Annotated in this window: 50 protein-coding genes and 2 pseudogenes (2 of these 52 only partly in view); 20 read left to right on the forward strand and 32 right to left on the reverse strand. The window is 54.3% G+C overall.

Features of this window, described 5'->3' with window-relative positions; all coding sequences use genetic code 11:
* Positions 1-43, forward strand: the 3' end of a protein-coding gene (locus tag ACIOYV_RS09630; RefSeq protein WP_123366397.1) for a hypothetical protein. 173 nt of this gene lie to the left of the window's left edge; 43 of the gene's 216 nt are visible here — the last part of the coding sequence; the start codon falls outside the window, past its left edge; the stop codon is at positions 41-43.
* Between the two features lie 7 nt (positions 44-50).
* On the opposite strand, the pseudogene tnpC reads toward ACIOYV_RS09630, so the two are convergent.
* Together tnpC and ACIOYV_RS09640 are read right to left on the reverse strand one after the other, a co-directional pair.
* Positions 51-947 (reverse strand): annotated as a pseudogene (gene tnpC / locus ACIOYV_RS09635) (IS66 family transposase); the annotation flags it as partial.
* Positions 948-1,284: 337 nt separating this feature from the next.
* Positions 1,285-2,298: a hypothetical protein gene (locus ACIOYV_RS09640; RefSeq protein WP_401323191.1), complete on the reverse strand. Its 1,014-nt coding sequence runs from the start codon at positions 2,296-2,298 to the stop codon at positions 1,285-1,287.
* 324 nt (positions 2,299-2,622) lie between these two features.
* On the opposite strand from ACIOYV_RS09640, the gene ACIOYV_RS09645 reads away from it, so the two are divergent.
* From ACIOYV_RS09645 to ACIOYV_RS09660, 4 genes are all read left to right on the forward strand, one after another.
* Positions 2,623-2,811 (forward strand): AbrB/MazE/SpoVT family DNA-binding domain-containing protein, encoded by a 189-nt coding sequence (locus ACIOYV_RS09645; RefSeq protein ID WP_401323194.1) that lies wholly within the window; start codon positions 2,623-2,625, stop codon positions 2,809-2,811.
* Between the two features lie 170 nt (positions 2,812-2,981).
* Positions 2,982-3,602, forward strand: a complete 621-nt coding sequence (locus tag ACIOYV_RS09650; protein ID WP_401323197.1) for a tyrosine-type recombinase/integrase — start codon at positions 2,982-2,984, stop codon at positions 3,600-3,602.
* A gap of 213 nt (positions 3,603-3,815) precedes the next feature.
* Entirely contained in the window at positions 3,816-4,220 is a 405-nt protein-coding gene (locus ACIOYV_RS09655) for a response regulator (protein WP_401323200.1), read from the forward strand.
* Between the two features lie 1,205 nt (positions 4,221-5,425).
* The gene (locus tag ACIOYV_RS09660) at positions 5,426-5,836 is read left to right on the forward strand and encodes a response regulator (protein WP_401323202.1); all 411 of its coding nucleotides are present in this window, start codon (positions 5,426-5,428) and stop codon (positions 5,834-5,836) included.
* Between the two features lie 187 nt (positions 5,837-6,023).
* Here the strand turns inward: ACIOYV_RS09660 and ACIOYV_RS09665 are convergent, their stop codons facing one another.
* Both ACIOYV_RS09665 and ACIOYV_RS09670 read right to left on the reverse strand, forming a co-directional pair.
* Positions 6,024-6,380, reverse strand: a complete 357-nt coding sequence (locus ACIOYV_RS09665; protein WP_401323205.1) for a response regulator — start codon at positions 6,378-6,380, stop codon at positions 6,024-6,026.
* A 24-nt stretch (positions 6,381-6,404) separates the two neighbouring features.
* Positions 6,405-7,847 (reverse strand): ATPase domain-containing protein, encoded by a 1,443-nt coding sequence (locus tag ACIOYV_RS09670; RefSeq protein WP_401323448.1) that lies wholly within the window; start codon positions 7,845-7,847, stop codon positions 6,405-6,407.
* A 420-nt stretch (positions 7,848-8,267) separates the two neighbouring features.
* On the opposite strand from ACIOYV_RS09670, the gene ACIOYV_RS09675 reads away from it, so the two are divergent.
* The gene (locus ACIOYV_RS09675) at positions 8,268-14,315 is read left to right on the forward strand and encodes an ATP-binding protein (protein ID WP_401323208.1); all 6,048 of its coding nucleotides are present in this window, start codon (positions 8,268-8,270) and stop codon (positions 14,313-14,315) included.
* 256 nt (positions 14,316-14,571) lie between these two features.
* On the opposite strand, the pseudogene ACIOYV_RS09680 reads toward ACIOYV_RS09675, so the two are convergent.
* Both ACIOYV_RS09680 and ACIOYV_RS09685 read right to left on the reverse strand, forming a co-directional pair.
* Positions 14,572-14,753, reverse strand: a pseudogene (locus ACIOYV_RS09680) (helix-turn-helix domain-containing protein); the annotation flags it as partial.
* A 420-nt stretch (positions 14,754-15,173) separates the two neighbouring features.
* On the reverse strand, positions 15,174-15,677 hold the full coding sequence (locus ACIOYV_RS09685) for a GNAT family N-acetyltransferase (RefSeq protein WP_401323210.1): 504 nt from the start codon (positions 15,675-15,677) through the stop codon (positions 15,174-15,176).
* A 328-nt stretch (positions 15,678-16,005) separates the two neighbouring features.
* Between ACIOYV_RS09685 and ACIOYV_RS09690 the strand changes: the two genes are divergently transcribed.
* Entirely contained in the window at positions 16,006-16,722 is a 717-nt protein-coding gene (locus ACIOYV_RS09690; protein WP_401323213.1) for an autoinducer binding domain-containing protein, read from the forward strand.
* A gap of 230 nt (positions 16,723-16,952) precedes the next feature.
* Entirely contained in the window at positions 16,953-17,531 is a 579-nt protein-coding gene (locus ACIOYV_RS09695) for an acyl-homoserine-lactone synthase (RefSeq protein WP_401323214.1), read from the forward strand.
* 84 nt (positions 17,532-17,615) lie between these two features.
* On the opposite strand, the gene argH (ACIOYV_RS09700) is transcribed toward ACIOYV_RS09695, so the two are convergent.
* The 10 genes from argH (ACIOYV_RS09700) to ACIOYV_RS09745 form a co-directional block, all read right to left on the reverse strand.
* A complete protein-coding gene (gene argH / locus ACIOYV_RS09700; protein ID WP_401323217.1) occupies positions 17,616-19,037 on the reverse strand; it encodes an argininosuccinate lyase in 1,422 nt (473 codons plus the stop codon).
* Between the two features lie 84 nt (positions 19,038-19,121).
* Positions 19,122-20,309, reverse strand: a complete 1,188-nt coding sequence (locus ACIOYV_RS09705; RefSeq protein ID WP_401323219.1) for an ATP-grasp domain-containing protein — start codon at positions 20,307-20,309, stop codon at positions 19,122-19,124.
* Positions 20,306-21,655 carry an MFS transporter gene (locus ACIOYV_RS09710; protein WP_401323222.1) on the reverse strand — a complete coding sequence of 450 codons (1,350 nt, stop codon included), beginning with the start codon at positions 21,653-21,655 and terminating at the stop codon, positions 20,306-20,308. Before ACIOYV_RS09710 ends, ACIOYV_RS09705 begins: the two co-directional genes overlap by 4 nt.
* Positions 21,642-22,850, reverse strand: coding sequence for an ATP-grasp domain-containing protein (locus ACIOYV_RS09715; protein ID WP_401323224.1), 1,209 nt, complete (start codon positions 22,848-22,850; stop codon positions 21,642-21,644). The genes ACIOYV_RS09710 and ACIOYV_RS09715 overlap by 14 nt, the downstream gene beginning before the upstream one ends.
* Positions 22,851-22,863: 13 nt before the next feature.
* Positions 22,864-24,045 carry an acetyl-CoA carboxylase biotin carboxylase subunit family protein gene (locus ACIOYV_RS09720; protein WP_401323227.1) on the reverse strand — a complete coding sequence of 394 codons (1,182 nt, stop codon included), beginning with the start codon at positions 24,043-24,045 and terminating at the stop codon, positions 22,864-22,866.
* Positions 24,046-24,070: 25 nt separating this feature from the next.
* Positions 24,071-24,901: a phytanoyl-CoA dioxygenase family protein gene (locus tag ACIOYV_RS09725; protein WP_401323230.1), complete on the reverse strand. Its 831-nt coding sequence runs from the start codon at positions 24,899-24,901 to the stop codon at positions 24,071-24,073.
* Positions 24,902-24,978: 77 nt separating this feature from the next.
* Positions 24,979-26,355, reverse strand: a complete 1,377-nt coding sequence (gene argH, locus ACIOYV_RS09730) for an argininosuccinate lyase (RefSeq protein ID WP_401323233.1) — start codon at positions 26,353-26,355, stop codon at positions 24,979-24,981.
* Complete coding sequence (locus ACIOYV_RS09735) at positions 26,352-27,377, reverse strand: ornithine carbamoyltransferase (protein WP_401323236.1); 1,026 nt, start codon at positions 27,375-27,377, stop codon at positions 26,352-26,354. The genes argH (ACIOYV_RS09730) and ACIOYV_RS09735 overlap by 4 nt, the downstream gene beginning before the upstream one ends.
* Positions 27,378-27,439: 62 nt before the next feature.
* Positions 27,440-28,666 (reverse strand): argininosuccinate synthase, encoded by a 1,227-nt coding sequence (locus ACIOYV_RS09740; protein ID WP_401323239.1) that lies wholly within the window; start codon positions 28,664-28,666, stop codon positions 27,440-27,442.
* Between the two features lie 2 nt (positions 28,667-28,668).
* Positions 28,669-29,598, reverse strand: a complete 930-nt coding sequence (locus ACIOYV_RS09745; RefSeq protein WP_401323242.1) for a fatty acid desaturase — start codon at positions 29,596-29,598, stop codon at positions 28,669-28,671.
* Between the two features lie 801 nt (positions 29,599-30,399).
* Between ACIOYV_RS09745 and ACIOYV_RS09750 the strand changes: the two genes are divergently transcribed.
* The 3 genes from ACIOYV_RS09750 to ACIOYV_RS09760 all read left to right on the forward strand — a co-directional run bounded on the left by ACIOYV_RS09750 (position 30,400) and on the right by ACIOYV_RS09760 (position 33,340).
* Positions 30,400-31,506, forward strand: a complete 1,107-nt coding sequence (locus ACIOYV_RS09750; RefSeq protein WP_401323245.1) for an AAA family ATPase — start codon at positions 30,400-30,402, stop codon at positions 31,504-31,506.
* Positions 31,507-31,641: 135 nt separating this feature from the next.
* Positions 31,642-32,442 (forward strand): AAA family ATPase, encoded by an 801-nt coding sequence (locus ACIOYV_RS09755; RefSeq protein ID WP_401323247.1) that lies wholly within the window; start codon positions 31,642-31,644, stop codon positions 32,440-32,442.
* Positions 32,429-33,340: a hypothetical protein gene (locus ACIOYV_RS09760; protein WP_401323249.1), complete on the forward strand. Its 912-nt coding sequence runs from the start codon at positions 32,429-32,431 to the stop codon at positions 33,338-33,340. Before ACIOYV_RS09755 ends, ACIOYV_RS09760 begins: the two co-directional genes overlap by 14 nt.
* Before the next feature lie 288 nt (positions 33,341-33,628).
* Here ACIOYV_RS09760 and ACIOYV_RS09765 read toward each other — a convergent pair whose 3' ends face one another.
* The 6 genes from ACIOYV_RS09765 to ACIOYV_RS09790 all read right to left on the reverse strand — a co-directional run bounded on the left by ACIOYV_RS09765 (position 33,629) and on the right by ACIOYV_RS09790 (position 41,316).
* Positions 33,629-34,222 carry a hypothetical protein gene (locus ACIOYV_RS09765; RefSeq protein ID WP_401323251.1) on the reverse strand — a complete coding sequence of 198 codons (594 nt, stop codon included), beginning with the start codon at positions 34,220-34,222 and terminating at the stop codon, positions 33,629-33,631.
* Between the two features lie 361 nt (positions 34,223-34,583).
* A complete protein-coding gene (locus tag ACIOYV_RS09770) occupies positions 34,584-35,684 on the reverse strand; it encodes a caspase family protein (RefSeq protein ID WP_401323254.1) in 1,101 nt (366 codons plus the stop codon).
* A 26-nt stretch (positions 35,685-35,710) separates the two neighbouring features.
* On the reverse strand, positions 35,711-38,197 hold the full coding sequence (locus ACIOYV_RS09775; RefSeq protein WP_401323257.1) for an effector-associated domain EAD1-containing protein: 2,487 nt from the start codon (positions 38,195-38,197) through the stop codon (positions 35,711-35,713).
* Between the two features lie 4 nt (positions 38,198-38,201).
* Entirely contained in the window at positions 38,202-39,035 is an 834-nt protein-coding gene (locus tag ACIOYV_RS09780) for a hypothetical protein (protein WP_401323260.1), read from the reverse strand.
* A gap of 3 nt (positions 39,036-39,038) precedes the next feature.
* Positions 39,039-39,989 carry a hypothetical protein gene (locus tag ACIOYV_RS09785; protein ID WP_401323263.1) on the reverse strand — a complete coding sequence of 317 codons (951 nt, stop codon included), beginning with the start codon at positions 39,987-39,989 and terminating at the stop codon, positions 39,039-39,041.
* 7 nt (positions 39,990-39,996) lie between these two features.
* The gene (locus tag ACIOYV_RS09790; RefSeq protein WP_401323266.1) at positions 39,997-41,316 is read right to left on the reverse strand and encodes a GTPase-associated system all-helical protein GASH; all 1,320 of its coding nucleotides are present in this window, start codon (positions 41,314-41,316) and stop codon (positions 39,997-39,999) included.
* Positions 41,317-41,537: 221 nt separating this feature from the next.
* On the opposite strand from ACIOYV_RS09790, the gene ACIOYV_RS09795 reads away from it, so the two are divergent.
* From ACIOYV_RS09795 to ACIOYV_RS09815, 5 genes are all read left to right on the forward strand, one after another.
* A complete protein-coding gene (locus tag ACIOYV_RS09795) occupies positions 41,538-41,747 on the forward strand; it encodes a hypothetical protein (RefSeq protein ID WP_401323269.1) in 210 nt (69 codons plus the stop codon).
* A 52-nt stretch (positions 41,748-41,799) separates the two neighbouring features.
* Complete coding sequence (locus ACIOYV_RS09800) at positions 41,800-42,288, forward strand: YchJ family protein (protein ID WP_401323272.1); 489 nt, start codon at positions 41,800-41,802, stop codon at positions 42,286-42,288.
* An 8-nt stretch (positions 42,289-42,296) separates the two neighbouring features.
* On the forward strand, positions 42,297-43,958 hold the full coding sequence (locus tag ACIOYV_RS09805; protein ID WP_401323274.1) for a recombinase family protein: 1,662 nt from the start codon (positions 42,297-42,299) through the stop codon (positions 43,956-43,958).
* A gap of 88 nt (positions 43,959-44,046) precedes the next feature.
* Positions 44,047-44,829 carry a hypothetical protein gene (locus ACIOYV_RS09810; RefSeq protein WP_401323277.1) on the forward strand — a complete coding sequence of 261 codons (783 nt, stop codon included), beginning with the start codon at positions 44,047-44,049 and terminating at the stop codon, positions 44,827-44,829.
* Between the two features lie 127 nt (positions 44,830-44,956).
* Positions 44,957-45,313: a Rap1a/Tai family immunity protein gene (locus ACIOYV_RS09815; RefSeq protein ID WP_401323280.1), complete on the forward strand. Its 357-nt coding sequence runs from the start codon at positions 44,957-44,959 to the stop codon at positions 45,311-45,313.
* Between the two features lie 196 nt (positions 45,314-45,509).
* On the opposite strand, the gene ACIOYV_RS09820 is transcribed toward ACIOYV_RS09815, so the two are convergent.
* The 9 genes from ACIOYV_RS09820 to ACIOYV_RS09860 all read right to left on the reverse strand — a co-directional run bounded on the left by ACIOYV_RS09820 (position 45,510) and on the right by ACIOYV_RS09860 (position 53,194).
* On the reverse strand, positions 45,510-46,241 hold the full coding sequence (locus tag ACIOYV_RS09820) for a recombinase family protein (protein ID WP_401323283.1): 732 nt from the start codon (positions 46,239-46,241) through the stop codon (positions 45,510-45,512).
* 115 nt (positions 46,242-46,356) lie between these two features.
* On the reverse strand, positions 46,357-46,575 hold the full coding sequence (locus tag ACIOYV_RS09825; RefSeq protein ID WP_401323286.1) for a hypothetical protein: 219 nt from the start codon (positions 46,573-46,575) through the stop codon (positions 46,357-46,359).
* Positions 46,576-46,820: 245 nt separating this feature from the next.
* Complete coding sequence (locus ACIOYV_RS09830; RefSeq protein WP_401323289.1) at positions 46,821-47,615, reverse strand: hypothetical protein; 795 nt, start codon at positions 47,613-47,615, stop codon at positions 46,821-46,823.
* Positions 47,616-47,862: 247 nt separating this feature from the next.
* Positions 47,863-48,969 (reverse strand): hypothetical protein, encoded by a 1,107-nt coding sequence (locus ACIOYV_RS09835; RefSeq protein ID WP_401323292.1) that lies wholly within the window; start codon positions 48,967-48,969, stop codon positions 47,863-47,865.
* 401 nt (positions 48,970-49,370) lie between these two features.
* Complete coding sequence (locus ACIOYV_RS09840; protein ID WP_401323295.1) at positions 49,371-49,613, reverse strand: hypothetical protein; 243 nt, start codon at positions 49,611-49,613, stop codon at positions 49,371-49,373.
* Positions 49,613-51,865, reverse strand: coding sequence for a hypothetical protein (locus tag ACIOYV_RS09845; RefSeq protein WP_401323298.1), 2,253 nt, complete (start codon positions 51,863-51,865; stop codon positions 49,613-49,615). The genes ACIOYV_RS09840 and ACIOYV_RS09845 overlap by 1 nt, the downstream gene beginning before the upstream one ends.
* Positions 51,862-52,299 (reverse strand): hypothetical protein, encoded by a 438-nt coding sequence (locus ACIOYV_RS09850; protein WP_401323301.1) that lies wholly within the window; start codon positions 52,297-52,299, stop codon positions 51,862-51,864. The genes ACIOYV_RS09845 and ACIOYV_RS09850 overlap by 4 nt, the downstream gene beginning before the upstream one ends.
* The gene (locus ACIOYV_RS09855; protein ID WP_401323304.1) at positions 52,296-52,553 is read right to left on the reverse strand and encodes a hypothetical protein; all 258 of its coding nucleotides are present in this window, start codon (positions 52,551-52,553) and stop codon (positions 52,296-52,298) included. Before ACIOYV_RS09855 ends, ACIOYV_RS09850 begins: the two co-directional genes overlap by 4 nt.
* The gene (locus ACIOYV_RS09860; protein ID WP_401323307.1) at positions 52,550-53,194 is read right to left on the reverse strand and encodes a hypothetical protein; all 645 of its coding nucleotides are present in this window, start codon (positions 53,192-53,194) and stop codon (positions 52,550-52,552) included. Before ACIOYV_RS09860 ends, ACIOYV_RS09855 begins: the two co-directional genes overlap by 4 nt.
* Positions 53,195-54,150: 956 nt before the next feature.
* Here ACIOYV_RS09860 and ACIOYV_RS09865 point away from each other — a divergent pair.
* Positions 54,151-54,636: an LEA type 2 family protein gene (locus tag ACIOYV_RS09865; RefSeq protein ID WP_265043712.1), complete on the forward strand. Its 486-nt coding sequence runs from the start codon at positions 54,151-54,153 to the stop codon at positions 54,634-54,636.
* Positions 54,637-54,641: 5 nt separating this feature from the next.
* Complete coding sequence (locus tag ACIOYV_RS09870) at positions 54,642-54,857, forward strand: SEC-C metal-binding domain-containing protein (RefSeq protein WP_054046981.1); 216 nt, start codon at positions 54,642-54,644, stop codon at positions 54,855-54,857.
* Between the two features lie 173 nt (positions 54,858-55,030).
* On the opposite strand, the gene ACIOYV_RS09875 is transcribed toward ACIOYV_RS09870, so the two are convergent.
* Positions 55,031-55,591, reverse strand: coding sequence for a cysteine hydrolase family protein (locus tag ACIOYV_RS09875; RefSeq protein WP_401323310.1), 561 nt, complete (start codon positions 55,589-55,591; stop codon positions 55,031-55,033).
* 145 nt (positions 55,592-55,736) lie between these two features.
* Here ACIOYV_RS09875 and ACIOYV_RS09880 point away from each other — a divergent pair, with 145 nt between their 5' ends.
* Complete coding sequence (locus tag ACIOYV_RS09880; protein ID WP_401323312.1) at positions 55,737-56,381, forward strand: glutathione binding-like protein; 645 nt, start codon at positions 55,737-55,739, stop codon at positions 56,379-56,381.
* Positions 56,382-56,677: 296 nt separating this feature from the next.
* Positions 56,678-57,671, forward strand: partial view of a penicillin acylase family protein gene (locus ACIOYV_RS09885; protein ID WP_401323315.1) — the 5' portion only. It continues 1,457 nt past the right edge of the window; the window shows 994 of its 2,451 coding nt (coding positions 1-994); it begins with the start codon at positions 56,678-56,680; its stop codon lies off the right edge, out of view.

The raw sequence follows: 57,671 nt of genomic DNA on the forward strand, positions 1-57,671 counted from the left end.
CATTGCAATGATGGCAGCGATGAAGCAGTTCGTGCTTGCTTAGCGAATGGCTAAGCAGGAGGAGAAGACACTTGCATAGTTCGAGCAGGTATCCATTGATGCGGCAGTAACTGGCCGATGTTACTCGCCCGCTGCGTCGGCAGGCGATTCAAAACGTCCTTGAGATAAGCATACGGATCATGCCCGTTCATGCGCGCAGACTGGATCAAACTCATGATCGCCCCCGCCCGCTTTCCACTGCGTAGCGAGCCGGCAAACAACCAGTTAGAGCGCCCAAGTGCCCATGGGCGGATCTGATTTTCGACCTGATTGTTATCAATGGGCACAGGCCCATCGTCCAGGTAGCGCGTCAGCGCTACCCAGCGTTTCAGGCTGTAATCGAGGGCTTTGGCTGGGGCCGATCCGTTGGGCACCAGATCGCGCTGGGCCAACATCCAGTCATGCAGCGTGGTAATTATGGGTGCAGCCTTTTCCTGACGTATACGCCAACGATCTTCATCACTGATGTCTCGTGCCTGCCGTTCAACTTCGTACAAACCGCCAATCGAGTGCAGGGCTTGCTCGGCCAGCTGACTTTTGTTGGCCACGTGCGGATCGAAAAACTTGCGGCGGGCGTGGGCCATGCAGCCGATTTCGGTCATGCCTTTCTCGAAACCTGCTTTGTACCCAGCGAAGTCGTCGCACACCAGCTTGCCGCTCCATGAACCGAGAAAGTTGCGCGCATGCTCGCCCGCACGGCTTGGACTGAAGTCGTACATCACGGCCTTCAGCGCCGAAAATGGTGTCGTGCTGTAGGCCCAGACGTAGGCTCGGGGAGTTTTCTTCTCGCCGGGCGCGAGCATCTGAACCGGGGTCTCATCTGCGTGGATGACGCTCTCGGTCAGCACGGCGTCGCGCAGCGCATCAACTATCGGCTGGAGTTGCACACCAGTTTGCTCGCCTCGCCACGAGCGCACAAACGCCGTGAGCTGGCTGTAGCCGCCGTCGTAACCTTCGGCCTTGATCTGCTCGAAAAGCGCTTTGGCGCTCCTGCGATTGTGCTTTGCCCGGAACGAATCGGCTTTCAGCGCCTGTTTGCGAAATTGCACTCCACTTGACCACCTGATTGCATCGGTACTGACCACTCGTTTGCATTGCACTTGACCATGCGTTTGCTTTCGATCAGACCACCGATTGCATCGGATTTGACCAGCACGCTTAGTAAACATGATCGGTAGAGAGCTGCCCATTTCTGCCGCTGGCGACAGGCAGTCATCGGCCAAAATCAGCCTTTCGCGAGTGCACTTAAACTTCGGTCCTCAGCCTTTTAAGGTAGTCCAACTTTGATTCGAGAAGTATTTTTTGAATTTTCGCTTCAAGATGGCGATATCCGTTTCCCGTAATCATTCCTACACGTTGGAAGTGAAGAGCAATCTCTTTCTCGATATATTCACCGAACGCTTTTTCTGAATCAGTGATTGTCACCCATAATTTTTCCATAGCGGCTTCATCGAGACTCCATTCAACTTCCCACTTTGCTACTAACTCCTGCCACATATTGCCTATCGTGGAATATAGCGCACCAGAATTTTGCAAGGCCTGAACCGAACTTCCAAACGCTCCGCGTGAAGCGCCAGGGCGAAGTTTTTGCTCAATAATCTCGTACGTTGCTCTTGCGAAGGTCATTGCGCTTTCAAACCAGCGAAGCAGTTGCTCTGCACTGACCAATCGAAAATTTGCTTCATGAGCGGCGATATGGCGGGCGGCGAATATGTCTTGGATATCACCAATTAGCTGGTTGACATCGCTAACAATTATCTCACCATACTCTATGGGGTATTTGTTTGGATCATCCATGATCGCCTCTTCAGGCGGCTCTACGAATTCCCGCACCGCCGACAGGCTATCTTTAAAGTCTCGGTAGCCAGCATCACTATCAAATAGAGTATCGAAATGCTTGATTATTTGATCCGCACTACTGATGCTAACATTATGACTAACCAGATCACCAAAAGTTATTTCCTTGCGACTTAGCGCTTTAGTAAGCTCAAAGTCAAATGTTAAGTCTTTAAATTTCTTAGCTCTTTCCAAATAGGGGCTATTTTCTTCATCGATAAGAATTTTCAAGCAGGCCCTGGAAAAAGCTTCAAGACAGGAAGCGATAGCTACGACATGAAGCGAAATTTGATAAGGTTCAGGAGAATTGAGCGACGAGAAGCCGCTGTCCAATGTGGCAAGCTCACTCATACCAGCATATTCCCAGTGTTCAGCCCGCGATTTTTTCTCAGCGATAAAATTCAACTGGTTTCTCTTGGACATGGCTCCCTCAAATTCTGTCAGGCCTGTTAAAAAGCGGCATCAAGCGGGTTCGATAGATTGGATTCGTCTCATTATCGATATCTGAAGAATGGCGTTGACCACCTAGGTCAAAGTACTGTCATTTTTATCACAAACCCCGCTTTTCAAACACTCTCGACCAAAAGCATCTTGGTGACTGCCCGCTTTTGGCCGACGGCTGCCCGTCACGATAGACAGAAAATCGGCCAGAGGTAGTCCTCAGCGGTCAGCATCAAGCTTCAACTTGCGAAGACATTCGCGAGTATAATGAACCGTTCCCGCCAAGACCGAAGTGTGAGTGACATCATGACCGAAGCCCAACACTGGACGGTGAAATGCCAAGATCCTGCGGATGGAAGTGGCGACGTCGTCATTGATTTGCCGCCTGAGCTACTCGTCAGTTTAGGACTGAGCATCGGTGACGTGTTGACGATTGAAGTGATCGACGGCGCGATAGTTCTGACACCGAAATCGAGCGACTCAGCTACACCCTGAGTCGACCCCGTACGCTCCACCTAATCATCAAGCGGGAATAAGTGAACGACACATCTTAGCGGCGGCGATTGGGCATTTGCCTCCTCAGACCGTCAGCTTTGAGTCGAACTGCGACCACCGCCCGTTCTGACTGATCCACCCTTGTCCTCCATCAACATGGAGGACACGCCATGAATACCACTACTAGATCCCGCCACCAGCCTTGGAACAAGGGAAAGCTTGTCGGGCAGAAAGCCCCGCTCCGAGTCAGAGATATCTGGGCCATCCGGATCAGACTCCAGCTCGCAGAGAAGACACGTGATTTGGCGCTTTTCAACTTGGCCATCGACAGCAAACTGCGTGCCTGTGACTTAACCAAGCTGCGAGTCCGAGACATCGCCCATGGGGAGCATGTGTCGTCAAGGGCCATCGTGATGCAGCAGAAAACTCAGCATCCAGTGCAATTTGAAATCACTGAGCAAACCCGAACGGTATTGGAAGCTTGGTTGCATCGGGCGCGTCTCCGAAGCGAGGACTTTTTGTTTCCGAGCCGATTGCACGACTCAAACCATCTTTCCACCAGACAGTACGCGCGAATAGTCAAAGCGTGGGTGACAGCCATCGGCCTTGACCCAACCATGTACGGTACTCACACACTACGGCGAACCAAGGCATCGTTGATCTATCGCAGGACGAAGAATCTGAGAGCTGTCCAACTCATGCTTGGTCATACGAAACTCGAAAGCACTGTCAGGTACTTGGGCATCGAGGTCGATGATGCTCTAGAAATGGCAGAGCAGACAGAGGTTTGACCTACACTGCGGCGGTCTGAGCCAGACCGTCGCTATCCGACCCAAAGCAGCCCTTCATGAAGGGCAGAGTTCGGCCAAAAGCGGTCATTTAGCGCCGGTGAAATCCATTTTCTCCCCGCGCTCTTCCCAGATCACCATTTAGCCGCCCAACGCTTAAAAAACTCTTACACTCTACCTACAGAGTCAGCGGTAATCCGCATAAGGAAAACCAGCGTGAGCGTAGATTGGAAAGACGGGCGGCCTGTACATGGGCGCGTAATCGTTATCGAGGACGAACCGGTTGTCAGGATGCTTTTGGAGGAATTGTTGGCGGAGCTTGGATATGCCTCTGCGGGGTTCGACAACGCCGTTCAGGCGCTGAGCTACCTTGTACATATTGAAGGCGATTGCGCCCTCATCATCGCGGATCAAGGTTTGCCTGGAGGCATGCGAGGCACCGATTTTATACGCATGGCGAACGAACGGTGGCCTTCCATTCCTTCGATACTCGTCTCGGGTTACTCTGTGGAGGAGGAGTTAATCCCGCTATCGACGACTTTTCTAAAGAAGCCTTACACGCTGGCCCAATTGGAAAGCACCATCGCAACCGCAACCAGCTATCTACCGAGGCAGTCGTAAACGGGCGGCCGTCTATACTCAGCGTTTGGGGCGGCTCTCAACATGATCAAAAAGGTAGTGCTTATCCTGCTTTTTACAATAAGCGTTTTGTGCCTTCTCATCGCCGTCGTGGGTGTAGCGCTCCCATAGACATGCCATTCCAGCACTCCATCACATCGGCAGTGCTTGGTCCGGATAGAGTGCTTTTGGCCCGCCGCTTTAGCGGCGATGCCTATGAATATCAGTTTTGGTTCGTCGCGGGCCTACGCGATCGGCAGCGATCGGCAGCTATCGGCGCAGGCTATGTAAAAACGCGGGCACCGTTTTTTGAATTCTGCGTCGCTACGTAAAAACCTCCAGCGTTTGGTTATGCCGCAGACCCGAATTTGCGTAGGCGCGCGATTTCGTTCTCGCTCCGACCGTCATACCTGCTCTAAAACGTTTTTATACAGCCTCGGCCAACAGCAGCCCTGGACAACTGCTTTCAGTGCTTGGACGCAGCATTTCAACATGTACCCTCATTGGATTCCCATCCAGGTAGCTTTTGATGATGCTCGCTGATGTGGGCATCCATTACCGCGATCAGAGCTTTTGTTGTCGCTATCTGTTCAAGGCAGAGTTGTCGCAGGGCGATGAAGTCCTGTCTCACCTTAAAAATTTGCGCAACCTGCGCGTATGCCTCTGCCCTCAGCTCGACAGACATTCTCACTACGCATTGATTTGGAGGCGCGGACACCAAGCTCGGCTGGGCTGGATTGACCAGATACAGGTGATATGACATGACGTGATTCGCTTTGAATCTTTGTATCCTCTGAGAGTAGATCGTTCGCAAACATTCTCAACACGAAAAGGATGATTCTACCCTCCGAGTTGGCTAGCGCTTGATCGAGAAAGGAGCCCATGGGTGCTCTCGCCACAGGCAGCAATCGGCCGATTGTGTTGAAAAAGTCGGTCCTTCCAGACTGCCCGCATTCTGGCTGCTGAAAACGCCTTTTTTGCGCGCAGCTATGCGAAATCTGAGCTCGGAACCCTCTGCACAAAGTAAAGATTTCAATCTCAAGCGCGTACTTTTCTGCCGTGGAAACCATGGACGACTTTTTCAACAGAATCGGCCAATAGCGGACTTTCGACTTATTTCACCTCAACAAGACCTAATCTTCAGTGAGGCTTATAATAAGCTCCACAAATCAATCTGTAGCAGAATTGGTCCAATCAGGAACGATCTCATGAATGAGGATTGCGAAAGATTTTCGCCTCTGTCTGAGCCGGTAATCGTCGTTGAGGACGACCCACTACTTCGCGGTCTGATGATAGATATTTTGTCCGAAATAGGTTTGCGCTCGCAGGCCTTTGATAGCGCTGATGGTGCTTTAATCCATATGCTCAGCACGCCGCACACGTACCCGCTGGTGATCGCGGATCACGGTTTGCCTGGCAAGCTCAAAGGTTCGGATTTTATCGCGGTGGTGAAGGCGAGATGGCCCAGCACTTCCACGATTCTTACCTCTGGCTACTCACTGGAACCTGCCATGGTGCCGCCCTCTACAACGTACTTGCAAAAGCCGTGGTCGATGGGCGATCTGGTGAAAGCGGTGGCAAATTCACTTCAAGCCGATCCTCCGCTTCGTAAGATGTGAAAGTGTCATAGCCATACCTTTTCCTAAGATTTTATCTTCCTGAGAATCCTTTCACAAAAAAACGGCATGGGCGGTTGCAGCCCTCGGGCGGAGAAGGCACCGTTCCACCTCGTCACCTAGGTTGGCGTCGCCAATTGCAATCGGGGGCCTCACCATGGCTAGCGCGCACGAGTAATCAGCGCTGGTCTTAGACCAAGAGCTTTCTAACTTCGGCAACCATCAAGTCTATGTTGAATGGTTTCGCCAGCACTGCATCAAACAAATCAGATCTCTGCATACCGATGTGAGCCTGAGCACCACTCATCAGGATGATCGGCAACTGATTCGCCGAAGGCAGCGCTCGAACGGCAGTGGCGAATTCAAGACCGTCCATGACCGGCATCATAAAGTCGGTAATGATCAAGGCAGGCCGCTCCCTATCGAGCACTTCAAGCCCTTTCTGACCGTTGCTGGCCGTCACCACCATGAACCCCTCATCCTCCAGCGCGAAACTGAGAATATCAGCGATCAAATACTCGTCGTCGACGACCAGGATGGTGGTCATGTTAAATTCAACCCGCACAAAGGCTTAAGATTTTGAACCGGGCGATGTCTCAGTCGGGACTGAAGGTTCATGTCTTAAAGCCTTTTTCAGGAAAACATCTTGATCACGAATGACGACCTCAAAACGCGAAGGGTCGTAAGAGCTGTCTCGTACTTTAAGAATGGAAAGCGTCCTGCTTAGTTCAGAGTGATTCTCATAGAATCGCATCAACATCAGGTTGTCGACGATGCTGGACAGGTCAGAGTTTGGTGCGCTGACCTCTGAACCAAACAGATCGCGCATTTCCCAGGATGCAAATACCGTAACGCCTCTGGATCGCAGCTCGTTCATCAGAGCACTGAAGAAGTCAGTAATCCGCGCCGGATTTGTCGTGACTCGCGTCATGCCGCTTAGGCTATCGATGAACAAACGCTTGATGCCCTTTTCTTCGACGATACTCAACAGCCGTGCACCCAGCCCATCCAGAAGCCCTTCTGTGGTGGGCTGCCAGGCAACGCTCAACGCACCGCTATCTTCCATGCCCTTGATATCGATACCCAATGATTGGCCTTTGAGTCGCAGCCGTTGTGGGCTTTCGTAGAAGCCAAAATGTAGCCCCGGCGCTTCCACAGTCGACTCAGCCAGGAACTTAAGGCCCAGCGTCGTTTTACCAATCCCAGAGGGGCCTATAACCAGAGATACACTGGAACTGTGCAGGCCACCGCCTAATATGTCGTCCAGTGATTCAATGCCACTGGCGATACGCGTCATATCGGCGCTATCAGGAGAAGACGGGTGGCTGTAGAGACTTTCGAGTCGCGGGTACACCACCAAGCCATTGTCGGTAATTTCACACTCGTGAAGACCGGTCATGGCTCCGCTGCCGCGAGTTTTGCGCAGCTGAATTCGACGCACTGAGCGAGTGCCATATAGTTCTTCGCCCATCTCTATGACGCCATCAACCATGGTGTGCTCAGGACTGCCGTCGTCGAGCCGGGAGCTGGTAAGAAACAGCACCGTGCAACCAGCAAAAGCGGCGTGCCCTTGCAGTTCAGAGATGAATTTCTTGGTGTCGATGTGCGAATCGGCTTTTGAACGCGCATTGAGCAGACCGTCTACCACCATCACGGTGGCTTTCTGACGGCTTATCTCACGCCGAAGCAGTTTCACTACTTCATCCAAACCTTCGTTTTCCAAAGTATCAAATGCGCTGACGAATTGGATTTCAGCACCGACCTTGGAAGAGTCGAAAAAGCTCAGAGTAGAAAGAAACTGAAAGAGACGGTCGTGCGATTCAGCCAGCAGCGTGGCGACCAGAACCCGGCCTCCATTGCTCGCATGATGGAACCCAAGCTGGTTCGCGAGGATCGTTTTTCCAGACCCTGGGCGCCCTTGGATTATGTATGAAGAGCCTGCTACCAGTCCGCCCTTGAGCAGAGCGTCGAGCCCTTCGATTCCACTTTCGAGGCGTTTTAGCTTTTCCACAATGCGACCCTGATCTGAAAAACAGGCTGTTTAAGCCGAGTGGACGGAATGCTAACGCCAATTCTGCTTCGGAGCCATTCTGGTTGTGTATAAAGGTGGAGCGATATCACGCTCTGGTGTCATAAAAGCTGCCCACGAGCGGCTGCTTTTGGCCGACTCCAGCCTATGGCGACTGGCCGCCCCCGGCCACGACCTGTCGCTCGAATTTCCTGACTGAACGGCAGGAATAGGCTGATGTTAGTCATTCACGCCCCATCTCGTGAATGACCGCTTCGATTGGAGCTGGCCAGGCTTCGTTTCAGAGCAACGCTCAATGACTTAGCCGCATCTACCGTCTGTTGCTGGACGCCTCGGGTTATGCTGAAGCAGTTTTCTTGGTATCAGTTGGCGTCAACTACCTAATCCATTCACATGGCTCCAAAAATGTCCAAGAAACCGAATCCATCAACCTCTGTAGCTCCTGCAACTGCGCCGGCGGAAGGTGAACGTCGAGCACTCCGTGGATACATTGGCCAGTACGAGCGGGCGGGCGCTGCCATTTATGCTGCGCTCGAGCGCGACGAGCTGCTCTGGATCGGCGTCGCAGACCGCAACGCGGGTATTGCCGACGACTTGGTGCTCGGTTTCGATGGGGTGGTGGTCGGTCACCAGTTCAAGACGTCCAAGTTCCCAGGCACTTTCACTGTTGAGACGCTGTTTACTGGTGCCAACGGCCTGTTGAGGCCCCTGGTTCATGCTTGGCAGTGCCTGCGCAAGGACAACCCGGGAAGCCGGGTCGAGATTCGCCTGGTTGTTAATGACTTTCCGTCGATTACTGACAAGCCAGGCGATGGCACGCCGCCCCACAGTGCGGCATTTCTTGAGCAACTCCAACAGCATCCAAATCGGCCGCTAGCGGATTGGTACACGCAGGAATGGAGTCGACTGATCAACCACCTGCGCCGTGAAGCCGGCCTGGACGATGACGACTTCGAATTTTTTTTGCACAACCTCCGTGTGGTGTGCGGAGCTGCGGCGGACTTCATCCAGTCGCACAAATTGAACGCCGAGCAGGCGCGGCAGGCATCCGAGATTGCAAGCGTACTGCCCAAGCTAGTCGCCGATGCCCGCGACAAAGACAGGTGGACGCGTGACGAGCTGCTTCGTGAGCTTGGCTGGCGCGATCCCTCCAAGACGCTGCTCATCCACCGGTTCCCAGTCGGCGCCTATGTTCAGCGCAACCGTGATACTGAGGCCAAGCTGCTAGCCGCGCTGCATGCCGCCGACCAGGGCTACGTCTCACTCATAGGACCGCCTGGCTCCGGGAAGTCCACTCTCCTGCAGGTTGCGCTGGCCACTGAGGCTAATATCCGGCTCGTTCGCTACTTGGCGTACGTGCCAGGTGCTGCTCAAGGCGTGGGTCGCGGGGAGGCCGACAACTTCCTGACTGACGTCGGCACGCAGTTACGCAACAGCGGTTTGGTTGGACTTCGTCTTCGCGACGACTCGCTGCATGAGCGCCGAGAGCAGTTCGGCGTCCTGGTACAGCAGGCTGGTGAACGCTTCGACCGCGACGGGATCCGAACAATCATCGTCGTCGACGGGCTCGACCATGTGCCTCGCGAAGAGCGGCCGACCAATTCGCTTCTGGGCGAGCTGCCTCTTCCCGCTGCCATCCCCAACGGGGTTGTGTTCATCCTCGGCACGCAGCGGCTGGATCTCGCGAATCTGAAGCCCGCAGTAAGAGAGCAAGCGGAGAAAAGCGAGCGACAGGTTCTCATGGGACCTCTCGGCCGCGAGGAGGTCGCCCGGATGGCAGAGGCGCTTGGCCTGCCTGCCGAGATTCCAAGATTGGATCTAAGCAATCTATCGCATGGCCACCCGCTGGCAACGCGCTACTTAATTCATGCGCTGTTGCACGCGGACGAAGCCGGCCGTAAGCACCTTCTCAGCGGTGGGATGCCGTTCGACGGCGATATTGAGACCGTGTACACCGCTGCTTGGCGCGAGATCGCAAGCGATGTCGATGCCATGGACGTGCTGGGCTACATCGCTCGTGCTGAGGCACCTTTGGACCTGCGGCTGCTGGCCACAATGGTCAAGGAGTCCGCGATTGAACGCGCTCTGATCGTTGCACGGCACCTGCTCCGTAGTTCATCCCAGGGGTGGAGCGTCTTCCACAACAGCTTTCGGCTGTTCGTCATCGCTCAACCTCGAACCCGCCTCGGAAGCGTCGATGCCGAATACTCGCAGCGCGTGTACCGCGACCTCGCCCAGTTGGCGAAGAACGCGCCGCCCGAATCGGCGCAGTACTGGCTTGAGTTGCGCTACCGCGCCCGTGCCGGCGACGGTGCCGATGTACTTGCGCTGGCGATGCCCGCTCGCTTCAGGCAGCAACTGGCTGACGGGCGTTCTATCGCCGAGATCCACGCCGATATCCGCCTGGCTCTGCTGGCAGTGCGTGGAACGCACGATGCGACCGCCTTCTCACGGCTGCTTCTGTGTCGTGACGAAGTGGGGCGGCGGGAAACTGCCCTTGAGTACGCCAACCAGCTTCCGCTGGCGATGCTAGCGGTTGGGGACATTGATGCAGCCCTGGCCTTCGTGCAGTACTTCCCCAGCCAGGGCTACGAGATCGTCGACGCCCTGTTAGCGCGAGGGGACTTCGAGCGGGCGAAGGAACTGTTTGAAAGCCTCGAGCCACTGTCGCAGCTCCATACGTCCAAGTTCCAGAACCACGGGCACGACCACAACATAACGGAATTCGAGAGGTGGGCAAGGCGCGCCGTCCACTTCCGAGACACCGAGCAGATCCAGATAGCGATTGACCACCTCGCCGCAGAGGGGCTACGCCAGCCCGAAAAGGTGGATCCGCAAACTGTCGCCGCGCTGCAACTGCATCTGAGGAGGGAAGCCGCAGAGGCGATGCTCCTTCAGAAGGTTGGCGCCGATCCACAAGACCTCTGCAGCAAGCTCGGGGTAGCCAACGAAGACAAACCTTCGGTGATGGTTCACGCAGGTCTTGTGGCCAGTCGGCGTGGCGACGCTGCGCAAGCGCTTGCCCTGTTTGATGCTGCCGCCGCCCTTCCTGGCTTCGTAGAGGTACCCAACGGCTACCGACGCCGGATGGCACTAATTGCATTCGAAGCTGACCGTCGTTACCTAGCCGAGGCCCTGTTCGACAAGCTGGTCGCACCGATGATCTCTATGTGCGACGACGAGACGGACCTGGCTGGGCTGGGTAATCTGGTCGGTGCGGTGATGCATCACGCGAGGCTTTGCACGCTGCTCAATAAGCCGCTGCCAAGCGCGATACCGTCGAAGCACACCTTCCTTCATCCGTTTCAGCAGCACGCCTCGACGATAGGCGTGCTTCTAGGTCGCGCCGCCGTCGACAACGCGTCCGTGCCGGCCGGCAGCATCCAGGACGAAGCCCGCATTGCCCTTGGGTACGTCTTACGTCTGACATCAGAAGGCGGCAGCGAGTCATATCGCATCCAGCAGGCCTTCAAAGCGATCCCCATGCTCGTGCCAGCGCTGCTGAGGCTCGGCGCCAAGCGCGGCGAGACTGAGTACCGTGCGGTACTTCGGGAAATTGACGCAGCCATCGCCTCATCGACGCTGGGGGGCACTGCGTATCTGCGACGCAGATTGGCCGTCGATGCGTATAGGGTTGACGGTGACCGGGTGGCGGCCGTCGATCGACTCAACGCACTCGTGGCGGAGCTTCAGGAGAGCACGCCGAGCGAGCAGATCGACGGGTTGGCCGATCTGGCCATCGCGTTGGCTGCGGTCGGGGACTTAGAGCGGGCCAAACAGTTGCTGGCGACGGTTCCCGAGCAATGCCTTGGCTACGCGTTGGCCCCCAAGAAAGACCCGCAGTACGCAATCTGGCGAGACATCTTGGTCCTTGCGAACGCCGCTGACCCGGAGAACCGTGTCAAGCGAGTATCGGCCTTAATGCGCCAGGTCGGCGGCATGACCGAAACGGAAGGGTCGTCGGCCGCGCATCGTTTGACGATGTCGCTAATAGAGGAAGCGACGCAGGTCGGACCTCGCTTCGGCTTCGAGGTGTCAAAGACACTGGCGGATTGGAATCTGATTGGCTGGCCGAACCGTGTTGACCTGCTCATGACGGGGATGGTGCGGCGAAGCCCTGAACTCGTCTTGGTTTGCGCGACGGTCTGGTGCGGTCTGTGTCTGCCGTTCTACATGGAACCGTACTACCGGGACCCGCACCACGTAGGTGACTTCATCGACATCGCCGCCGACGCCGCGGGACCTATACAGATTGAACCGCTCGCGCGGATGTTTTTGGCGGTGATCGAGGTAGCCAGCAGGGCACACGAGAGGGTCGGACTGCTCCAGCGCCTTCGCACCGCTGCCGGAAGACATGGGTTTTCATCTGCCGAGCTCGACGCCGCCGTAGCCCGGTGGACGTCAGAAGCGCCGGAACCTCGACACTCGTATACGCCAAGCAAGTACGACTCGGAGACCACTCTCGAGCAGCTTGAGCGCGCGTTTGAATCGGATGGCGACGAACTGAACTACAACGCCCCGTACCGTTTCAGAGATCTGGCCGAGACGGCCCCGCTTCATATGGCGCGGAGGATATTTGAGCGCTGGCAGGTCTTGCAGGACGACGCGCGCTGCCGCTTCCTGATGGTTAAAAGGTTGGCTGCGGCGGGGGAGGTCGAGTACGCCAAGAAGCTGATGCAAGGCTACGAGTCAGGCAAGGACCCCTGGAGTTCCTGGAGCCAGTGGATGGGTGGCGGTAAGTTCTTCTACTTTGAGGCGAAGAAGCTCTTGCAGGGACCATCCACATGCCCAGCCGCCTTCGAGAACATTGTCGATTCAGTAACGGCGGGCCAGGAGAACACCCAGTCACTGCTGACAGAGCTGGATTCGATACTGCCGGTAATCAGCGCGACGCCGGATTGGCCGGCCATCTGGTCGCTACTTGAGGAGCAGATGGCCTGCACTCGCGAGTTCCAGCTGGGGCGACCCTTCCAGCCGAGCGAGCTACCGCTCAGCGACACGGAACTTTTGGAGGATCTGCTGCACTTTGCCTATCGGCTGCCCGTTGCAGAAGTTCAGCGACACGCACGCAATTGCACGTTGAGCCTGGCAAGGCAAGCCGGACTTGGCCAAGCTTTGTTCAAGTCCCTTATGCGGCGACTTATAGCCGGCGAATTAGATGCCCCCTTGCATGCGCTCGGAACTCTGCTGGCTGCTGACAGCGCGGACCTTGCCCCCGAGTTGGGCAGCGCCGTGGCTGCGTTGGTCAGTCACCGTGACATTGCGGTGGCAGAGTCAGCCGCGCTCTTGTCGCATCGGCGGAGGCAGGCTGTCCCCTTGGACGCGATACCACTGCCGCTTTTCTATCGCCTTGAACTCGAGCACCCGCCAGAGGGTGACCAGGCATTCACGGACGAAAGAACTGGTGCAATGCGCGTCGAGTCGCCGCTTGGCTGGACCGAGATGTTGCGCTCGACGGCACGTCACATCGCGAAGGCGGCAGGCATTGAGGAGATGACAGTCCGCCGACGCGCGGCGATGTTCATCCAGGATTGGGGTGGACTTGAGGCATTCGGGCCCTCTGGCACCAAAAGGCTTGAGACTCAGCTTCGCGTGCTCGACATGCAGATCACTTACCTGAAGCCCCACGCCTACATTGCCCTTGCCGCACTTCGCCACGTCGCAGGAGAACTGCGGCTGGCCGGCAAATTGAAAGGCAGCGACATGCTCACGCTTTTGGAACGTTTGGGCTGCCCGCTTCCGCCTCGACCGCTGAAGCTCCCACGAGGGCGCCCCGAGTGGATCCGAATGCCGCTGTTGAACCGAAGTGCGGGTTGGTCCGAGCGAGAACGGAAATGGATTGACGAAGTCGACGGTGATGTTGCCCCCTTCCCAGCAGACAGCCACGGCCAAGTCGTGGCCGAAGTATCCCGCTTCAAGATTCTCAAGCCACGGCTGTCGGAGCACCGTCTCTACCGCTTTAGAGCACCCTCGGCAGAGATTGACAGTGAAGACTTCGACGACTGCTATGCCAGGCTGCCCATCGCTGTTTGGCTTGGCCAGTACTTCGCATTTGACAATGATCTGGCGCCAACGCTGGTAAGGAAAGTTGTTTGCTCGGTGGACATGGGCTTTGACGCAGCGGCCTATTCGTTCGCTTTGTGCCCGAACTGGGTGAAGCGGCTTCGCTGGAGCGCGCATGACGAGGAGCCCAGCGTCTTCCTCGACCCGAGCGGCGCTGTGGTCGCAAGGCTCTGCTGGTGGCGTGATGCTGGCCCGGTTGATATCGATGCGGAGTCCCTGTGGGGAGAGGGTTGCTACCTCGTCCTGACGTCATTAGGCATCGAACAGGTCACCACTGCCCGTGGGAAGCCGGACCTTGACATCAGCGTGTTCGCAAGCAGGCAGATCAAGCAACCGAGCAGCTACGGGGAGTCTCTCTTGAAGACGGCGAAGAACGGTTACTCAATCTAAGCCATGCAGATTCAGTGGCGATGTCAAGCGAGAGTGGCCGTGCTGGCTTGAGCTGGCTGTCCCGGAGGGCTGCTTCCGGTCGGTGGCTAGCGTTCATAGTACCCTAACGATTGATCGCTCCCGCTGCGTAGCAGCCATCGGACTTTCCAAATCGAACTTCTGCTTTGGGTCGATTTGAGCCGATTACGACAGGCAGCTTTTGGCCGTTCTCTGCCCATCGTCGGCGTGTGCTGGTCAAGTCCATGCAATTACGCACCTGTTCCAGCGTGTCTTGGAAAGGGCTGAGTTTGTTGAAGGTTGCGCACCGCTGGTACGCCGGCTGAGTGGCTTCGGGCGCTCTGACCCATTTTCGGATGGTGTTTCTCGACAGCCGGTACGCTTGGCTATCTGGTGCAGCGAGAGCTTATCGCGGAAGTATATCCGCCGGATTTTTTCCAACATTTCCATGCTGATCACCCTGTGTTCTCCTGCTCGGAAAGTGAGCAAAAGCAGTTGAACACTTGGGTCAGTTTTCGGTAAGCGGCAACAGTGCGCTCCCATCTTGGCCCCGCTTAGCCCGGAGTAACCCATGATTATCACGCCCCCCCTGTATTTATCTCACTCCTAGACAACAAACGGGCTGCAGCCGGGGAACTTTCGTATTTGTTGGAGGGGGCTTTTGCCAAAGCGGACACCATCAACTGTATGAGCTGGCTTGCCTGCGATGGCATCGCCTCGTGTATCGGATGTACTGAGTTGTCTGCATCGCAGGCAAGCCGGCTCCCACAGAAAAGCAGAGCGGCTTCAGCTTTTGATGATCGTCCAGCTAAAGATGGCCCGCACATAAATGGGCGAGCACCATTAAACTTAACGTCGGGATCAGGAAGTGGTTTTTCTGTTCAGTTGCGTGTGAATGTCCTGAGGGCTGCGAACATAGTAATTGTCGAATTCGCTACTTTCGACGAACTGAAAGCCATGCCGCGTATAAAAACGATTTGAAGCGCTTTCCCTGAGGGCACCCACCCGCAATGTCATGGACGCAGCATCCGCCTCCATGAAGATGTGACGAAGGACAACCGAACCGATCCCCGCCCCCTGTGCGTTCGGCTTGATGTACAGGTGATCAAGCAGCCACCCATCGTAATCAGGTTTGACGACCACGAAACCCACCCGCTGGCCGGAAACCTCTATATGGCGAGTGAACTCGGCACAAAAGCCCTCACGAAAACGCTCTCGGGCGCGTACAGGGTCGAATCGGCCAATACGTTCAAGACTTTCACGCATGGCTTCAATCCGGATAGCGACAAGCGCTTCGAAGTCGCTGGGTTGAGTCACGACAAGTGTGACCGAAGGGTTATCCGTGACGGCAAACTGTAACTGCATCCTGAGCGCTCCATTTTTTATCCGGCGGCGCCCATCAAGGACCGCATAATCCTGCCTAGCCTACGACACAAAACCTGTGCTGTCTCCCCGCCAAGCGGGAGACTGGTCAAACCGGTTGCCGGCTTTTTAATATTCACTCAATCGCAGACTGACGAACGCGCTCATCTCTGGTTGAACAGTGATTCAACTACAGCACGCATCACTTATACAAAATGCACTTTAGCTTATAAGTTATATGTTGCTGCCGGATCAGGCTTTACCGAAGACCTCAAACTTAATATCAGGGTACGCTAACTATTCATCAACAGCTAAAGAGTGTGAATAGGCTATGCTTTTTTTTGAAGACCTTATCAAGTTGAGCGAAATCTCAAACATGGAGGACTGGTTTATAGTACTGAGACAGCTTTCCGAGAAGATTGGTTACTCACAAGTTCTATTCGCATTAAAGCCTGGGATAGAAGCCGACAACAAAGACGCTACCATCATCAGCAATTACCCTGAGAGATGGCGAAGCCGATATGATGAACACCACTATGCGGACATTGACCCCGTCGTATCTCACAGTTTCAAATCCAGTTTGCCGCTGATATGGACAGAAGAGATATACACCAGTACTCCAGCACTGGAATTCCTGGAAGAGGCCTCGTCACATGATATGCGCCAAGGCGTAACTCTTCCTATACACAGCCCTCAGGCGCAGGTCGGAATGCTCAGCCTCAAGTGGGACAGCACGCACAAAACCCAATACCTGGAACACGTCCAGGTAACGCTTCCCTATGCAATGGCTCTGCGCGACTTCGCCCTGCAGAGTGCAATCCATCACCTCACCAAAGAACATCAGCCCGTGACTCACCTCACCAAGCGCGAACTGGAAGTTATCAAATGGTCGGCAGCAGGAAAAACAACATGGGAGATATCGATCATTCTCTCGTGCTCTTATGCGGCCATCGACTTTCACTTTAGAAATATACGAAAAAAATTCAAGGTCAATACGCGGCACCAAGCCATTATCAAAGCCCACCAACTGAAACTGATATCCCTCTAAGGCTTCCCCCCTAAAAGTTAACGCGATTTTTAACTTTTAGGGGTATAACGCACAAATCCCCACCGCACCTGCAACCGTGGAGTTGAGAACCCGGCCCAACCCCGAGACTCCAAACTTCGCCCAAAGCATTACCATCTTAACGGGCAGCCGAAAACCTCCCAATTCCGGTAGGATTCACTGTATTCGAAATGAATATATCGTTCCCGACGGCTCCCCATTAAGGAATGGTTATGTTTATCTCAATTGATCGCCGCGAAAACTTCGAAGCACAGCACCTTCAAAAAATGCACACACTCCGCGCCAAGATATTCAAGAATAAAAAAGAATGGGATGTCAATATCATTGCAGGTATGGAAATCGACGGCTACGACGCGCTAAATCCTTATTACATGATTATCACCAGCTCTACAGCAGAGCCTCATGTTTCAGGCTGCTGGAGAATATTACCAACTACCGGCCCCAATATGCTCGCCCATACCTTTCCCGTTTTACTGCATGGTGACGAGGCGCCTTGCTCCGAGCACATTTGGGAACTGAGTCGATTTGCTATTGAGGCACCGAAAAAAAGTACCTTCAATTTTTCCGACATATCAACTACTGCCATTCGCGCGCTCGTAGAATTCGCCATGGCCAGGAATATTTCTCAGTTGGTCACTGTCACCACTGTCGGCGTAGAAAAGATGCTCATCCGTCTTGGCCTTGACCTGAGTCGGTTCGGGCCCTCAATGAAGATTGGCGTTGAACAGGCTGTCGCTTTGAAAGTGGAACTTAATGAACATACCTGGCGTGCACTCAATAGCACCCAATAAAACCCCGCACGTACGTTTCTCTTAGCCACCTACAGGTAACCGCGGCAGGGATTCCTCCGCCGCGGTCACCCACAAGCCGGCCCCTTAAACCGGACTGACCTGGGATTCCAGGCATTGCAGGCGTGCACGCCAGCGAACAACTTCGCTGCGGACCTGCTCCGGCGAGGTGCCTCCCAAACTATTTCGCGACTCCACCGAACTCTCCACGCTCAATACCGAATACACCGCACTGGTGATCTGAGCATGGACCTCCTGCATCGCCTCCAGCGATAAGCCGTCCAAGCTGCAATTGAGCTCATCGGCTAACCGTACCAGGCGTCCTGTTATATGGTGGGCCTCACGGAATGGCATACCCAGTTCGCGCGTGAGCCAGTCGGCCAGATCCGTCGCGGTCGCATGCGCGCAGCCCGCAGCCGCCAACATACGGTCCGGTATCGGCGTCAGGTCACCAATCATCCCGGTCATGGCTTCAAGGCACAGTTCCAGTGTCTCGGCGCCATCGAAGGTATGTTCTTTATCCTCTTGCATGTCTTTGGAAAACGTCAGAGGCAACGCCTTCATGACCGTCAACAACCCGACCAGAGACCCCGTCACTCGCCCGGTCTTGCCGCGAATCAGCTCCGCAGCATCGGGGTTGCGCTTTTGCGGCATGATTGAGGATCCGGTGGTCCACGCATCGGATAGTTGCACAAAACGGAACTGGGGCGACATCCACAGCACTATTTCCTCGGCAAGCCGAGACAAGTGAGTCATAGCAAGGGATGCACCGGCGAGATACTCAATCGCGAAATCACGATCCGACACTGCATCCATCGAATTATGCATGGGGTTGGCAAAACCAAGAGCCCCGGCGCTGGCAACACGATCAATCGGGAACGAAGTGCCCGCCAGCGCAGCGGCGCCAAGAGGGGATTCGTTCATGCGGGCTCGTGAGTCCCGCAGCCGTGTGTAGTCACGACCGAACATCTCGACATAGGCCATCAGGTGATGACCAAAGGTAATGGGCTGTGCACTCTGCAAATGAGTGAATCCCGGCATGATGGTGCCCGAGTTTCGTTCTGCCAACTCAAGCAACGCGCCAATAAGTTCTTTGATCAGCGCTAGCGCGCGATCATGAGCATCCCGCACCCATAAACGAAAACTCGTAGCCACTTGATCATTGCGGCTGCGCGCAGTATGGAGGCGGCCCGCAGGCGCACCGATAATTTCGTTGAGGCGCGATTCGATATTCATATGAATATCTTCAAGCGCAAAGGAGAACTCAAAATCTCCTTCGCTGATTTCTTCGCGTATTTGCTCCAGACCTTTTTGAATCTGCGCAAAGTCCTCTTCTGAAATAATGTGTTGCATCGCCAGCATATGCGCATGAGCCTGCGAACTGGCGATATCTTGCATCGCCATTTTTTGGTCGAATCCGATGGACGCATTAATTCGTTCCATCACACGAGCCAGGCTCTGTGTGAAACGGCCGCGGATCAGCATGCCTTTATCATTTTTTTCCTGCATGAAACACTTCCTTATGTGGATCGTACGCCAGACTCGAGCTTTACAGCCGAGTCGTGAATCTCAGTACATCGTCGCCAGATTGTACTATTCGATATCAACAACTACCCCATCAACGACCCTGCCACACAGTTCCAATGCGAGGCAAGCCGTTGGGGCAGTAGCCAGCACATAACCGCTACGAGTGAATGAGTCCCGAGGCTCTCCCACCATCACTCCTTCTTTGATCGAAAGGTGCAATTTTAGAACACCAGGCATGCCGCGCCAACGATGTACGCCAGTAATCGCTTTGACTTTTCCAGGCGTTGGAGTAAAGAAACGAATGGCAGCCGCGCAGTTCGCCTTCGGAGTATCCATAGGCTCGATCAAACCCAGCGGCCATTGGACCGCAAGATCCAGCAAATCACACCCGGTTGCTTGGCGTACCAACGTGGGGATGGAATCGCCACCCACTCGAGTATGAGTTTCGATCACTTCCGGGCCGTTAGCTGTGAGGCGTAACTCAGTGTGGGAGCATCCGTCTCTAATTTCCATTACAGTTAAAAACCGTCGCACATAGTCTTCAATGGCTTGCCGATCCTCGTCACTTATCCGCGCTGGCACTACGTGTCCTACTTCGACATATGGATTGTGCGGATCGTTGTCGTTGGTAAATTTCTCAGTCACCGCAGCGATCATATGACGCCCGCCAAAGCTGAATACTTCGACCGAGAATTCGGGCCCAACAAGAAGGGGCTCGACTATGTAGTCCAGCTTGCTCAAGGGGAATTCGTTTAGCTGTTCCAGAGAGTCGAAACGCATAATGGACTGGCTCCCCACGCCGCTTCGCGGTTTCACAATCACCGGGAAGCCATGCTCTTGGGCAAAATTCTGTATGTCTCGAGAGCAACTCACTGGCGAATTGACCACCTTGGAGAAAGCCTGTTTTTTCAGCCATTCACGCATTAACACCTTATCGCGTGTGCGTTCTACCGCTTGCGGACTTGTACCGGGCAATCCCAGTGCGTCAGCAATCCGCGCCGCAGGCAGCAAGCCCAACTCCGTCATGCTAAGTACAGCACTGAAAGGCTGTTGTGCATGCAGCGCTTGCAACGCTGGTAACAGCGCGGGGTCGTCATAACAGGTCAAGACGGTACGATGAACCGAGGCAACCAGCGCTGGCTCATAGCTGGTAGGTGTATCCACCAGTGTGATGAGCGCGCCAAGATGGTGGGCGCGGTCGCATAATCCCGGCCCCCCTCCGATTACAATAATGTGATGGGCAATATTCATCATGGGAGATTATTTCCTTTAGAAGCAATGTGGAGAAGGGGTGCGAATATAGGTTTTAAATCGTCATATTCGTTTTGGTATGCAGTACCGCGATCTTTGACGTCGGCACTCTGTGGCTCTGCAGAACTTCGCCGCATCCACACCCAACCGGCGCCACCAGCAAAAATGGCCAGCGCAATGCCTAGCGTGGCCCACACGGCTCCAACTAACCCTTGACTTGCGTAGCTCGCCGCAAATGTCGCCGATGTCCCGGAAACCACGATCGTGGACACCATTCTGCGCAATGCTGCGAAACGCCCCCGTAATGAAGCGGGCACTAGGGCCTGGATAGTCGCGGAGAAGTAGATGGTGTATGAGGGCACCAAAAAACCAAGCCCAAACACAACCACGAGACAGGTGATACGATTAAACCAGAGGGCTTGCAACGTAGTGCCCAATAGCACAACCGGCATCAGTAATAACAACGGATGTAACACTCGCCCTCTTAGCGCAAAACGGCCCACCATCCAACCCAGTACAACGGAGCCGGCGGTGTAAAAGGAGTCGATGAGCGCTAACGCAAAAGATTCGCCACCCAAATGTGTTGTCACCAAGACAGGCAACATTAAGTTGAACATACTGATTGCAATCAAATCGCTGGCTCCCAATGCGAACAACGCAATCAATATTTTTTTCTGTCGCAGGGCGGGCAGTAGCTGGAAGAAACCCGCCCGCAAACTTCGAGTAAAATCAAGTGTATCGCTGGGCCGAGCAAGACCGGTCGCAGCCTGCCGATAACACATAGACGCTATTGCCGTGAAGCAGGCAACGATAAAAAACGAAGCGCCCAACCCAATACGGTCGAACAGCGCCCCGGCTATCAGCACGCCACTCAAATTTCCAAGCTGAAATGCAACCTGTTGCCGACCGTTGATTTGCATGAGTTCATGGCTTGCGACAAGTGCGGGGGTTAAGGTAAACACGCATACCCGTACTGCGGCATTTAGCATGCCCGTGATCAAGCTGGCGGCCAGAACATTACCGGCAGACACCCCTTCAACACATGCCAGTAACCCACACACCAACAGCATCAGGCTCATGAGCGTGACTGACCAGAACAGCAACATACCCGGACCTTTGCGGTCCACCCAGACACCGGCAATCAACGGTACGGCGAATGCAAAAACCACATCACTGGTCACGTAAAGCAAATTGTTCCATAGGCTGCCGCTGGTGCGAAACAAGAGCAGTGTGAACACTATGAGTAGGTAGCCTCGTCCAACATTAAGCGCGAACTCTCCCCATAGGAAAGCACTGATCGGCGCAGGACCACGATTTACTCCACCCTCTATGGAGTCATTCGTACTCATAGCGAATGCCTCCAATAGCGGTGCTAAGTATCTCGTCCAACTCGGAACGTGATGAACTCTTGGCTATGACATAAGCAGTACGAGGGAAACTTTCGACAAGTGACTTGATCCGCTCGCCAGGCTTGCGCAGTGCACACGCCTGAATTACGCCCGGGATCGCGCACGCGCGCTCTACGCCATGCACTGACTTGACGACTCTCCCGGGCGCTTCTGGCAGCAGGTAGCGTATTCCGCACCAGCCATCACTGGCGGGGACGGTATATTGCTCGACAAAATAGGAAGACCAATGCCCATCCTGCAGACGCGCACCAATTTCGTAAAGGTCCAACCCCGTAACCTGTCGCACTAAGTGAGGAATGTAGTCGCCCCCTACCCGGGTATGAGTCTCAATCAACCTCGGTCCTTGCTCCGTCAACATAATCTCCGTGTGGGAAACAGAATGCTCAATACCCGTGGCGGATAAAACGCTGGCGACATAGTCGGTGATTACCTCGGCGACGGGCGGCTCGAGTTCCGCCGGAAAAACATGGCCGATCTCGATGAAACTGGCAGCATCGATAAACTTTTCTGTGATACCTAGTACATGGTGCCGACCATTGACACTATACGACTCAACACTGAATTCCTTGCCATACAGGAACTCTTCGACCAGCACCGGATAACCGGTGACATGTTTGTCCACCCAACTTTCATCGCTGCTCGCGGGATCTTCCAGTGCTACAACACCGATACTGCACGTTCCGTCCGGTGGTTTTATGATGACTTTGGCCAATTCAGAATTTCGTAGAATGTCTAACAACGCTTGTTTATCTGCCGCCTCTGCAAACCAGCAACTGGGCACACCTGCCGAATCAAGCGCTAGCCGGGCCGAAATTTTATTGCGTGTGTTCTGCACCGCGGCACGACTGATAGGAAAGTCACAGCCAATAGCATGTGCCAAATGAGCGGCGAGCTCTTGAGAATCGTCATGAAATGCAAATACCCGTTGAAAATCCAGTTGCTGATGTAATTCCAGTACCTGCCCCGTTAACAAGTTGTATGAGTCTTCCACAGCATAGGCGATGAGACGCCGAGCGGACGAACTCAGGTCTTCAACGGCTAAACTATTACGGTTGAGCAACCAGGTCACTTTGTACCCGGCCTGATATAGAAAATCGTGATGATCGCGAACACCGCCGCATAAAAGCACGTTCATTTCATCGCCCCCCTCAGAGTTTACCGACAAAGCGTGAAATCGATTCAAATGACGCACTACGCACGATGGCGTACCCGGTACGTTGATTGACTGAATACGCTTCTGCGCCAGGAAGAGCTTCTGCGGGATCATGATGTTCGGCCAGCAGTTCCAGATCATTTGTTATTTCAAGTGATCGCAAATCAAGAAACGAAAAACCAATACCAACCCAGCCGGGTGTTTCCGTGAACGGCGCTCCATCGCGCCAAGATAAACCGGCGCGCAGTCGTATAAATGCCTCTTCGATAGAGTAACCATGACGCAACTCGACCAACTCGGGAATATGACAACCCGGAGCACGGGCGGCGGCTTCAATCACCCATAACTGTTGTGCCGTCATTTTGAATTCAAGATGAATCACCCCATTTCGCATCCCCCAACATTCACCGATAGATTCGCAAATTCGGGTCAGCTCGGAGTCATGCTCCGAAGGTATATCCTCGCCACTAATATGCCCAACCTCATAACAGGATGGCAATGGAGAAACAAACTTTGTTGTCAGAACCCGCTGTACCAGCCGCCCCGCTTCGATGACGCCTTCCAGGCTGTACTCTGGACCTTCGGCAAACTCTTCAATCAATGCTTGAGCGGTAAACTCATAGTTAGTTAGCCGAGATTGCTTAAAGGAGAAAATCTTCTTAAGTACTTCTTCGACTTGTTCCTTCGTATCACACTTCTTTACGAAAAGGCTCATCGCCATATCGACTGGTTTTACAATTACCGGGAATGTAATTTTTGTCCAGTCAAGGTCCCGACTGTGCGCTGGAGAGGTGAGAACCGCGAGCAACTTCGGCTGTGGAATCATCTTCTGGGCGAAGGCTGTGCGCATCAACGCTTTATTTCGTGAGGATCGGATGTGTTCCAACTGGTTGTGGTAAAGCCCCAGCTCCGCTGCCAACACATCCGCAGCAATCACTGCGAATTCATTGCCGGCCACCACCGCATCGAAACGGCGATCACCGATCTGGCTTAGAAGCTCGAGAGAATTATCAGTCAGCGCAGGCACTCGAAGCCATTCGTCGAGGTTATTACAGCCCGTTCCGACTGTAGAAGTGTCGATGGTGATAATTGTTAACGCCCAACCGTTATTTGCACACACCTGTGAGACCCGGTGCAAGGACCATGCTGAAACAGGGTGGAGTAATAGAATCTTCATGACGTTATCGCTCTACAGGGTTAAATTATTCGGAGGGTGTTAATACCGGCTTACGGGATAGCAAGGCACGTTGAAAGCCAGAGAGCTGCGTCAAATAGCGTTCAAAACCAATCATTTCCTCGCAACGTCGAGTAATTTCGCGAGTGTAGTATTTTTCATACAGTCCGGAATCGTTAGTCAGGCAATAGGAGGGAAGCAAAATGGTACGTGATTGACCACTAAGATTTGGCCCACTGAAATGAGGGGTGAGCGAGTGAAAAATAACCACATCACCAGCCGCCAGCAGAGGCAGTTCTTTAATTGAGGTGTCTATGCGTGCGATATCACAATCGCCAACTTCATTGCCCAGTGGCCCTGGGATCAATGTTTGGTGCTGCGCAGGGTAGAATGTAATTCCGCCGGAATCCTCACCGCTCTCAAACAGGTTGATCGCCACTGAGCACAATTTATCAGGATGGATATCGAGCCATTTCCAGTAGAGAAAATCCTGGTGTACCGCATAGCCTTTAGTGCCTGGATCCTTACGAATCAGCTTACACTTCAATAATTCCGAATGCCCACCCAACACTGTATCCACGGCTTCAATCAACGATGAAAACATCGCTGCCTCCGTCAATATGGGTGAAATATCAATCACCGGATCCAGACGATCGAAAACATAGCCATTTTCCGGTCCGCGACGAAACTCGGTGCGTAAGTTCAGATCATCGCCAAGACCTGGCAATCGCCACAGTCGACTGCACTCTTGACGCATACGCTCGATTTGTTCTGCATTGAATAAACCGGACAGTACGGTGTAGCCTTTTTGCCAATACTCTGCCTTTGAAGATACTAGATCTTTATTTTGATATGACATGCTAGCTCGCTTCGAAATAAAGGCACCCGGTGTTTAAACCCTTGATGCGTGGATTCGACCCGTTACTTATGAATTATTTAACTTAATTGACTCAATCGAGCCGCGAACGCTTCCGCAGCCTGAGTAACTCGCTCCGGGGCCGTACCACCATAGCTGCGACGAGCGTGTACCGATTGTTCAAGATTGAACGATGGCCAAGGACTCACCGCCAGACGTGGATCGAGTGCGGACCGAAGTTCAAGGGACAACTCACCCAGTGTCAGATTGTTGCTTTGAGCGCTTTCAACCAACCTCGCCACTAGATGGTGGGCTTCGCGAAATGGAATATTCAGGTTGATCACCAACCAATCCGCCAAATCCGACGAGGTGATGAAGCCTATGGAGGCTGCGCGCAGCATTGCCTCGGGTTGCGGCTGCATCAAGCTGACAATTGAAATCGCAGCGTCCAACGCCAAATGTAACGAGTCGGCAGTATCAAATAGCGGTTCCTTGTCTTCCTGCAAATCCCGGAAATATGTCAGCGGCAGCCCCTTCACCACCACCTGGAGGCTTTGCAGGTTTCCGAGAACCCGGCCACTCTTCGCCCGGATAAGTTCTGCAGCATCCGGGTTGCGTTTATGTGGCATGGCGGCCGAACCGGAAACCAACGCATTGGGCAATACAATGAAGCCCACTGACTGCGTTGACCAGAACACAACCTCGGCAGCAAAACGCGACAAATTGAGTGCAAGCGAGGAAGCGGCCGTAAGGAAATCGAGAGCGAAACCACGCTCGCCAACGCTGTCAATGGAGTTGCTGGAGGGACACTCGAAACCCAGTCGCTGTGCGGTGTAAATCCGATCAATTGCGAAACTGGTACCCGCCAGTGCCGCGCTGCCCAATGGGCATTCGCGCAACGAGGCGCGGGCAAACAACAGACGCTCGCCATCTCTCAGCAAGGTTTCGGCGTACGCCAGATTAAGGTGCCCAAATGTAATAGGCTGTGCTACCTGCAAGTGTGAATACCCTGGCATGACAGTAGCAGCATGGCGCAGCGCCTGTTGCCGGAAGGCTTCCAGCAAGACTTTCAACTTGCATAGCAATGCGTCGATTTGGTCCCGCAGCCATAGCTTCAGGGCCGTCACCGCAAGATCATTGCGCGCTCTGGCCGTGCCCAGCCAGCCGGCCACTGGCCCGACGAGCGCTTCAAGCTGAAGCTCCAGCGCGGTATGGATATCTTCCGCGTCTGGAGGGGACATGAACTCACCAGCGCGAACCTGCTGACTCAATTGTTCCAGCCCCGACAGGAGCGTCGAAGCGTCTGCTTCGCAGATAATATTCTGCCGATGGAGCATTTCCACGTGGGCTTGAGAACACAGCAAATCGTAGCCAGCCAAGCGCCAATCAAAATGCATAGTCGCACCAATGGCCGCCATCGCAGACGCAGCCGTTTTAATCGGGTCGGGACTTATCATGCAGCTTTCACCCCAACGGCAACTTTGACGAAGTCTGCCAGGCAACTTGCGAGCTCATCGGGTTGCTGCCGAGCGCTTTGTATAGCGATGACCAGTTCATTCCAGTCCGGACGCAGCATCGCCAACAGCAGTGCGCGTGCAATATGCAATCGTGAAACCGCTTCGTCGTAAATAACGGACTGGGGCCCGTCAATCACCTCAGGTAATACTTCGTCCCCTCGATACGCAGGCAAGTTGTGCAGAAAGATGGCATCGGCGCGTGCGTGGCTCATTAGCTCTGCTGTGACACGATACGGGGCAAGTATGGCGCGGCGACCTTCTGCTTCATGGCTTTTATTCATCGGAATCCACGAATCTGTCACCACTACATGTGCATCTGCGACGGCAGCAATTGGGTCGACGGTAGCGCAATAGCCTGACAAATTTGTGGTCACTGCGTCAGGCAAGCCCCAGCCCGCAGGCGTTGCACAAACAAAATTGGCCCCCAGTTTTGCCGCCGTTTGCGCCAGCGATAACGCAATATTGGTACCGTCGCCGACGAATGCGATCTTCAAACCGGCAATGTCTCCAAATCGCCGGGTCAGAGTGAGAAAATCACACAACGCTTGGGTTGGATGATGCAAATCACACATGCCATTAATAAACGGTACCGGTGAAAGATCTGCAATTTGTTGCTGGACCTTAAAATCATAAATACGGCTAAGGAGTGCATCATTAAAACGGCCCGCCACATTTACGAAGTCTTCCAGATGCTCTTGCTTGGCGGCATGAATTCCAATGCGTGCCTCTTTACCATTATAGTGAATCGCTTGACCGCCCAGGTCACCAATGGCGCGTTCAAATGCAGTCCGGGTGCGCAACGAAGTCTCGTCAAAAATCATACCCAGACATTTACCCCTCAACAGGGGCGGTAAGTACCCATGAACCTGCGCATGTACCTCAAGTGCCTCGGCAACCAGCAAGATGGAACGTACATTCTCTGCAGACAAATCTTCAATGGTTAGCAAGCGTTGAATAGTCATTGTAATAGATACCTAAAAGTCAATTGAACCGTTCAGTCGAACGCACGCGTAAACCTTTCGACTTATGACGTGGCGTTACGAACTTCGCCAAGCAGCCGCAGGCGCAGGGAATTGATTTTTACAAAGCCGGTTGCATCACGTTGATCATAACTACCCCCACCCTCAAAGGTGACTAACTCTTGACGGTACAAACTGTTTGGGCTTTTCCGACCTTCAACAATAACGTTGCCTTTATACAGACGAATCCTCACACGCCCTGTTACACGCAGCTGACTCTTGTCAATGAGCGCTTGTAACATTTCACGTTCAGGGGAGAACCAGTAGCCGTTGTAAATAAGTGCGGAGTAGCGAGGCATCAATTCATCTTTTAAATGAGCCTCTTCTCGATCCAGCGTAATCGACTCAATGGCGCGGTGTGCCACCTGCCAAATGGTTCCACCTGGGGTTTCAAACAACCCCCGGCACTTGAGCCCGACATATCGAGTATCGACAATATCGAGCCTGCCGATACCATTTTGCGCGCCAAGTGTATTCAGTTGCGTCAGCAGCATCGCCGGGGATAGGTGAACCCCGTTTAGCGCCACGGGATCGCCACTTTGAAAATCGATTTCAATCCAGGTCGGCTTGTCAGGTGCTGCTTCAGGTGAAACCACCTTTGACCAGGCATTTTCTTCAGGCGTGACCCATGGATCTTCAAGGGATTTACCCTCGCACGACACGTGCAGCAAGTTCGCATCTGACGAATAGAGCGCTGCGCCACGTTTGTCACGAGCAACGGCAATTCCATGCGTGTCTGCGAACTCAAGTAACTCCGCACGACCTGCCAATTCCCATTCGCGCCACGGCGAGATAACACGAATATCCGGGGCGATTGCATAGTAGGCGAGTTCAAAGCGCAGCTGATCATTGCCTTTACCCGTACATCCATGTGCCACGGCATCGGCCCCCACAGCGCGTGCAATTTCTATTTGACGCTTGGCGACCAACGGGCGGGCGATGGGTGTGCCCATCAGGTAGTAGCCTTCATATGCTGCGTTGGCGCGGAACATTTGCTGAGCGTAGGAAGCGACAAACTCCTCCCGCAGGTCTTCGATATAGATGTTGTGCGGCAACACACCCAGGGCGAGGGCTTTCTCCCGTGCCTGCTCCACTTCTTCGCCTTGCCCCAGATCTGCAGTAAAGGTGACAATCTCGCACTCATAAGTAACTTGTAGCCACTTGAGTATCACGGAGGTATCCAGCCCGCCAGAAAATGCCAGTACAATTTTTTTAGGTCGATTCGCGTGCATATTCACATTCCTTGTTGTGATTGAGGAGTTCGATTGCCAAGCAGTAACGTTGAGAAAAACCGTCGATAGAAAGAAAAATATGAGCTTGAAAGATGCTGAATCTGGCGTTCTATCTTGTGATGAACAGACGCCAACTGTTCAACCGGCAATGAAGCAATCCAGTGATGCTCGACATGATAGTTATTCCCGTTTGTGAACCAGGAAGCCAAGCGGTGAGTTTTAATAGATCGGGTATTGGCGAACACGTCTGTTGAGTCTTTGTTGCACGCGTAGTGCTCGGGCAGTTCGATCAGTGCATGAATGGGTGCCGCGAACAGAAAAAGTGGAATGATCCAGCACTTAACCAGCAGTTCACTGTTCACAAAGAACACACCGGCTACGACGGCTGCCATCAGCAGGTATTCAAAGCGAATCCTGTCGGCGTTCTGAGGAATAAGCTTGGTTTTGAACGGTCGACCATTCAGTGAATCGATCACGTTTTTCAAGAAGTCACAGAAATGATTAATCAGGAAAAAATGTTTTATCACCGCCAGGAATTGTCGCTCGGTTTTATCTCCGTACTCGAAGAACTCGGCATCCTCTGGTTTGCCAAGGGCCTTATGGTGGAACAGGTGGCTATCCTGGTAAGACGAGTAAGAAACCAGCATTGGCAACCCAAGCATCATGCCAACCACTCTGTTGATACGCCGAGAACGAAACCCTGACTGGTGCAGCGCTTGATGTTGTAGCTCAACGCCATGGGCAAAAGCCGCGCCGAGTAACAATTGCAACAAGATGGTTACACTCGCACTGGTCGCCACGCCGATGCCATATACACATAACGCCATCCACGCCATCCAAATAAAAACCTTGGAAAAGTAGAGCCACACCCACTTACTTCGGTTATTTTTGAAATCGCTTAAAGCTGCTGCAACAATAGTTCTCTTATCCATAATAACTCTCTTGCAAACGCGTGTAGATTCGGACCTGATTAAAACTATAATCAAGTTTAAGTCGAAGAATTGGCACCCTGTATGCCGACTCCATTGGGAGACCGCGCACCGATCAGCAAACAACCCAATAGTCAACGAAACGTTGTCAGCAAGCGCTCATGAGATTACTTACTTTACCGTGAGGAGCAGCTACTCTTTGGACGCAGTAGCGGAAACGACGATCCAGAAAGCAACTAATAGTTGCGCCTTACAACCCAGCACCTGGACCAAATGAACCGACCTCCTTGTCTTTTTTATAAGCATGAGCACATTTGCTCGGCCACAATCATGCAAAAGTCCACATAGGGGCGCAACCTACCGAAACACGTAGGATTAAATTTTTATACAATCAAAAACCTACGAGAACTGGCAGGTTGACGCTGAACCAAACAACCGATCTTCGCTTGAGATGCCGGGCGAATAGCTGGTGAGCTGCATACTAGCTTCACTCTTACAGCAGGATCACCGCCCTCAATCTCAAGTGCACCCAAGTCGAGTTCATGGGCGAAAGCTCGACCACATAAACTGGATTTTCTTCTATTACGAATCGATTCTGAAAATCGCGTACCCTTTGACCGTCATAGACTAACCTCCACCTCTGACGAACACTCGAATGAGGGGTTGCTATGGGATTGCTATTAGGCAGATTGGCAGTCACTCACTCGCTCCACATGCAATAAATACGTGGAAACGTTAAATTAGGTAAGTCATTGATTTATGAAAAGTAAATCACATGTAACTGTTAACAAGGCTCCGGAAGGAATGGACGCGTCATCTGCAATTCAAGAGCTCAAGCGGATCCAGCACAATAAGTGTGCCTATTGCGAAACCATTCTCGAGCACAACCCTAGCCGCTACATGTCCCACTATCGGCCGTTGAGCAACGCGGTTGATCCGATTCACGACACTGAGCACCTTGAGTGCTATGCCTGGTTCGCATACGAATGGCAGAACCTGATGTTGATCTGCAAGGACTGCGACAACCATAAGCTCAACTTTTTCCCTATATCAGGCCGGACCGCCGTTGCGCTTTCCTCCTGGAGAGCGGTCCAGCTCCGGAAAATGCCGCTCCTGCTCAACCCGTTCGAGGACAATCCTTCAGATCATCTAATGTTCGATACCGACGGTGTTGTTCGCGCCACCACTGCCGCCGGCAAGGCGACTATCGAGTTGCTCAACCTCAACCGGACAGCGCTTTGCCTGAAACGCAAGGAACAGATCGACAGAGCGTTGGAGCTCATCTTGAAGAGCAACAACGAACATGAACTGACCGAAGCACTGCGCCATTTCACTAGCGATGAGACCTCCCACGGAGGGGCCGTAAGGAACTGCCTGGGGCATGTCTGCCGGATCCTACAAACCGAGATCCGCCAAGGCAAATACTCAGCCCGCACCGATTTGAACAAGAAGATTATTCGGCTCAGGAGTGAATTTTCGTCCAATGATTGGCACGAGGCTATTTCGCTGTGCAAGACCGATTACCTGGCCTTCGTTATCCAGAACGCCGATCTGGGTGAACTTAAGCGCCGCCGTTATGCGTACATCACCCGTATCGAGATCGGCCGCTTCAAGGGCATCGAACACTTCACGCTAGATCTCGATGCCAGCCCATTCGGCCAGGGCCACAATGAATCGCCCTGCACCATGCTGCTGGGCGAAAACGCCACGGGCAAAAGCTCGATCCTGCAAGCAATCGCCCTGGCGCTGATGCCCCGTGAGGAACGCCAGCGTATTCGTCTAAACCAGAAGAGCATCATCCCCCACGGTATCGACGACACCTTGGCGCCCCCCTACAACCAGCGGTCACGGTGCACTTCAGCAATGGCGAGGCCGTTGCCCTCAGCATGGACTTGCAAACGGGTCGCCTGAAATCCATCGGTACTCCGCAAAACCGGGTGTTCGGTTATGGCTCGAGAAGGTACTTCCTGTCTGGCAGATCGACGAAAGTTCAAAGCTGTCCCAACAAGACGCTGTTCAATCAGCCTGCCGGCCCCTACGAACTGGTTGCTGAATCTCAAGGAGGACGAAAAATTCGACGCAGTGGCGCGCTCACTGTCCTCGCTGCTCGCCTTGCGCGCCGGTGAATTCGTGGCTCGGGACGACCGCTCGATTTTTATCCAGCGCCACACCTCGTCCCTGCCCATCGAACACCTGAGCGATGGCTACAAATCTTTGTTCGCCATGGCCGTCGACATCATGCGGGAAATGCTAAAGCACTGGGACAACTTGGAGTTCGCCCAGGGCATCGTGCTAGTCGATGAAATCGAAAACCACCTTCACCCACGCTGGAAGATGCGTGTGATGACTGCGCTACGCGAATCGTTCCCGCGCGTACAGTTCATTGTCTCCACCCACGATCCGCTGTGCTTGCGGGGGATGTTCGAGGGCGAGGTGCAAGTGCTGTATCCGGATCGCAACGGGCACCTGCAGCGCGTCGAGCAATTGCCTAACGTAGCGAACCTGCGCATCGAGCAGATCCTGACATCCGACTACTTCGGGCTGGCCACCACCAAAGACCCGATGCGTCAACTCGCACTCGAACAACTCGCCCAATATGCTGCGCGCGAAGACCGGGACCTCTCGCAGAAGGACCTCAAGCATCGCGACGAACTGCTGGAAAACTACGGTAGCCTCCCCATGATCGGCGATACCCTCGACCGGCAGATCATAGCCCAGGCCCTGACCCGGCACATCCGCGACACGGGCCTTGCCACCCCCATCGAACACGCCAACGCCAGGGAAGAGTCAGTGCGGGCGATCATTGAGGTGCTCGAACGCAACCGGAGGGAATATGGTACCCGTTGACCGGAACCGGGTCGCCAAGCCGGCGTCTTTGACCGCGCCGAATGGTGCGGGCCATCGCGAGCACCTGCGCGCGGCGATGTACTACCAGAACCCACGCACCAAGGCGTACGGATTCGCCCATTACAAGGAGTCCGACGTGGTCACGGCGTTGAATACGCTGTTCCACAACAAGTGCGCCTACTGCGAGGGAAAAATCACCAGCACCGGGCCCATCGATGTCGAACACTTCCGCCCCAAAGGCCAGATAGAAGGCGAACTCAACCATCCGGGCTACTGGTGGCTAGCCACGGAATGGACCAATCTGCTGGCCTCCTGCATCGACTGCAACCGCGGGAGGAACCAGACGTTGCTGGGTAGCGAAGACGGCCAGAGACTGACTCAGGGCGAGCGCCTGAGTGGCAAGCATGATCACTTCCCGGTCGCCGGGCCGCGTGCCACTTGCGCCACCGACGACCACGCGCTGGAAGACCCGCTGCTGATCGACCCCACCTGCGTGGACCCCGGCGAGCATATCGGCTGGAAGGTCGTGGCTGACCAACCGCTGGCCGTCGCCATCTCGCAGTACGGCCAGACCAGCATCGACCTGTTCGGCCTCAATCGCTCGAAACTCGCGGAAGCGAGACTGGAGTACCAACTCAAGCTGGACGAAGAGTTTCTATGCTTAAAGACAACGATCCACAAAATCGCCAAAGAAACCACTGACGAGGGAGTCAGGGAGTGGATGCCCGTGCTGCAGATGCACATCGATAGGTTCTTTAGCCACGCCAAAGCGAACAACGAGTACTCGGCCTTCGCCCGGTACATCGTCGAGTCCAGGTATGACGCGGTATCGGAATTGGTGAACGCGTTACTGGCCAGAGTTGCTAGGAAAAGCCCTGTGGGAGCGGCGGCTCGCTGAGTCATACTTTTGCCTAGGTGCTACGCGAGGACAAGGCGTCTTGGCTCCTAGCATTGAGAGCGATTTAGCCAACCCGTTGCGTCTACCGATTGAAACCACAGCCAAAAGCCGATTTTCACTGATTCTGCTTTGGACCGGTAGCAGCAGTTCAACAGACAAAATTATCCAGACGCAGTACTTGATCGTTACTACGAGGCAAAAAAAAGCCCGCGTCACTGCGGGCTGAAGAGTTAATTTTTAGACGGAGAAGGCCGAGGTGGGGGTGGAGGCGGCTCTTTCCTCGGCTGGTTATCTTTTACGTAGCGCATCGGCGGTGGAGGCGGCGGTGGTGGTTTTTGGGTCATTATTAGCTTGCTCCTGCTGATGTATGTAGAACGGAAGGAATGACAGCACCGAGACGAACAACGCCGCTGTTACATAGTTTGCAAGCGATCGGAGATAGATCCCGCGCTTGTCATTATTCTCTGTATTAACCGTGGCGCCTTCGATGAAGTAATTGAGCACCAAGCTCTTGAAGTGCGCATCGGCTTCTTCTGGACTGTCCCAATATTTCTCGTAATCATCGCGGAAGCTGCGCCGATGATTCTCAAGCTCCATGAGTGTGGGGAGGCCCCTGTCGGAATCCCTCAGGGACCATGCAGCACGGAAATACAGAGCGCCGATCAGTAGCATCACGCACGTGCTGAGATAGAAAATCCAGAAAAAGACGCTCGCGGTACCGTCCTCGGTGGTTGGTGCCTTACTGAGCATATATGAGAGGAACGTCACTATAGCTACTAGCATCGCAAGCGGCATGCTCAACCTGGCGTAGAGCTTTTCCTTGCGGTCGAGCTCCTGATAGAAAACCTTCTCGTAAAAAGCAAACCTCTCTTTATCGTCCATTACTAGCGCTAGTGCTCCTGGCGGTGTTAAAGGGCCATCAATACCACAAGGTCAAGCACCACGAAACCGGACCACTGCATTTTGTTACACGCAAGGACGCTGCCTTGGTGCTGACCGAGCTCTACCCAGGAGAGGCCAATTCGTTCAACCAGGAGATGCCGCTCTTCTGGTCGATAACTAAAGACTGCTTTTGGTTGAGGATCGACGTTTTTCGACGAAAATCGGTGGTTGCCGAAAATCGCGGACGAACCTGAAAACCACTAGATATCGGCTGTCTTGTGTAAGACTAACAACTTCTAGAGCGACAATTTTCATTTTGAGCTTTGTCTATCGGCAGATCCTTACGCTCAAACGGTAGTGCTCAAGACGTTTGCAGCATTGCCAACTGCGGGTGGTTCGAAAAGTCGTCCTTTGCTGCACCAAGCAAACTGCCGAAGCTGATACTCCTGCCACCGCCACCCTGTTTCAATGTGCGAAGCGCCGCATGCCAAGCAGCCTGACCGGTGGGATGAAACTGGAGACGGGACAGGTCACCGCCGGCGCGGCTCCACACTTCTTGGTCCCGCGGCCCGAATGGGTATAGCTCGACCAGGACCTTCTCAAGCAGCGGCCATGGGAGCTCCTCTTGCACCGCTAACGTGGTCCTAGGACTGTACGGCGACTTCTTCCCACCTTGGCTCAGCGCGACAGCGAAATTCACTTCAAGGTTGTCAGCCTTAAAGATTGGGTGCTGGTTGTCGGGGATCAGCTTAGGCACCTCTTCGGAGACGTAGTTAAACAGGTCAAAGACCTTGATGAAGCCGCTTGCGCTCTTGTCGGCAGCTCCGCGCAAACCTGCCAGTAGTGCAGTCGTGAATACGCTGTTCCTTGCACCGGAAAACACGGACGACACTTCGTCAGCACGACACGATGCCATTAGTGCACGTCCGCTACCAACAGCCAGCTTTGCAAAGGTATCTTGGCTATAACCAGACTTGAGCTCGTGGCCTTTGTCATCAGTCAAACTTTTTGAGATCGCAGCGCCTCCAGCATGGCAAGCGTCAATGAAGACCAGAAGTCGCTTCGCCCTGATCTGCGCAAGTGCAGCAGCTAGCTCATTCGAGCTAATGGATGTGTTTTCAATGTCAGCGAGATCGCTATCCACTGTAACCAGCACGCTGTCTTCATTACCTGGGCTGCCCACGACACCACCGTGGCCGGAGAAGAATACGCAGGCCGTATCATCAGGCCCAGCCCGAGTAACCAATTCGGCTAGCCCTTTCAAAACTGCTGCCCGAGTAGCGTTTGCGTCTAAGAGAGTGACGACGTTGGCGGAGGGATAGCCACAGTGATCCGGCGACGAGAGCGTAGCGGCGACGTCATTGACGTCGTTCAGAATCGCGGCAGGTAATCTGGAGATTTGCTGATAGTTTGCCACGCCGATAAGAAGGGCGTGGCCTTGCGGGTAACCAGTCGGGCTCATGTTTCAACCATGGGTATGTGGGAGTTTTAACGCCAGTCAACAATGTCAGTGTCGCTGATATAGAGGCGTAGCTTCTCGTTCATGGGAAAGTCTTTGCACATCATTTTAAGCAGATCATGTGCTGTCGGACGGCCGCCGAAACGGATTGAATTCAATACAGTGTGCCAGCGCGTTGACCCATTTTGAGACCGTCCTGGCAGGTCGGAATTCTTGCCTCCGGCTCGTGACCAGAGCTCGTCGCTATCCGGACCGCTTGGATAGAGTTCACAGGCCTCATCTTCGAAGGCTTTCCACTTCTCGGCAGCGCTTAGTTTTGAGACTCCAAGCATCCAACGCGTATAAAAGCTAAGCAAGTCTGCGCACAGCCTTAGCCCTAGCTTAATATCTGGACGGTTGGCAAGCCGGTCCGCAAGATGTTTAGCCGCGCGCTCCCAATGTCGGGACGCCACAAGCGTTCCCAACTGCTCAGAAGCCGCATGGGAAAGCATGCGAGCGCCCTTCAAGAGGTTGTTCAGCCATTCGATAAACACCTCTTCGGGAAACGACGGGAGGCCACTGACGATCGCTAGATGCGTATCAACCGGCACTGAGGATCTTTCAAGTACTGATCGCAGGCTCGAGCTCGCCATGATTGCGCGTTCAAGCGGGGCTTCAGGGGTAGTCACCACCGCACCTTTCGCCGCGACTTCCAGCCAGCCGGTTGCGGTCGCCTGCAGGTAGTGGTCACGCTGCGAAGCGGGCAGAAGCGACCACAGTCGCGCCCGCTCCGAGGTGGCGCAGAGGTCAGCCAACGGGGTCTTTGCCAGCGCCTCGAGTAAGCCCGTATCGACGAGTCGTCCTTCGACGAGTTCAACTAAAACAGTGTCACGCGCACCGATGGCATTGCTAGGTGCGTTCCACAGGGAAGAGTTCTTGCCAATCACAGCGCCCCACACCTGTTGCTCGGTAATGTCCTCGCAGCGGATGTTAGACAGGATCTGAGGATGGGCAGCGGCCTGCTCTGCGCACAATTCGACCAAGCGTAAGTCCTTATGCGCGAGCGTACACTCCAACGTCTGTGAAGGGCTCGCGTACCGAAGGGCTGACCGCAAACCAGCGCTGTGATCTAGGTCTTTATCCACCTTGAGCTGCTGGCCTGTTGCATCGATAGGGGACAGTGTTGCCGCTAGCGCGGCGCCATACGCGGACAGCCAGCGCTTCTTCAGCAGCGGCAAAAGTAGGGCGGCCGAAGAGGTAACGTGGAGTTTTCTGGGCACTTCCTCCGCCAGCCGCTGCTCAACTGTCGCGTCAGCAGGTAGTGCCCCTACGGTCGCGGCAAACGCGGCGTGGCTATGCTCGGCCCATCTCCAAGCTGCTTGGTAAATGGCGGGCTTGTCTCGACGAGCGACTGTCGATAAGCCGGCTGTCACTGCAGCGCACCATGGCGGCAATGCGAGCTCCTCATCAACCGAGGCCGCGACCATCTCCATCAAATCGCTGTCGTCCACGGGCGCAAATCCGAGGTTACTGACGAGGAGCTCAACGGCTGACCACAACGGCCGCGTGTTGGCAAAGCCAGAGAGCACCAAATTCCTCATTAATAGCAACTGCTTGCAACCTGCGCCTGGAATCAAGGCCGTGAACCGACCGATGAGCTTGTCCTTGATGCTTGCGCCGAATGCCGGCTGATTTGAGAGGCCGTCTGCCAAGCGTATGGCAGCCAGCAAATCATCAAAGCTTTCGCCGGTAGAGAGGAGGGTTTGCAGCCGTTCAAGCCGGCTCAAGTCCCTGAGCGTATGAATTCCAAGGCCCAGGTCCTCGGCGAGAGCTAGGATCGGCTGCACGTCGCGCTGGCCACAGAGAATCCCGGCGGTTTCAGAATTCGAAGTTTTATCGTCTGGCTTGACTATACGATGCTTTGTCCAGCGAGCTTGGAGCTGCTCAGGCGTGCATACAAGCGCCGGCGTGGGTTGCTCTACCACATCGTTCGGACCGAAGCTCAGCCGGAACGCAAAGGTTCGCCTTAAGGCCGGCCAGAGGTTATTCCACAGTGAATCAACGAGGTGCTCGAATCCCTCAACGCTCAGTCGTACAACTGGAGCGAGTCCTTGGGCTGCCAACGCGTTGGCCGTACCGATCAAGTCAGCAGCCGGCAGGTTGCTACTGCCTGCAATGTCAAGCTCCAGCGTTACCACCGATTCGGGGCATTCTGTGACCGAGGCTGCTAGTCGCCCAAGTAGCGCGGCCAGGCTTCCCACCTCGCACATATCGTCCAATCTGACGATTAGCGCATGAGTCAGCACCATGCCGCCGCGCGACGCGCTCGAATCCAGAAACGTGCGGGCGAGAACGTAGTGATCGTCGATAGGAAAACCGCGAACAAACGGCGACCAAGCTTGGACACCTGGGGGCACTACATCTGGCAAGTCGAGCTTTGATGCGATGGCAGCGGCTATAGGCGCATTCGTACTCGATGTTCTCAGTCCGTGACCACGTCCTGGGATCTCGCCATAAACGGCCTGCTCGACTCGCATTCGCTTAGGTCCCGTCTGCCATCAAATATTGGATCGGCAGGGTAATGTCGGTGTTCTTCTCACCGTTGGGTAGCACCACGTAACCGAACTCTTCCGGGCCACGGATTGCGTAGTCTTGGTCCGCATCCGTTTTGTCGAGTGCCCGTTCAAGGGCCGATAGGCCAATGACAGTAGGAGACGCCCAATTGCTGCGCACGAACGACCACAGCATCGGCAGTCGAGACGCCAAGAGGTCAGCCGGCAGCTCCGTCGTTTCAAGCTCATCCCAACAGCTCAGCAAGATTGTTAAGCGGGGTTTGCAAAGCGGCCGGTCCAAATGGAACTGCGCGAGGTAGAGCAGCATTTGAAGGAGCTCCACTGTCCTTGCTTGATCTGACAGCTCGTATGCCGCCTCGCCCTGTGGCTCAACTGGAGCAAATGACTGCAGCGGGCGCGAGAACAAGTCGTCTTCGGATCGAAGCGAATGCAGTCTGATGAGTAGGACCCAGTCCGTGGCTTCGACCACGCGATCTCGCCAGGCGGCCGGGATCCGCCGCTGCGCGACAAGGTTACGAACCTGTTCGCCGCCATAGTCCGGCCAAACCAGTTCGGCGTAACGGCCGACCTCGTCCGTAATAGGCCAGACGCTCTCGACGTAGATGTCAGCTGGTGTGTGGTCGGTCGACTTTCCCTCAGTCAGGCAGCTGAGAGCTGTAGTGAACGCCTCCAGGTTCGTTGGAGCGCCGGTCATCTTGAGCGCGCATGCCTTGACCATGAGGCGCTTCAAAAACTGGGCACCGTAGTGAGTCTTACCGACATTTGACTCGCCGACCAACAAGATGGTGTGTTGAGCAGCCACCAACTATCTCCTACCAAATCGAAAAAGCGGATCGTGACCACAGACTTCTGTAGTGGGTAAATCAACCCCCGCACGCTTGGTACAAAGTACCCAGTCAAAAAGCTTACGGAAGCCTTCTGCAGCGTCGACCTCGCCGCAAGGCGACACGCTGACTATGAACTCCGGGACGCTAGATGAGTGCGAAGCGACCGCTTTTCTGATCTGCGCCTCCATGGCTGCAGCCACATCTACGTCCCCCTTCGTCCAGACGAGTGCCAAGCGCCGTCCGCGGGCCTTGGCTACTGCACGTTGAGCAAGCAGCTGAAAGTCGTTTCGAGCGGTCCCCATTTTGGGCCCAGCAAGAGCCTGACGGTCAGCAATCAGTAGCGTGACGTCTGCATGACGAGCTATCCAGCGGGCTCCTTCCGCGTCGGCTGCCTGCTCGTTGACCGCCCATTTCTGAAACCACTCTCCAGGTGCATCGGCAAAAAGAAAGTCGCGTAGCGACCCGTCTTCACGGCGAAAGCCTAGGTGAAGCATTCCGGGTGCTCGAGCCGCTCCGCTGGGGGTGTGGGGCGGAAAGCTTGGGGGCTGCCCCGGCTTCCAGCGCAGATACGTCGCCACCGCCTCCCAACCTGCCAGCGTGTAAGAGTTGCTGAATAAATTGGCATCAGTCGTCAGCGCACCTTGACCCAGCAGCAGATAGAACGCACCGAGAAGTGTCGTCTTACCTGCGCTTTCTGGGCCGACGATACCGACAGTGATGGGCTTGACGTTACCGCTGACGAAGTTGAGGTCAGACTCTCCCATCGCCAAGCCGCTCCACGGGAGCAGCATCTGGTCGCAGTCAGCCGTAGCGGCTACTTCGTTTTTGCTAACACGTTTCCACTCGGGGCACACATCGAGCCGGATGTGACCCAACGTGCAAGTGGTATTGTCATCAGCGAAACAGTTGGGATGGGGGCATTTGTCCATGGGCGCCTTATTTCTTTTTGACCCGTTTGATTGGGCTTTCGCTGGTGGCGCGTGCGCTCTGAAGCTCACGGAATAGGTATGTTCCCCACTCGTACGGGGTCATCTTGGTGGAAACGGCCACGCCAACGAGGGCACGCAGGGTCGTCTCTTCGATAGCACCTGAATCCCCCGGATGCCCAATCAACGACAGCAGCGGGCCTCGGCCAACGGGTGCAGGTGCGTACTGAGCAGCCAGTGCGCGAAAAGGCTGCATGAATGCGGTTGTCCTAGCATCGCGCACAAGGCTAGTGAAGTCACGCTCGCCGCCTCCTTGATCATCTTTCTCTGCGGGAAGGCAGCGGATGGCCTCTCGCAGGAAGGCCGAAACACTTGCTGGCGAGTAGGTTGGCACCTGCTCGTGTAGGTCGAGCGCCATCAAAGCAGAGGCCTCAAACGGAGGTAAGTCAAGGTAGCTCGCGTGAGCGCTCGGGGAGTAAAGCGCCTCCTTCCACCAAAGTAGGTTCGTGCGGCGCTGAAGACCTGCCGTCGCGCCGCTGAAGCTCGATAACGCCTTGTCAACGTGAGCTGTTACCGCCTTTGCAAGCATGGATAGCGGGCCCGAGAGGTCGACGGGAGCCGGCGCAAGCTCCTCGGCCATCCCATCCAACGTCTCTGCGATGGCGACGCTCATCTTGTTTGCAAATTCTTGCGCCCACTGCTGGGGATTGTTCGAGGGCGCATACTGATTCGGGGTGGTAGGCCCCCAAGGCCCCGCGGCGGAATGGATTTTGGCGTTGAGTTCACTACGATCGATCGTGGGTGCCTCATAGTCTGTAGACACTGGGGCTGGCGGCGTGTACTGCAAGGGATCGACCGTAATCATCTCCGGCGTTGCCCATTCAACCTCGGCGCGCGCATCGACCTTCGTCTCAATTTCCCCAATAGCTTCGCGCCAGATCTCAGCTTCGTCAGAAGTTTCGGCGTGCACCAGGGCATTGCGCGCCGTATTGACGAAGGCGACGGCGATCGCATCGTCCGAACGAGCCGCCTGCACGATCGCGTCTAGTAAGATCGCCCGCAAGATGCCAACGGGTCGCCCGGCAAAGGCGTTAGCAACAGTCTCCCATTGCTTGCGGAGGCAGGTCATTGCCTCCTCTACAGTTGGGTCCGTGGCTGGAATGTTGGGGTCGGCTGCCACCATCGTGAAGCTGGCGGTCTTTGAGGGCACCTTTCGAAGAATGGCCGACAGATCTTTGGCAGTGGATCGAAGCTTATCGAGTTTGGTGTCATCGCCTTTGAGGTCGATAACTCCAATCTCAAGAAACCTCAACAAAAATTCATGTTCCATTCCCTGGTCTCCGGACCTTTATTGTGATGCCGCAATATATTACTTGAGCCTCCTGGTTCAACACCGGGGACTACACAACTTCCGCGACGTCGAGTATGGAGAATCTGATTGATCCCGAGATCGCGTCCCTTTGATCCAATGATAACACTCCAATGATCGCGAAGTAGCCGCAACCGTGCACTCAGTCCCCTTCAACTTCCAAGTGCATCTAGGTCGAGTTCATGGACAAACGCTCGATTACCCGAACTGGATTTTTCTTCGGTTTTGTAATCGATCCTGAATTACGTACCTTTGACCATCATGGACTAACCTCCACCTCTGACGAATGTTCAAATGAGGGGTTGCCATGGGATTGCCATGAGGCAGATTGGCAGTCACTCACTCATTCCTCGCGTAAAAAAAAAGTGAAAAAAGTTAAATTAGGTAAGTGACTGATTTATGGAAGATAAAACACATGTAACTGTTAGCAAGGCTCCGGAATCAGTGAGTACATCCATTTGCCCTTGCGGCAGCGGCACCCTGCTCGATGCCTGCTGCGGCCATTACCATGCCGGCCATCCGGCCCCGTGCGCCGAGGCCTTGATGCGCTCGCGCTACAGCGCCTATGTGCTGGGGCTGATCGACTATCTGGTGGCGACCACCCTGCCCGCCCAACAGTCCGGGCTCGATCGTCAGTCCATCAGCGACTGGAGCGCCCGAAGCACCTGGCTCGGCCTTGAGGTGGAAAGCTCCGAGGTGTTTGGCGGTCAACCGGAACACGCTTTCGTAACCTTCACGGCCCGCTGGCACGATGGCGGCGGCGAACACAGTCACCGCGAGCGTTCCTCGTTTGTGCAGAACAATGGCCATTGGTACTTCATCGACCCGACCGTACAGCTCAAGGCTGGGCGTAATGACGCCTGCCCGTGCGCGAGTGGGCAGAAATTCAAGAAGTGCTGCCACAATTACCTACAGGCCAATTACCCCCAGTAGGTAGCACGATGTCCAAGGTTTTCAGCTACGTCAGGTTCTCCAGCGCCAAGCAATCAGCAGGCGATAGCTACGAACGTCAAACCAAAGCAGCCAAGGCATTTGCCGCAAGCAAAGGGCTTGAATTGGCGGACCCGAAGGAATACCTGTTCTTCGACGCTGGACGTTCTGCCTACAAAGGCAGACACGTTGACGATACGAGCGAGCTTGCTCGGTTCCTCGGTTATGTTGAGGACGGCACCATTCCAACAGGGAGCTTTCTTGTCATCGAATCGCTGGACAGGTTGAGTCGGAAAAAAGTGCGTGACGCCCTGCCCCGCTTCCTCGACTTGCTGGCGAAGGACATCAACGTCTTCACGAGCCTAGACCAGCGCCTTTACACAAAAGACTTCGACGTGACTGACTTGCTCGTGTCGATAATCAGCATGTCTAGGGCTCACGAAGAAAGCGCCACCAAGGGGAGCCGTGTTTCATCGGCGTGGCGGAAGAAACAGGCTGACGCTCGTGAGACCGGCAAGCCCCTTGGAAAGCTCAGACCGCTTTGGCTGGATGTCACTCCAGAGGGTTACACCCTAAACCCTGACCATGCTCAAGTTGTACGGCGCCTCTTTGATTTATCAACACAGGGGCACGGATCACGCAACATTGCCGCCACCCTAAACCAAGAAGGCGTTCCAGCATTCTCGGCGGGAAGGAGGAACGTCTCCGGCCTATGGGGATTCAGCACCGTTCGCCATATTTTGGATTCCCGCACCACGTTGGGCGAGTATCAGCCCCACATCTTCATCGATGGAATTAGGACGCCAGATGGAGAACCGATTAAAGGCTTTTTCCCGGCTGTAGTGGACGAGGAAACGTTCTACCGGGCACAAGCTGCACGGGGCTCAAGGCGGTCACACAAGATCACCAAACAGACCACCAACTTCAACGTGATGGCGGGCATTTTCTTTTGCTTCGAGTGTGGCGCTGCCATGCACCTACAGAGCCAGCGGGGGAGGAAATACTACAAATGCAGCCACGCCAACCGAGGCATGTGCAACGCTGGCGTCATCACCGCTACACGAACAGAAACGGTGTTTCGGGAAGTTCTCGCCAAGCTGGATTCCTTGAGTCTCGTGCAAACTAGCTCGGGATCAATCCGCAAGAAGCTGGATGTTGCGGAAGGTCGTGCAGAAGAACTGCGAGCCAAACTTGCAGACGCTGAGGATGCACACAATCAATTCCCCGGCAGGAGAACGGCAAAACTACTGCAAGAGCTTGAGAGCCAGCTTACGGCTGTAGAGGCAGAGAAAGACGCACTCCTTCAGCAGATGGCAGTTGACCGAGTGGTGAGCAAATCGGATTTCTTCGAAAGGCTCGACCTCACATCGTTTGAGGGGCGTGTTGCTGCGAACAACCTGACGAAACGGTTAGGGACGCGGATCTTTGTTCGCAAGAATGGACGCTGCAACGAAACGTATTTGATTGTCGTAACGACGACTGACGGAAGCCAAGAAGCTGAACCGGAGCAAAATGTTATCGGGGCTGTCACCCATTCAAACAGCAAATTACGGATCGACAGCGCATCCGATGCATTCACGGAGCTACAAAAACTGCACGGCGACTTGCCGAAGTGGCGACGAATGAAGCACTGGATTCAGGAAATCAAAGTACCAGCGCTTCCAGCAGCTTAAACGTCAACTCCTGGGAGAATCTGTGATGTGGTGACACGGTGCTAACTGGCCCGTAAGCTCAGCCAACCACTCCAAGGCGGGAACAACCATGGGCATCTATGACGTAGACGGTTATCTGGCAAGGGCGAAAGCGTTCGTAGCAGCCGGAGACGAAAACTCATTACGTCACGCAGGCCTTGAGCTGCGCCTTTGCCTCGAAGACGTCGTCTACCAGAAACTCACTCAAATTGGCGATAAGTTACCCCCCGCCATATTCCGCAAGTGGCAACCACCACAAGCCTTGAAGATGTTGCTCAGCTTTGAGCCAAATGCTGACCGAGATAGTACCCTGACGATATGTATGGAAAATGCCGATGGCACTCCGTCTGGTGACTGGAAGCACATTGGCAATCACAAGATGTTCCCCTACAAGTGGCTTAACTCGTCTTACCACAAGCTAGGCAAGTACCTACACCTTCCCAGCCTTGAAGAAGCTGATGCACCGTCCAAAATCAAAGCAACAAGCCTTCAAGAGATAATTGACGAAATCGAGCGTGTCTCAACGGCAACCATGCTGAGCACCATAAACTCTATAACGACCATCGCTTGCTCGGTCTGTGGCGCAGACATGTATGTGAGTAATTTGCAGATTGAAAACGCTGCTGTCGTTGAATGCTACAAGGAAACGTGTGGTGCGAAGCACACCATAGCGAAACTCGATGAGGATCGTTTCACCGCGAGCCGTGTCGGCTTCAAATCAGTCCCCTGCTATAAATGCGGAAAGGACTTTTCTATCGAAGACATGGAACATGGCGATCTTAAAGATTGCTGGAACTGTGGGCAGACGCATGTAGTTGGTTGGGGATATGCATTGTGGCCAACTCCTGAGTAACGCCTTGGTGATGGGTAATATTTCCAGAACCTGGCCCAACGTGTGACGTGATGGCACGCAGTGCGCGAGCGATGGCACCGGGCCAAGCTACCGGGTAATCTCAGCCAACTTGAGAGGGATTGCACCGATGAAGACATGGATGGGCGTAGTGGCGTTGGCCGGGACAATAGCGAGCAGCAGCGCCATGGCCTTGGACGGTAACGGGCTATTGCTACAGTGCCAAGCCTTGATTCGGAGCATGGAGATTCAAGGGCCGGACACCTACGATTCAGGGCACTGCATGGGAGTGGTTCAAGGAGTGACTGACGTGCTCGTCCTCTATCAGGACAAACTTCCGAAGAAATTCTGCATACCCCACGACGTGACTTATGGTCAGGGTGTACGGATCGTAACCAAATACATGCAAGACAACCCCAGCCTACTAAACAACCATGACTCAGTGCTTGTGTTGGCTGCCTATGCCGATGCCTACCCCTGCAAGTGACACACCGTTAGCAGCCCCGTAGGGGCGATATTTTCCAGCCCCCATTTTTCGCCAAAAATTTCGACCACATGCGAGAGCGTCTGGGATTCAAGGCTGGAAATATAAGCCGTGACCGGGACCGACCTCAGAGGTATCAAGCAGGACAGCTCGGGCAACCCTCTAGGGGCTAGGAATATACAAATAACGCTACGACCCCTCAGGCGTTTGCAGCTTCGAACGTCAGACCAAGGCGACTCATGACACGGCTCACTTGAGTGGCAGACCACGCACCACCCTTGGCAGTGGTTACACCCTTCTTGTTCAAGCATTCAGCGACCTTCACCAAAGTGCGTAAGCCTCTGTACAGACACGCTTCAATCTCGGCACTGATGGCCGTATCGAACGCGGATACACGATCAGCCACAGCCTTTGCAGCCTTGTCACGGTTGGCCTGTGTGCGGCCATGTGAGAGGGCCTGTGTGCGGTTGGCTATCTTCTGAATCGACACTACATCACCAGACTCAGCGCGAGCCTTGAGCGATGCTAGGGCCTCCCTTGTACGTTGGCCGATGAACTTCCTTTCCTGTTCTGCCAACGCTGCGTAGATGTGCAACTGGAAGGCGTCAGCACTGGGCATGGTGGCAACCTTGAACTCTACCCGCTCCATCAAGGCGCTGATGTGGGCAACCGAACGGCTGATACGGTCGAGCTTGGCAGCACACAGTTGAGCTGATGAAGCCTTGCACATCTGAATGGCCTTAGCGCCTTCTGGACGGTCTTCAATGGCGATGCTACCCGACACTGTGTCGATGAACTCACCAATGATTGTCCAGCCATTCTGGAGGGCAGCTTGTTCGATGTACTGGCGTTGAGCTTCAAGACCCAGACCGCTATCACCTTGGCCCGATGTCGATACTCGCAAGTAGGAAACTATGTTCACGGTCTTCATCGTCCAGCCCTCCGTTGTGTGTAGGGCCAGTTTACATTTCTTGGATGTGGCTGTATACGTTTCTTGGTCGGTGATCCTAGATTTGTAAATACTTGCAGATGAATGGAGACCTACCCTAAATCTGTCGCAATCGGTTGATCGCTTCGGTGATGGCGGATGCATTCGTATCGAGGGTTTGCAGCGCCGTGACGGCGTTGTCATGCGTGTAGGGCGATCCGCCAGCCTTAGCCCAAAGGGCCACCTCTTCGATAGCAGCGGCCAAGGCATGTTGGTTGTGCAACAGGAGGGTCAGCACGTCTGCTGTGGCGATGTTGGCGTCTGTGTTGTCTGGCATGGCGGTCGTCCTTGGTGTGTGTGGCTGTTTTGTAGAATTTGGTGATTCCAGCTCAAAACTGCCGTTTTGGTGCGGAAACCTCAAGTTGAAGCGTTCTCACCGTTTCGAGCTTATCCATGGATTACGGGAAGCCCCGGAAACACTGGCGTGTAGCTGATTGCACATATCAACCGAATCTATCAAAACCGCTGACTCGATAGGTTTTAACGGGCTTTTGGGCAGGATTTCAGAGGTTATGGGTGAGGTTATTTACTCGGGCTGCCGGTAGCCTTGGGCGCGATGCAATGGCATGTAGCCGTGCCTAGCTTCACACCCCCTTTTAGCTGCAACGTGGATAACCCCTGTTGCTTCACCGCCTTGATCAGTCCGTTAGCGTTCTTGTCATTCAGCTTGATCATGGCGTTGATGAATGTCTCTGTAGCAGCGTCGGACGCGTAAACCAATGTCATGTTGGCGGGCAACATGTGATTTTTGTAGTAGGGCTTCGTTCTGGCGTTGATTGCAACATGATCTCCCAGCTCACTATCAACGATTACACCCACACGCTTTGTTCGAAGGAATGGAGTGTTGATGTGCACCGTTGCCACCAAGTGCCAACCTAGTAGTTCGGCGTTACCTTCATCGGCAGAATCAAGGATCAAGTAGGCGGCAAGGTGTTCGTATTTTATTGGGTCTGTCACTACGGCCAACGGATCAACGATGCAGCAAATGCAACACGCACTCACTTTGTAGCCATCAATGCGATCAAGCTCGGTATTCGTGTCTACGGCAATCAGGTAATCAAACTGCTCACGCATACGGTCAATGAAACTTTTGTCTAGAGCGGCAAAGCTATCAACGGGCGAAGAGGTGAGCACCTTGTCTGTCTTCCCACGGGCGTAGGATATTTGGCTGCGTAACGATGTTGGGTCTAGCTCTAGAACGCTGGGAATTCCAGTGAGGGGGTCTACGGTAAAGGTCAGCTCTGACACGATCCCAGCAGTGTGACCAACTACGAAGTGTTCTCGTGGAACTGTAGGGCCGTCTTTCTTCTTGGACATCCGTATCACCTCAGCGTAAGAGTTTGTACGCTGGCTTCGCCCACTCCAGCAGACCAAGCACTATAGCTCACGCTATACAGATGCATGCGGGACGGTCGGATTACTGTCCACGCAAATCATGCTGTAGGCCAGAGCCTACAAGGGTTTCAGCCTGTTGCTACCTCGCGACTCACGTCCCTACCTGAGCGCGGTGTTTCTTCACGTGGCGGACAAAGAAAAGCCCCACCTCGAAAGGTAGGGCTCTGTGTTACAACGACCAGCTTGGAACATCGTCTGCATGGGGATCTTGTCCAGTGAGTCTAGGAACGTAGCTAATCAACTCTCCATCTAGCTCGCTTGAGAAACTACCAATGACACGCGGCACCACTACTACACCCAAAGCTTTCAACTCTGGAGTTGGGCTATACATCGCGTCATTTGACAGTGCCTTGTCTAGCACTGCGTCAATCAACGGCTGCACTGTAGAAACAGCTTTACCGTGTAGCATATCGAACACCATCTGAATCCCAGGATCATCAATTTCAAACTCAAGACGCAAACGTCTACTTGTATTGACTTCAATGAATCTCAGGCGTTCTATTGCAGGAAGAATCTCGGGACGGTATGCCTTACCGATGCGCTCCCACTCAGCCAGCAGCACAGTCACTTCATCAGACATACGGGGAGACCAGCCACTACCATCTAGCGCCTCTTTCCCTTGCACCTCTCGCTTGATGGCACCTAACACCTTCGCACTTGCACTATCCAAAATGGCGAAGTGCTTATCGTGGTCTGGGTTGGCATGATCTAGATGCTCTCTCAGCCAACAAACCAAAGCGTTACGCTTAAAGGGTTGAATCTTCCGAGACTCCACAACTGCGAGTACAACGTCTTCACCGATGATCTTGATGATTCGTGCAATGACATCCTTCTCGCTTGAATCTCTGTCTAGAAAGTGACGCGGAGTGAGCTTGTCACGAGGGATAGACGCACCACCTGAAAAGTGTCTTATGGAGTGCGAGCGGTTCAAACCTCTGGGAGCAATTACCAAGTTATCGGCACGGAACAAACCGACTGTTGATTCACCACGTACCGGGCAAATGTGCGACAACTCGAAAGGGGCTAATCCCGCGTTCTTTCGCTCTCCATATCCATTGTACTTCTGAGCCAAAGCGTAAACATCATACAGCGTGCCTAAATCTTCCTCGGTGAAACCGTCAAAGATCAAGTCTGTTCTTGCACGGATGGCTTGGCGGGCAAGCTCTTGGAAGAATGGCGAGTTTGTAGCGTTGTAGAGGTATGTTACTCGGCGTGATTCGTTACGGGCGCTGTTTCGGCATGTAGCGTTACAATACTTCGCCGTCTTCGATTTCATCCGTGGACGCTTGCCACAGTGGAGACATGTGATGCGGTGTTTTTTATTGGGTGTTGTTGCCGGTACTGCTAGCGCCATCTAGGTACGCTCCTGTTTCTGGTTTGTTGTTGCCGTGGATGGCAATGTATGAATGTCGGCAAGCTGAACCACAAAACGCTGTGGCTTTAAAAGTTAGAAAACCATTACCGCAATGACGGCATTGGCAAGTTCGTTGATTACGCGGTCTGTGAATCATATTTAAAGCTCCTGTGGTGCGCTGTGGGAGGCGCCATCTAAAGAGACGATCCAGAGTGGCACCCCATGCTTGTTAAGTGCCATAGAGCGCATTACAGGGCGCCGTAGAAGACGGGAAAAGAAGTGAGCGGCTTTCGCCGCCCCCATTGCACTTGTGTAGAGTTGATTCATTGTTTGGTGCCTCTTGATTGGTTGATACGGAGAGCAACAGTTTTCTCTACGTAGTTTTTCATTGAACTGCGTTCATCCGAGAACTGGACTTGCATTTGGTTATATTGCAGCCGTAGTGCTGTATCGGTGTATTGCTCTGACACAGCGCTGGCACGATCCAACATGTATGTGGTGAACACACCGCCCGCTAAGATTTGCAATACACAGGCGAGCATGATCGCTTGAATAACAGCTTTCATTACTGCACCTCTTTCTGTGCGGCTCTGGTTGATTGCAACAACTGACTCACCTTGGCATCAACCTTTTCACTTACAGCATCACCAATGGCATCGCCAAGTGCCTTGCCATTTGGATCGATTGCATTAACTACCACATCGATTTTGATATCGTTGTGCATGGATTGATCAACGTGACTCTCAACAGGTTTGTTAATGACCTGACCGTTCAAGTCCATTGCACCCAACCACGAAGGAGCTGGTTGTTTCTGGCGCTGACGCTCTTCCGCTGCATACATGATATCTGCCGCATTTCTTGGCTCATACATTCGGAATTGGTGATAACTACCATCATCGTCTGCACTTGGCCCGTTGTATCCGTCAGCAGTGAACTTGGATACATCGATCTTGTTGAATTGCATCCCCAATAGGTTTGGAATCAAGGCTTTCGCTTTATTGGCTGGCCCTTCTTCGTAATCAGGCGTGTTAGTGAGCCAGCGATACAACATGCTGATGGGGTCTCTCACCTTCTCGCCTGTGGATGGTTTAGGCCCACCACCCATCACACTTGGATCAATAGCACCAGCGCCCTCAGGGAATCCAGCACTACCAACTTCCTGTGCTCGGTCTTTCTCTGTTTTCTCTGTGCCGTCACCATTCTTGCCAGCAGTGAGACGAAGCATCGAGGTAGCAAGTTTGGTTAGCCCGATATCGAACTGCACCATTGCTTCCTTGAAAGGCTTCATTGCCTCCGTCAATTCCATTTCCGCTTTGATGCGCTCATTGATTGCACCTATCAACTCAGGATTCTGGTCTAGACCCTGTTGCTGCAAGAATTGTTGGTTGGATAGGCGAGTGGCGTTTGCATCGATGCTGCCGCTCTGACGTTCAATTGCAGCGGCGTTTTCCTTCACGAACAGCTTGATACCGTTTTCAAAGTCGATTGCTTTTAGGTTGCCCTTCTTGGTGCTGGCCCTGAAATCCCTCTCAAGATTGGCATCAAGTGCATGCTTGTTACGCTCTGCCCATGCACGGCGGATTGGCTCCACCAGCAATGGCGCTGCTTCGGAGAAGGTGTTCAGGTCTTCGCGATCACCCTGTGATTTGCTGGCAATCTGCTGGAGTTGCAAATTTGCACGACGCTGCTCCTCGGCCGTCATTCCAGCCCCGCGATATGCTGCTTGGCGTGTTTCATAGGTGCCGGTGGCGCGGGAAAGACTGCGCCCTCGGGCCATCTCTGCCATCAGAAACGTTCTGTACGCCTTGGCAGATTCAAGACTCGTTTCAGTGCCGTATTTGGCATTGATCCGCAGCCACTCCGATTTGGCGAACTCCGCATTTGCAGGGTTCTTGCCTCCGGCTTGGGCCAATACGTTTTCAAGTTGCTGACTTGCCGACACGCGGGTCTGCGTTGCTGCCAAACGATCACTGAGAGCCCCCACAGCGCCCACAATGGCGGCAAGCCCAGCCGTCACACCACCTAGGGCAAGAGCGCCAGTTCCCAGCCCCATAAACCCTGTCGAGGGTTTAGGTTCGGCTTGCCTTGCGGCCCATGCAGCTTGTCGAGTTTGAGCCCATTGGAAGCGCTCAGCTCTTTGGGCGTGGCTCACATCGAGACGCTGAGCACGGAGCTTTGCGGCCTCCTGTGACGCAGCGAACTTCTCTGCTGCCCGGTGCCCGCGAACTCTGGCTTGCTGTAGGGCAAGCTCGGCTTTCTGAGTGGCTGTCAGCGCCTGATATTGCTTCTGTTGAAGGATGGCGGTCTTCTGTTGCTGCTGCGTTAGCAAGGCTTCCCAGCGAGCTTGGCGGGCCTTGTGTTGCTCAACGGATTGAGTCTGCTTGAGCACTGCTCCCGACACCTTCAAGCGCTCGCCTTCGGCCTTCGCTGACTTGGCATCTAGAACAGCCTGAGCGATCTTGTCACGCAGTGCCTGGGACTGAATTGCTGATCCTTCTTTCTGACGAAGGTTGATCAGCTTTTGGCCTGCAAGCTCGGCGGTGAAGGTGGCACGCCGAGTACGCTGCACGGCGTTCTCTAGCTTCAATTCACGATCAAGGTTTGCACGAACAGTCTTGGCTAGTTTCTCCTGTCCAGCGCTATCAACCTTGATGCCCATCTTGGCTCCCAGTTTCTTACTCAACACATCTGCTTCACGAGACAGCGCCATCATCTTTTGGCGTGTTTGGGCTAGACCACGTTCAAAGCGTTGAAGGCCGGATACATCTACTTGGAACCGGAGAAGGCCAACGAGTTTGGCAATGATTTCTGAGTTCATCGGCTACCCCCTCTTCCATGACGGCCATGTTTCGGATCAAACAACTCATTCAGTTCTTTCTGAAACTCCGTAACACTACGTCCAACAGGGATGCGTCTGCCATAATCGAAATTGTTGCTCATCAACATCAGCGGACTCTTATAGCGATCTACATAGCTACGGAATGCCGCTTGCACTGAACGACTTCCAGAAAGCGCTACAAATACAGCCCCATCTACGTGACGAATCCACTGATAGCTGTATTGCACATGGAACCCATGCCAGCGATCAACAAACCTACGAAAGTCGTGCATGAGGATTCGGACGTCTACAGAAAACTGTAGCCCTGTACCATCTTGGTTTAGTGTGGTGCTCTTTGAAACGATGCGGTAAATCTGGTGGTATTGAGTCGACCCATTTTGCAGGGTTTGAATCGGTGTAACGCTCGCTGTCATTGTTTTCCTTTGTTCGCTTTAGCTTGTTTAGCCATCTTGATAATCTCGGCAGCACGAGCCTTTAATTCAAGTAGTTCCAAGGCTCTCTTGAAGGCCGCTACATCCTCTTCGGATGCTTCCTCGTCTACTGCCTCTTTAGTTACCGTCACTGTAGTGGGCTCTGGAGAGCTTGTAACAAGTGTATCTTTTGCGTACTTCTCACGTAGAATCAGCTCAGTTTTTGATAGTGTGTTTGGATCGATTTTATCGGTCATTGTGCGTTTCCTTCTTTGGTCAATCTGCCTGATTTAATTAGTTCTTCACGAAGCTTGGCACGTGACGCGGCGAGTTCATCACGCACTTGTTGTTCACGGTTCAAGCGCTGTTGTTGCTCGGCCTGTAGTCGGTCACGTTCATCTTTAGCCAGTGACATTGCCACTTGACGGTCAATCTCAGCATTCAACGCGGCTTCAAGTTCTGCCTCGTAATCCGCTCTCACTTGTTTGCAAACTTCAACAAGGTCGCGCTCCTGATCTCGCGCTGGCTTTTTCAAATACAGCGTAATGAACGAAGCAAGCGGACTTTCCAGTAGCATTGCAGTTGGTAGCCCTCCTACTGGCTCAAGTGGAAGCCATCCGGCTGCACGGTATTGGTGATACAGCTCATGTGATTCGTCCAATGTGCGAGGGTTGAACTCGACGATAGCACCAAGAATATCGGCGCTTGGTTTCTCGACTCGTGATTCATAAAAGCCTTTCGCATTCTGGCAGCGTGAGCGGTATTCAGAATCGCTGAATGCAAACTGCATTGGTACTTCTGTTGTTGCTTGTGTTGATTTGTTACTCATGGTGCTTCCTTCATTTTGGGTTTGTTGTTGTGGTGCTTCATTTTGCTTTTCTTGGCGGTGATGCTGCATTCGGCACTTGGTAGAGCAGAACTTAGCGTGTGGTGCTTGTGGTCTTACTGGGAATCTCGTGGTGCATACAGCACAGGGCTGATAGGTGACTCTTGCCATATAGGCTCCTTGAACTCTAAATAGATGGTGTATGTGTTTGGTAAGTTTGGTTACGCGGATATCGCAGCACAAATTTTTGGCCGAGAGGGTTTAAGTCTCGGCCAACAAGGGTTGCCTTGAAGGAGGCTGCATTTAATTTGGGTCGAGGGAGAAAATCTAAAAACCCCCTCTACAGTGTTCGGCCCACTTCACTGTCGGAGTGCAATGAACTGCCTTGAGTGCAGTCCGGCCAGTTGTGACAGAGATTCGATCATCGCTCTGTCAACGACTCGGAGGATTCCCATCCTGATCTACAAGTAGTTGGCCACCAGACTTGAAACTGGAGTCAGAAGGCATTCTGAAAACCTTCGGCCACAACAACACCGAACTCCATGGCTACACGGGCTCGACGCGGATGTTCTATTAGTTTGGAAGTGCTGCGGACGGGTGGAGCGGGAGCACAAAAAACAACTCCCCTTCCTGATACTATCTTACACCATAGACCCAGATTTGTCAAATACAACATTTTCTATAAGTCAAGTTAAATCGTGTTTTTGGCTTGTTCATCGTAATCATTGGCGTAATCACCATACTGGCTACAGCATCCGTTCCGGGGTGCTGCTGTGTGCCACCCCACCGGCTATGCTTGCTGCAAGCCTGCCCTAGACAGCGACTGAGGCGATATCGCCGGTAGTGTATTGTTGCAATACATCAAGAAGTGTTGCGCAGGTTATTTCGGCGCTTGAGGCTCTCTGTAGGAGCGAGGCTTGCCCGCGAAGAACGAAAACGCGGACTTCAGAAAGACCGCGTTATCGCCATTCGCGGGCAAGCCTTGCTCCTACAGGGGCTAGAATGGTTCTCAAGGGAGAACCACCACCATGATCCGTCAACGCCACGCCTTACATCTGCTCACCCTGCTCATCCTCCTGAGCCTGGGCGGTTGCGCCTCCTGGTTCAGCAGCGACGAACCCGATCCCCAGGTGCATCTGGTCAAGGTCGAAGTGGTACGGGCCAAGCTGCTGGAACAGAAATTCATCCTGCACTTTCGCGTCGACAACCCCAACGACAGCGACTTGACCGTCCGCAGCCTCGAATACCGCATTCATCTGGGCGACATGCTGCTGACTGAAGGCGAGCACGAGCATTGGTTCACGGTGAGCCCCAAGCACAGCGCGTATTTCAAAGTACCGATCCGCACCAACCTGTGGCCCAAGGTGCGCGACCTGGTGAAAATGCTCAAAAGCCCCAAGCAACCCATCCCCTATCGTCTGGAAGGTGAACTGGAAACCGGTTTATTCATCGCGCACTACGTGCACCTGGCGCGTAATGGCGTGATAATCCCCGCCGATTTAATTCCGGAGTAACCCCGATGACCCAGCAACCCCATGTTCATGGCCCTGACTGCAATCACGATCACGATGATCATGCCCATGACCACCATGATCACGACCATGGCCATGTCCACGGCCCGAACTGCGGCCACGCTCACCAGGAACCGGTGCGCAACGCCCTGAAAGACGTCGGCCGCAACGACCCTTGCCCATGCGGCAACGGCAAGAAATTCAAGAAGTGCCACGGCGCTTGATGCTTCGGGCGAAGATTTGCTTCGCCGGTTGAATCGCCTTCGCGAGCAGGCTCGCTCCCACCTTGGTTTTGTGCACGACATAACCTTCTGTAGGAGCGAGGCTTGCCCGCGAAGAACGATGACGCGGTGAGCCTGCATGACCGAGGTGCCATTTTCGCGGGCAAGCCTCGCTCCTACAGGTCGGGTGTGAGTATCTGCGCGGTGCTGATGACCGTCGCGTATTCGCCATGCAGGTTGCCCAGCGACATGGCGTGCACTTCTTCAGCGGAATGCGCATTACCGAAGAAATCGGCCTTGTCGAAGGTAAAGCAAGCATCCTCCGCCACCCAGGTATCAAACCCCAGGTTCCCGGCCGTGCGCGCCGTGGACTCGACCGAGTTGTTAGTCGCCACGCCGACGATGATCAATTGATCAATCCCCGCTTCGCGCAACCGCGCCTCCAGACCCGTCGCACAAAACGCATCCGGCACCTGTTTCTGAATCAGTTGCTCGCCCGCCATTGGCTGAAACCGCTCCTGAAATTCCACACCCGATTGCCCGGGCCAGAACACCGACTCCGCTGAGCGGGACAGGTGTTGCACGTGGATCACCGGCCGCGACGTGCGCCGCCAAAACACCAGTAAATCGAGAATACGCTCCTCGGCCTGAGGATTATTTCGACGGCCTAGTCTGGGCTGCAGGATGCCTTTTTGCTGGTCGATGATGATCAGCGCTGCGTTGGTCTTGAGCTCCATGCTGACTTTTCTCGTGTCGGGTCATTGAATTTCACGCACTTCAGCATCACCTCTTCCTACAGGCAAGCTCTCCAGTGCAAACAGGACGACCTAATGCGAGCGGTTGCTGTCCGTACCTTATGACGTCTATTTTTTGGAGTACTCCATGATCGACCTGTATTACTGGACCACCCCCAACGGCCACAAAATCTCGATTTTCCTCGAGGAGGCCGGCCTCAAGTACGACGTGCACCCGATCAACATCAGCCAGAACGACCAGTTCAAACCCGAATTCCTGAAAATCTCCCCGAACAACAAAATCCCGGCCATCGTCGATCATGAGCCTGCGGATGGTGGCGAGCCGTTGGCGCTGTTCGAGTCCGGGGCGATCTTGTTGTACCTGGCGGAGAAGACCGGCAAATTCCTGCCCAAAGACCTGCGTGGGCGCCAGCAAGCATTGCAATGGCTGTTCTGGCAGATGGGCGGTCTGGGCCCGATGGCCGGGCAAAATCATCACTTCAGTCAGTTCGCGCCAGAGAAAATCCCTTACGCGATCAAACGCTACATCGACGAAACCGCCCGCCTCTACGGTGTGCTCGACAAGCAACTGGCGAGCAATGAGTTCGTCGCCGGGGACGAGTACAGCATTGCCGACATGGCGATCTACCCGTGGATCGTTTCCCACAAGTGGCAGAGCCAGAACCTCGAAGACTTCCCGAATGTGCTGCGCTGGTTCACCCACATTCAGAACCGTCCGGCGACAGTGAAGGCGTATGCGATTGCCGCGAAGGTGAATCCGCCTAAGTCTTGAGACCTGCTCGATCCCATTGTGAAGTGAGCCTCTGTGGCGAGGGGGCTTGCCCCCGTTGGACCGCATAGCGGTCCCAATTCAGGCACCTCGGTGTTTCAGATAAACCGAAGTGCCTGCAATAGCGACTGCTTCGCAGTCGAACGGGGGCAAGCCCCCTCGCCACAGGGACGCGGCGTCCGATAGATAGCGTTTTGTCAGGCAAATCCTGAAATAACCCCATGCCCCGCTTGCGCGGCCACCTCCTGCTCACTAACGTAGCGCCTTTATTGCGTTACTACCCCCGCAGGAGCTTTGCCATGGCCTCGCCAGCCCTCACACATTTTCTTCCCCGGTTCGGCGTTGCCGCAGCAGTGGCCGGTGTTTTGAGCCTGACCGGTTGTCAGACCTGGAACACCCAGGACACCCTCCCGCCGACTTCCGGCGTGCAGCCGCTCAAGGGCCTGGCGCAGAACGTTTCGGTTCGGCGCAATGCCATGGGCATGCCGTTGATCGAAAGCAACAGCTTCCACGACGCGCTGTTCGCCCTCGGTTACGTCCACGCCAGCGACCGCCTCACGCAAATGGTGACCATGCGCCTGCTGGCCGAGGGCCGCCTGTCAGAAATGTCCGGTGCGGACCTGCTCGACGCCGACCGCTATATGCGCGCGGTCAACCTGAAGAAAAGTGCCGGTGAGCTGTACAAAGCTTCTTCGCCACGGCTCAAGCGCTTCTTTGAAGTGTATGCCCGGGGCGTCAACGCCTACCTGTTCCGCTACCGCGACAAGCTGCCGGCCGATCTCGCTGCCAGCGGCTACAAGCCTGAATACTGGAAGCCGGAAGATTCGGCGCTGATTTTCTGCCTGTTGAATTTCAGCCAGTCGGCCAACCTGCCGGAAGAAATCTCTTCGCTAGTGCTGGCGCAAACCGTCAACACCGACAAGCTCCCATGGCTGACGCCGTCCGCGCCCGACGAAAAACTGCCAACGGGCGAAGCCGACAAGCTCCAGGGCATCAAGCTCAACGGCGCGATTCCAGGCCTGGCGGAAATCACCAAGGCCACCGGGCAACTGTCCGATCTGAATCTGCTCGGCGCCACCTCGTCGAACAACTGGGCCATTGGCCCGCAACGCAGTCGCAGCGGCAAAAGCTTGCTGGCCAGCGACAGCCACGGCCCGATGGGCGTGCCGTCGTTGTTCAGCTACGTGCAGATCCGCGCGCCGAAATATCAGGCGGCGGGCGTCAGCATTGCCGGCCTGCCCATGGTGCTCGGCGGTTTCAACGGCAAAGTGGCGTGGAGCATGACCTCGGTCA

Origin of the sequence: Pseudomonas sp. NPDC087342 (assembly GCF_044744265.1) — a bacterium.
GTDB classification, from domain to species: Bacteria; Pseudomonadota; Gammaproteobacteria; order Pseudomonadales; family Pseudomonadaceae; genus Aquipseudomonas; species Aquipseudomonas nunensis.

Bases quoted from the DNA above. Each gene is read 5' to 3' on its own strand.
- ACIOYV_RS09640 (WP_401323191.1), bottom strand. From the start codon at position 2,298: ATGTCCAAGAGAAACCAGTTGAATTTTATCGCTGAGAAAAAATCGCGG.
- ACIOYV_RS09645 (WP_401323194.1), top strand. From the start codon at position 2,623: ATGACCGAAGCCCAACACTGGACGGTGAAATGCCAAGATCCTGCGGAT.
- ACIOYV_RS09650 (WP_401323197.1), top strand. From the start codon at position 2,982: ATGAATACCACTACTAGATCCCGCCACCAGCCTTGGAACAAGGGAAAG.
- ACIOYV_RS09660 (WP_401323202.1), top strand. From the start codon at position 5,426: ATGAATGAGGATTGCGAAAGATTTTCGCCTCTGTCTGAGCCGGTAATC.
- ACIOYV_RS09665 (WP_401323205.1), bottom strand. From the start codon at position 6,380: ATGACCACCATCCTGGTCGTCGACGACGAGTATTTGATCGCTGATATT.
- ACIOYV_RS09675 (WP_401323208.1), top strand. From the start codon at position 8,268: ATGTCCAAGAAACCGAATCCATCAACCTCTGTAGCTCCTGCAACTGCG.
- ACIOYV_RS09685 (WP_401323210.1), bottom strand. From the start codon at position 15,677: ATGCAGTTACAGTTTGCCGTCACGGATAACCCTTCGGTCACACTTGTC.
- ACIOYV_RS09690 (WP_401323213.1), top strand. From the start codon at position 16,006: ATGCTTTTTTTTGAAGACCTTATCAAGTTGAGCGAAATCTCAAACATG.
- ACIOYV_RS09695 (WP_401323214.1), top strand. From the start codon at position 16,953: ATGTTTATCTCAATTGATCGCCGCGAAAACTTCGAAGCACAGCACCTT.
- argH (WP_401323217.1), bottom strand. From the start codon at position 19,037: ATGCAGGAAAAAAATGATAAAGGCATGCTGATCCGCGGCCGTTTCACA.
- ACIOYV_RS09705 (WP_401323219.1), bottom strand. From the start codon at position 20,309: ATGATGAATATTGCCCATCACATTATTGTAATCGGAGGGGGGCCGGGA.
- ACIOYV_RS09710 (WP_401323222.1), bottom strand. From the start codon at position 21,655: ATGAGTACGAATGACTCCATAGAGGGTGGAGTAAATCGTGGTCCTGCG.
- ACIOYV_RS09715 (WP_401323224.1), bottom strand. From the start codon at position 22,850: ATGAACGTGCTTTTATGCGGCGGTGTTCGCGATCATCACGATTTTCTA.
- ACIOYV_RS09720 (WP_401323227.1), bottom strand. From the start codon at position 24,045: ATGAAGATTCTATTACTCCACCCTGTTTCAGCATGGTCCTTGCACCGG.
- ACIOYV_RS09725 (WP_401323230.1), bottom strand. From the start codon at position 24,901: ATGTCATATCAAAATAAAGATCTAGTATCTTCAAAGGCAGAGTATTGG.
- argH (WP_401323233.1), bottom strand. From the start codon at position 26,355: ATGATAAGTCCCGACCCGATTAAAACGGCTGCGTCTGCGATGGCGGCC.
- ACIOYV_RS09735 (WP_401323236.1), bottom strand. From the start codon at position 27,377: ATGACTATTCAACGCTTGCTAACCATTGAAGATTTGTCTGCAGAGAAT.
- ACIOYV_RS09740 (WP_401323239.1), bottom strand. From the start codon at position 28,666: ATGCACGCGAATCGACCTAAAAAAATTGTACTGGCATTTTCTGGCGGG.
- ACIOYV_RS09745 (WP_401323242.1), bottom strand. From the start codon at position 29,598: ATGGATAAGAGAACTATTGTTGCAGCAGCTTTAAGCGATTTCAAAAAT.
- ACIOYV_RS09750 (WP_401323245.1), top strand. From the start codon at position 30,400: ATGGACGCGTCATCTGCAATTCAAGAGCTCAAGCGGATCCAGCACAAT.
- ACIOYV_RS09760 (WP_401323249.1), top strand. From the start codon at position 32,429: ATGGTACCCGTTGACCGGAACCGGGTCGCCAAGCCGGCGTCTTTGACC.
- ACIOYV_RS09765 (WP_401323251.1), bottom strand. From the start codon at position 34,222: ATGGACGATAAAGAGAGGTTTGCTTTTTACGAGAAGGTTTTCTATCAG.
- ACIOYV_RS09770 (WP_401323254.1), bottom strand. From the start codon at position 35,684: ATGAGCCCGACTGGTTACCCGCAAGGCCACGCCCTTCTTATCGGCGTG.
- ACIOYV_RS09775 (WP_401323257.1), bottom strand. From the start codon at position 38,197: ATGCGAGTCGAGCAGGCCGTTTATGGCGAGATCCCAGGACGTGGTCAC.
- ACIOYV_RS09785 (WP_401323263.1), bottom strand. From the start codon at position 39,989: ATGGACAAATGCCCCCATCCCAACTGTTTCGCTGATGACAATACCACT.
- ACIOYV_RS09790 (WP_401323266.1), bottom strand. From the start codon at position 41,316: ATGGAACATGAATTTTTGTTGAGGTTTCTTGAGATTGGAGTTATCGAC.
- ACIOYV_RS09795 (WP_401323269.1), top strand. From the start codon at position 41,538: ATGGACAAACGCTCGATTACCCGAACTGGATTTTTCTTCGGTTTTGTA.
- ACIOYV_RS09805 (WP_401323274.1), top strand. From the start codon at position 42,297: ATGTCCAAGGTTTTCAGCTACGTCAGGTTCTCCAGCGCCAAGCAATCA.
- ACIOYV_RS09810 (WP_401323277.1), top strand. From the start codon at position 44,047: ATGGGCATCTATGACGTAGACGGTTATCTGGCAAGGGCGAAAGCGTTC.
- ACIOYV_RS09815 (WP_401323280.1), top strand. From the start codon at position 44,957: ATGAAGACATGGATGGGCGTAGTGGCGTTGGCCGGGACAATAGCGAGC.
- ACIOYV_RS09820 (WP_401323283.1), bottom strand. From the start codon at position 46,241: ATGAAGACCGTGAACATAGTTTCCTACTTGCGAGTATCGACATCGGGC.
- ACIOYV_RS09825 (WP_401323286.1), bottom strand. From the start codon at position 46,575: ATGCCAGACAACACAGACGCCAACATCGCCACAGCAGACGTGCTGACC.
- ACIOYV_RS09830 (WP_401323289.1), bottom strand. From the start codon at position 47,615: ATGTCCAAGAAGAAAGACGGCCCTACAGTTCCACGAGAACACTTCGTA.
- ACIOYV_RS09835 (WP_401323292.1), bottom strand. From the start codon at position 48,969: ATGAAATCGAAGACGGCGAAGTATTGTAACGCTACATGCCGAAACAGC.
- ACIOYV_RS09840 (WP_401323295.1), bottom strand. From the start codon at position 49,613: ATGAAAGCTGTTATTCAAGCGATCATGCTCGCCTGTGTATTGCAAATC.
- ACIOYV_RS09845 (WP_401323298.1), bottom strand. From the start codon at position 51,865: ATGAACTCAGAAATCATTGCCAAACTCGTTGGCCTTCTCCGGTTCCAA.
- ACIOYV_RS09850 (WP_401323301.1), bottom strand. From the start codon at position 52,299: ATGACAGCGAGCGTTACACCGATTCAAACCCTGCAAAATGGGTCGACT.
- ACIOYV_RS09855 (WP_401323304.1), bottom strand. From the start codon at position 52,553: ATGACCGATAAAATCGATCCAAACACACTATCAAAAACTGAGCTGATT.
- ACIOYV_RS09860 (WP_401323307.1), bottom strand. From the start codon at position 53,194: ATGCAGCATCACCGCCAAGAAAAGCAAAATGAAGCACCACAACAACAA.
- ACIOYV_RS09865 (WP_265043712.1), top strand. From the start codon at position 54,151: ATGATCCGTCAACGCCACGCCTTACATCTGCTCACCCTGCTCATCCTC.
- ACIOYV_RS09870 (WP_054046981.1), top strand. From the start codon at position 54,642: ATGACCCAGCAACCCCATGTTCATGGCCCTGACTGCAATCACGATCAC.
- ACIOYV_RS09875 (WP_401323310.1), bottom strand. From the start codon at position 55,591: ATGGAGCTCAAGACCAACGCAGCGCTGATCATCATCGACCAGCAAAAA.
- ACIOYV_RS09880 (WP_401323312.1), top strand. From the start codon at position 55,737: ATGATCGACCTGTATTACTGGACCACCCCCAACGGCCACAAAATCTCG.